This window comes from Halomonas sp. GFAJ-1 (assembly GCA_002966495.1).
GTDB lineage: Bacteria > Pseudomonadota > Gammaproteobacteria > Pseudomonadales > Halomonadaceae > Vreelandella.
Genome location: CP016490.1, coordinates 1,785,085 through 1,842,235 on the forward strand (window position 1 = coordinate 1,785,085; position 57,151 = coordinate 1,842,235).

At 53.0% G+C, this 57,151-nt stretch carries 55 protein-coding genes and 2 pseudogenes (2 of these 57 running past the window's edge); 37 read left to right on the forward strand and 20 right to left on the reverse strand.

Annotation, left to right across the window (positions count from 1 at the left end):
- Window positions 1–529, reverse strand: partial view of a glucan biosynthesis glucosyltransferase H gene (locus BB497_08150; protein ID AVI62680.1) — the 5' end (the start) only. The gene continues 1,442 nt to the left of window position 1, outside the view; the window shows 529 of its 1,971 coding nt (coding positions 1–529); the start codon lies at window positions 527–529; its stop codon lies beyond the left edge, outside the window.
- Window positions 522–2,051 carry a glucan biosynthesis protein D gene (locus BB497_08155; protein AVI62681.1) on the reverse strand — a complete coding sequence of 510 codons (1,530 nt, stop codon included), beginning with the start codon at window positions 2,049–2,051 and terminating at the stop codon, window positions 522–524. Before BB497_08155 ends, BB497_08150 begins: the two co-directional genes overlap by 8 nt.
- A gap of 252 nt (window positions 2,052–2,303) precedes the next feature.
- Between BB497_08155 and BB497_08160 the strand changes: the two genes are divergently transcribed.
- Window positions 2,304–3,902, forward strand: a complete 1,599-nt coding sequence (locus BB497_08160) for an alkaline phosphatase (protein ID AVI62682.1) — start codon at window positions 2,304–2,306, stop codon at window positions 3,900–3,902.
- On the forward strand, window positions 3,899–5,308 hold the full coding sequence (locus BB497_08165; protein AVI62683.1) for a mannose-1-phosphate guanylyltransferase/mannose-6-phosphate isomerase: 1,410 nt from the start codon (window positions 3,899–3,901) through the stop codon (window positions 5,306–5,308). The genes BB497_08160 and BB497_08165 overlap by 4 nt, the downstream gene beginning before the upstream one ends.
- A gap of 35 nt (window positions 5,309–5,343) precedes the next feature.
- On the opposite strand, the gene BB497_08170 is transcribed toward BB497_08165, so the two are convergent.
- The 4 genes from BB497_08170 to BB497_08185 all read right to left on the reverse strand — a co-directional run bounded on the left by BB497_08170 (window position 5,344) and on the right by BB497_08185 (window position 7,566).
- Window positions 5,344–5,694 carry a hypothetical protein gene (locus tag BB497_08170; GenBank protein ID AVI62684.1) on the reverse strand — a complete coding sequence of 117 codons (351 nt, stop codon included), beginning with the start codon at window positions 5,692–5,694 and terminating at the stop codon, window positions 5,344–5,346.
- 12 nt (window positions 5,695–5,706) lie between these two features.
- On the reverse strand, window positions 5,707–6,642 hold the full coding sequence (locus BB497_08175) for a lipid A biosynthesis acyltransferase (protein ID AVI62685.1): 936 nt from the start codon (window positions 6,640–6,642) through the stop codon (window positions 5,707–5,709).
- A 3-nt stretch (window positions 6,643–6,645) separates the two neighbouring features.
- Window positions 6,646–7,062, reverse strand: a complete 417-nt coding sequence (locus BB497_08180; GenBank protein ID AVI62686.1) for a hypothetical protein — start codon at window positions 7,060–7,062, stop codon at window positions 6,646–6,648.
- A gap of 99 nt (window positions 7,063–7,161) precedes the next feature.
- A complete protein-coding gene (locus BB497_08185) occupies window positions 7,162–7,566 on the reverse strand; it encodes a bleomycin resistance protein (protein AVI62687.1) in 405 nt (134 codons plus the stop codon).
- A gap of 39 nt (window positions 7,567–7,605) precedes the next feature.
- On the opposite strand from BB497_08185, the gene BB497_08190 reads away from it, so the two are divergent.
- The 10 genes and pseudogenes from BB497_08190 to BB497_08235 all read left to right on the forward strand — a co-directional run bounded on the left by BB497_08190 (window position 7,606) and on the right by BB497_08235 (window position 18,492).
- Complete coding sequence (locus BB497_08190; protein AVI62688.1) at window positions 7,606–8,244, forward strand: methyltransferase; 639 nt, start codon at window positions 7,606–7,608, stop codon at window positions 8,242–8,244.
- A 136-nt stretch (window positions 8,245–8,380) separates the two neighbouring features.
- The gene (locus tag BB497_08195) at window positions 8,381–9,757 is read left to right on the forward strand and encodes an MFS transporter (GenBank protein AVI62689.1); all 1,377 of its coding nucleotides are present in this window, start codon (window positions 8,381–8,383) and stop codon (window positions 9,755–9,757) included.
- Window positions 9,758–9,878: 121 nt separating this feature from the next.
- Window positions 9,879–11,669 carry an acyl-CoA dehydrogenase gene (locus BB497_08200; GenBank protein AVI62690.1) on the forward strand — a complete coding sequence of 597 codons (1,791 nt, stop codon included), beginning with the start codon at window positions 9,879–9,881 and terminating at the stop codon, window positions 11,667–11,669.
- Window positions 11,670–11,849: 180 nt separating this feature from the next.
- Window positions 11,850–13,223 carry a xanthine/uracil/vitamin C permease gene (locus BB497_08205; GenBank protein AVI62691.1) on the forward strand — a complete coding sequence of 458 codons (1,374 nt, stop codon included), beginning with the start codon at window positions 11,850–11,852 and terminating at the stop codon, window positions 13,221–13,223.
- A gap of 49 nt (window positions 13,224–13,272) precedes the next feature.
- Window positions 13,273–14,904 (forward strand): acyl-CoA synthetase, encoded by a 1,632-nt coding sequence (locus tag BB497_08210; protein AVI62692.1) that lies wholly within the window; start codon window positions 13,273–13,275, stop codon window positions 14,902–14,904.
- Window positions 14,905–14,920: 16 nt separating this feature from the next.
- Window positions 14,921–15,769 carry a 3-hydroxybutyryl-CoA dehydrogenase gene (locus BB497_08215; GenBank protein AVI62693.1) on the forward strand — a complete coding sequence of 283 codons (849 nt, stop codon included), beginning with the start codon at window positions 14,921–14,923 and terminating at the stop codon, window positions 15,767–15,769.
- Window positions 15,770–15,879: 110 nt separating this feature from the next.
- The gene (locus BB497_08220; GenBank protein AVI62694.1) at window positions 15,880–16,653 is read left to right on the forward strand and encodes an enoyl-CoA hydratase; all 774 of its coding nucleotides are present in this window, start codon (window positions 15,880–15,882) and stop codon (window positions 16,651–16,653) included.
- A 215-nt stretch (window positions 16,654–16,868) separates the two neighbouring features.
- A complete protein-coding gene (locus BB497_08225; GenBank protein AVI62695.1) occupies window positions 16,869–17,408 on the forward strand; it encodes a hypothetical protein in 540 nt (179 codons plus the stop codon).
- 155 nt (window positions 17,409–17,563) lie between these two features.
- Window positions 17,564–17,879: pseudogene (locus BB497_08230) on the forward strand (hypothetical protein).
- A 91-nt stretch (window positions 17,880–17,970) separates the two neighbouring features.
- On the forward strand, window positions 17,971–18,492 hold the full coding sequence (locus BB497_08235; GenBank protein ID AVI62696.1) for a hypothetical protein: 522 nt from the start codon (window positions 17,971–17,973) through the stop codon (window positions 18,490–18,492).
- Between the two features lie 97 nt (window positions 18,493–18,589).
- Here BB497_08235 and BB497_08240 read toward each other — a convergent pair whose 3' ends face one another.
- The gene (locus BB497_08240; protein ID AVI62697.1) at window positions 18,590–19,450 is read right to left on the reverse strand and encodes a glutathione-dependent disulfide-bond oxidoreductase; all 861 of its coding nucleotides are present in this window, start codon (window positions 19,448–19,450) and stop codon (window positions 18,590–18,592) included.
- Window positions 19,451–19,605: 155 nt separating this feature from the next.
- Here BB497_08240 and BB497_08245 point away from each other — a divergent pair, with 155 nt between their 5' ends.
- Window positions 19,606–20,301: an aspartate/glutamate racemase gene (locus BB497_08245; GenBank protein AVI62698.1), complete on the forward strand. Its 696-nt coding sequence runs from the start codon at window positions 19,606–19,608 to the stop codon at window positions 20,299–20,301.
- On the opposite strand, the gene BB497_08250 is transcribed toward BB497_08245, so the two are convergent.
- The gene (locus tag BB497_08250; protein AVI62699.1) at window positions 20,298–20,723 is read right to left on the reverse strand and encodes an organic hydroperoxide resistance protein; all 426 of its coding nucleotides are present in this window, start codon (window positions 20,721–20,723) and stop codon (window positions 20,298–20,300) included. The genes BB497_08245 and BB497_08250 overlap by 4 nt on opposite strands.
- Window positions 20,724–20,850: 127 nt before the next feature.
- Window positions 20,851–21,300, reverse strand: a complete 450-nt coding sequence (locus BB497_08255) for a MarR family transcriptional regulator (protein ID AVI62700.1) — start codon at window positions 21,298–21,300, stop codon at window positions 20,851–20,853.
- 199 nt (window positions 21,301–21,499) lie between these two features.
- On the opposite strand from BB497_08255, the gene BB497_08260 reads away from it, so the two are divergent.
- The 6 genes from BB497_08260 (at window position 21,500) to BB497_08285 (ending at window position 27,097) form a co-directional block, all read left to right on the forward strand.
- On the forward strand, window positions 21,500–21,988 hold the full coding sequence (locus BB497_08260) for a hypothetical protein (protein AVI62701.1): 489 nt from the start codon (window positions 21,500–21,502) through the stop codon (window positions 21,986–21,988).
- Window positions 21,989–22,063: 75 nt separating this feature from the next.
- Complete coding sequence (locus tag BB497_08265; protein AVI62702.1) at window positions 22,064–23,023, forward strand: DNA primase; 960 nt, start codon at window positions 22,064–22,066, stop codon at window positions 23,021–23,023.
- Between the two features lie 115 nt (window positions 23,024–23,138).
- On the forward strand, window positions 23,139–24,644 hold the full coding sequence (locus BB497_08270) for a hypothetical protein (protein AVI62703.1): 1,506 nt from the start codon (window positions 23,139–23,141) through the stop codon (window positions 24,642–24,644).
- Window positions 24,637–25,161, forward strand: coding sequence for a gluconate kinase (locus BB497_08275; protein ID AVI62704.1), 525 nt, complete (start codon window positions 24,637–24,639; stop codon window positions 25,159–25,161). The genes BB497_08270 and BB497_08275 overlap by 8 nt, the downstream gene beginning before the upstream one ends.
- A gap of 12 nt (window positions 25,162–25,173) precedes the next feature.
- Window positions 25,174–26,169 carry a transcriptional regulator gene (locus tag BB497_08280; GenBank protein ID AVI62705.1) on the forward strand — a complete coding sequence of 332 codons (996 nt, stop codon included), beginning with the start codon at window positions 25,174–25,176 and terminating at the stop codon, window positions 26,167–26,169.
- A gap of 79 nt (window positions 26,170–26,248) precedes the next feature.
- Window positions 26,249–27,097: a molybdenum cofactor sulfurase gene (locus tag BB497_08285; GenBank protein ID AVI62706.1), complete on the forward strand. Its 849-nt coding sequence runs from the start codon at window positions 26,249–26,251 to the stop codon at window positions 27,095–27,097.
- Here BB497_08285 and BB497_08290 read toward each other — a convergent pair.
- Window positions 27,051–27,956 (reverse strand): hypothetical protein, encoded by a 906-nt coding sequence (locus BB497_08290; protein ID AVI62707.1) that lies wholly within the window; start codon window positions 27,954–27,956, stop codon window positions 27,051–27,053. The genes BB497_08285 and BB497_08290 overlap by 47 nt on opposite strands.
- A 239-nt stretch (window positions 27,957–28,195) precedes the next feature.
- On the opposite strand from BB497_08290, the gene BB497_08295 reads away from it, so the two are divergent.
- The 3 genes from BB497_08295 (at window position 28,196) to BB497_08305 (ending at window position 30,367) form a co-directional block, all read left to right on the forward strand.
- On the forward strand, window positions 28,196–28,984 hold the full coding sequence (locus BB497_08295; GenBank protein ID AVI62708.1) for a flagellar motor protein PomA: 789 nt from the start codon (window positions 28,196–28,198) through the stop codon (window positions 28,982–28,984).
- Window positions 28,985–28,987: 3 nt separating this feature from the next.
- Window positions 28,988–29,833, forward strand: a complete 846-nt coding sequence (locus tag BB497_08300; protein AVI62709.1) for a flagellar motor protein MotB — start codon at window positions 28,988–28,990, stop codon at window positions 29,831–29,833.
- A gap of 108 nt (window positions 29,834–29,941) precedes the next feature.
- Window positions 29,942–30,367, forward strand: a complete 426-nt coding sequence (locus BB497_08305; GenBank protein AVI62710.1) for an OsmC family peroxiredoxin — start codon at window positions 29,942–29,944, stop codon at window positions 30,365–30,367.
- Window positions 30,368–30,507: 140 nt separating this feature from the next.
- On the opposite strand, the gene BB497_08310 is transcribed toward BB497_08305, so the two are convergent.
- Entirely contained in the window at window positions 30,508–30,936 is a 429-nt protein-coding gene (locus BB497_08310) for a photosystem reaction center subunit H (GenBank protein ID AVI62711.1), read from the reverse strand.
- 630 nt (window positions 30,937–31,566) lie between these two features.
- On the opposite strand from BB497_08310, the gene BB497_08315 reads away from it, so the two are divergent.
- A complete protein-coding gene (locus BB497_08315) occupies window positions 31,567–32,535 on the forward strand; it encodes a hypothetical protein (protein ID AVI64302.1) in 969 nt (322 codons plus the stop codon).
- A gap of 1 nt (window position 32,536) precedes the next feature.
- Here BB497_08315 and BB497_08320 read toward each other — a convergent pair whose 3' ends face one another.
- The 4 genes from BB497_08320 to BB497_08335 form a co-directional block, all read right to left on the reverse strand.
- Complete coding sequence (locus tag BB497_08320) at window positions 32,537–33,148, reverse strand: DNA-binding response regulator (GenBank protein ID AVI64303.1); 612 nt, start codon at window positions 33,146–33,148, stop codon at window positions 32,537–32,539.
- Window positions 33,149–33,257: 109 nt separating this feature from the next.
- Complete coding sequence (locus BB497_08325; GenBank protein ID AVI62712.1) at window positions 33,258–34,811, reverse strand: PAS domain-containing sensor histidine kinase; 1,554 nt, start codon at window positions 34,809–34,811, stop codon at window positions 33,258–33,260.
- A gap of 3 nt (window positions 34,812–34,814) precedes the next feature.
- On the reverse strand, window positions 34,815–35,483 hold the full coding sequence (locus tag BB497_08330) for a 2OG-Fe(II) oxygenase (protein AVI62713.1): 669 nt from the start codon (window positions 35,481–35,483) through the stop codon (window positions 34,815–34,817).
- Entirely contained in the window at window positions 35,480–36,196 is a 717-nt protein-coding gene (locus BB497_08335) for a coenzyme A pyrophosphatase (GenBank protein AVI62714.1), read from the reverse strand. The genes BB497_08330 and BB497_08335 overlap by 4 nt, the downstream gene beginning before the upstream one ends.
- Before the next feature lie 35 nt (window positions 36,197–36,231).
- Here BB497_08335 and BB497_08340 point away from each other — a divergent pair, with 35 nt between their 5' ends.
- Window positions 36,232–36,879 (forward strand): ADP-ribose pyrophosphatase, encoded by a 648-nt coding sequence (locus tag BB497_08340; protein AVI62715.1) that lies wholly within the window; start codon window positions 36,232–36,234, stop codon window positions 36,877–36,879.
- A gap of 5 nt (window positions 36,880–36,884) precedes the next feature.
- Here BB497_08340 and BB497_08345 read toward each other — a convergent pair whose 3' ends face one another.
- Window positions 36,885–37,196, reverse strand: a complete 312-nt coding sequence (locus tag BB497_08345) for an NGG1p interacting factor NIF3 (GenBank protein ID AVI64304.1) — start codon at window positions 37,194–37,196, stop codon at window positions 36,885–36,887.
- Between the two features lie 285 nt (window positions 37,197–37,481).
- Here BB497_08345 and BB497_08350 point away from each other — a divergent pair, with 285 nt between their 5' ends.
- From BB497_08350 to BB497_08365, 4 genes are all read left to right on the forward strand, one after another.
- On the forward strand, window positions 37,482–38,942 hold the full coding sequence (locus tag BB497_08350; protein ID AVI62716.1) for a type I secretion protein TolC: 1,461 nt from the start codon (window positions 37,482–37,484) through the stop codon (window positions 38,940–38,942).
- A 136-nt stretch (window positions 38,943–39,078) separates the two neighbouring features.
- Window positions 39,079–40,353, forward strand: coding sequence for an efflux transporter periplasmic adaptor subunit (locus tag BB497_08355; protein AVI62717.1), 1,275 nt, complete (start codon window positions 39,079–39,081; stop codon window positions 40,351–40,353).
- A complete protein-coding gene (locus BB497_08360) occupies window positions 40,353–43,538 on the forward strand; it encodes an RND transporter (protein ID AVI62718.1) in 3,186 nt (1,061 codons plus the stop codon). Before BB497_08355 ends, BB497_08360 begins: the two co-directional genes overlap by 1 nt.
- A gap of 202 nt (window positions 43,539–43,740) precedes the next feature.
- Window positions 43,741–44,421, forward strand: a complete 681-nt coding sequence (locus BB497_08365) for a hypothetical protein (protein ID AVI62719.1) — start codon at window positions 43,741–43,743, stop codon at window positions 44,419–44,421.
- A gap of 10 nt (window positions 44,422–44,431) precedes the next feature.
- On the opposite strand, the gene BB497_08370 is transcribed toward BB497_08365, so the two are convergent.
- Together BB497_08370 and BB497_08375 are read right to left on the reverse strand one after the other, a co-directional pair.
- A complete protein-coding gene (locus BB497_08370; GenBank protein AVI62720.1) occupies window positions 44,432–45,358 on the reverse strand; it encodes an alpha/beta hydrolase in 927 nt (308 codons plus the stop codon).
- 67 nt (window positions 45,359–45,425) lie between these two features.
- Complete coding sequence (locus BB497_08375) at window positions 45,426–46,037, reverse strand: TetR family transcriptional regulator (protein AVI62721.1); 612 nt, start codon at window positions 46,035–46,037, stop codon at window positions 45,426–45,428.
- A 235-nt stretch (window positions 46,038–46,272) separates the two neighbouring features.
- On the opposite strand from BB497_08375, the gene BB497_08380 reads away from it, so the two are divergent.
- Together BB497_08380 and BB497_08385 are read left to right on the forward strand one after the other, a co-directional pair.
- Window positions 46,273–47,304 (forward strand): succinylglutamate desuccinylase, encoded by a 1,032-nt coding sequence (locus tag BB497_08380; protein ID AVI62722.1) that lies wholly within the window; start codon window positions 46,273–46,275, stop codon window positions 47,302–47,304.
- Between the two features lie 163 nt (window positions 47,305–47,467).
- Window positions 47,468–48,916 (forward strand): catalase, encoded by a 1,449-nt coding sequence (locus tag BB497_08385; protein AVI62723.1) that lies wholly within the window; start codon window positions 47,468–47,470, stop codon window positions 48,914–48,916.
- Between the two features lie 48 nt (window positions 48,917–48,964).
- On the opposite strand, the gene BB497_08390 is transcribed toward BB497_08385, so the two are convergent.
- Window positions 48,965–49,996, reverse strand: coding sequence for a tRNA dihydrouridine synthase DusA (locus tag BB497_08390; protein AVI64305.1), 1,032 nt, complete (start codon window positions 49,994–49,996; stop codon window positions 48,965–48,967).
- A 1,504-nt stretch (window positions 49,997–51,500) separates the two neighbouring features.
- Between BB497_08390 and BB497_08395 the strand changes: the two genes are divergently transcribed.
- From BB497_08395 to BB497_08420, 6 genes and pseudogenes are all read left to right on the forward strand, one after another.
- Window positions 51,501–51,779 (forward strand): transposase, encoded by a 279-nt coding sequence (locus tag BB497_08395; protein AVI62724.1) that lies wholly within the window; start codon window positions 51,501–51,503, stop codon window positions 51,777–51,779.
- Window positions 51,780–51,835: 56 nt separating this feature from the next.
- Window positions 51,836–52,654 (forward strand): transposase, encoded by an 819-nt coding sequence (locus BB497_08400; GenBank protein ID AVI62725.1) that lies wholly within the window; start codon window positions 51,836–51,838, stop codon window positions 52,652–52,654.
- 92 nt (window positions 52,655–52,746) lie between these two features.
- Window positions 52,747–53,343 (forward strand): hypothetical protein, encoded by a 597-nt coding sequence (locus tag BB497_08405; GenBank protein AVI62726.1) that lies wholly within the window; start codon window positions 52,747–52,749, stop codon window positions 53,341–53,343.
- 352 nt (window positions 53,344–53,695) lie between these two features.
- A pseudogene (locus tag BB497_08410) lies at window positions 53,696–53,815 on the forward strand (cytotoxic translational repressor of toxin-antitoxin stability system).
- Window positions 53,816–53,859: 44 nt separating this feature from the next.
- Window positions 53,860–54,222 (forward strand): transcriptional regulator, encoded by a 363-nt coding sequence (locus BB497_08415; protein AVI62727.1) that lies wholly within the window; start codon window positions 53,860–53,862, stop codon window positions 54,220–54,222.
- Window positions 54,223–54,596: 374 nt separating this feature from the next.
- Entirely contained in the window at window positions 54,597–55,178 is a 582-nt protein-coding gene (locus tag BB497_08420; GenBank protein AVI62728.1) for a hypothetical protein, read from the forward strand.
- A gap of 20 nt (window positions 55,179–55,198) precedes the next feature.
- On the opposite strand, the gene BB497_08425 is transcribed toward BB497_08420, so the two are convergent.
- Window positions 55,199–55,723, reverse strand: coding sequence for a transcriptional regulator (locus BB497_08425; protein ID AVI62729.1), 525 nt, complete (start codon window positions 55,721–55,723; stop codon window positions 55,199–55,201).
- A gap of 298 nt (window positions 55,724–56,021) precedes the next feature.
- On the opposite strand from BB497_08425, the gene BB497_08430 reads away from it, so the two are divergent.
- Window positions 56,022–57,151, forward strand: partial view of a glutamate--tRNA ligase gene (locus tag BB497_08430; GenBank protein ID AVI62730.1) — the 5' portion only. The gene runs 349 nt beyond the window's last position; the window shows 1,130 of its 1,479 coding nt (coding positions 1–1,130); its start codon is at window positions 56,022–56,024; its stop codon lies off the right edge, out of view.

The following is a 57,151-nucleotide window of genomic DNA, read 5'->3' on the forward strand; positions in this document are numbered from 1 at the left end:
CTAGTTGTCCGTCAAGTCGCTGCTGTAGGGTCGCCACGTGGTCAGCCTCTTCTCGCGCTAGAGACTTATCCTGGGTATCACTCAGAATAAATACTTCAACGTGATCACCTATTACCGCTGCTGAGCCGAGGCTGTTCGCCTGATGCAGCAGCGAACGGCAGGTGGCCTCTAAACCAGCAATAGTGGGAATGGGGGGCTCTGCATAGATCGGCATGACCAGCGCTGTCCGGCCTGTCAGCTGTTTTGCATCCGAGGGCAAGAAAGGAACGCGGCGCAGGCTCAGCGGATCAAGGCGCAGCATGCAAAGCACAAAGCCACAGACGGCACCCCAGAAAGCAAGGGCAACCCAGCTAAAGGTCAACACAAATAACGTGAGCATCGCTATTTGCCAGCCCAGGGGCAGGTGAGTCACCACCTGCACCATGGCAGCGCTGCCTGCAATACTGGTAGCGACGACGATGATCGCAAAAAAAGCGCGACGGCATCTTAGCCAAGGGAGAGAGAGCATGGCCTCGCGGTTTTCAGGCATCGGGGTGCCATACGTAGTTCCAGGTTTCGCTGATTGGCGCGTCGTTCAGCAGTAGCCGAAGCCGGATATCATGAGGCGTGCTGTCAGCGGGAATCCTGAAACGGGCGCGCCAGCCACCTTCGGGTAGGGGGGTTACCTGGGGGAGCAGTATTTCTCCAGAAAGCGAGCTGATATCAAGCTCAACCGGCTGGTCAGGGCTGATCTCTTCAAGAACGCCGCCGTGGAAGTCGACAATAAACTGGCGCTGGTTGGCAGAGGGGGAGTCCTCTTGCCCCGGTACCGCGGCGTTGCCATGGCGGGTGCGCATGACCTGTCCTAGCGCGTGCTCATCTGGTTGAGTGTTTAGCGTATAGGTGCGGTAGTGCAGGCGGCGCGACTCACCGGCGTTTAACGCATCTTCAGCTACCCAGTAAGCGACAATGTTGTCGTGGGTTTCATCAGGGGTGGGTATTTCCACCAGTTCTACATGACCTGCACCCCAATTTTCCAGGGGTTCCACCCACTGGCTCGGGCGGCGGTGGTAGTGGGCTTCTAAATCTAGATAGCGGCTGAAATCTCTTTCCCGCTGCATTAAGCCAAACCCTGAGGGGGCGTTATCTAAAAAAGTAGAAACGCGCACGGCTGATGGGTTATCCAGCGGTCGCCAGATCCACTCATCGGCGCCGGTGTGAATCAGCAGCCCATCGGAGTCGTGAACCTGAGGGCGAAAATCATCTGGCGGTTCGGGGTTGATGTCTCCAAAGGCAAACATACTGGTTAAGGGCGCAACGCCAAGCTTTTCTACATCTTCCCGCGCGAACAGCGTGGCTTCTATCTCAGCCTGGGTGTTTTCACCGGGTTGGATAACAAACCGGTAAGCGCCACTGAGCGAAGGGCTATCCATTAGCGCGAGCAGCGTAAACGCACTGCTTTCTTCGTTGGGTTTATAAAGCCAGAACTCGCGGAACGCCGGAAACTCTTCACCCTTGCTGGATACGGTATCAATCGCCAGCCCCCGGGTAGATAGGCCGTATGCCTGGTCACGGCCAATCAAGCGAAAGTAGCTGGCACCCAGAAAAACGGCGAATTCGTCGGCATAGTCGTCGCTGTTAATCGGATAGTGCAAACGAAACCCTGCGTGGCCGCTGCCGGTTAGATCCTCTTCAAGCAGGTGGCTAGCTTGGTGGTCGTAGTTAAAATCATCCGTTGAAAAGGGCAGCGGAGACACATCGCCACTATCGACAATGTTAATGTTCACAGGGGTTTGAAATAAAAACCCGCTATGGAAAAGTTGAACTGAGAAAGGGCTTTCATCCCGCCAGTACGCCCGATCAGGGTTAAAGCGAATTTGCCGATAGTCGTCATAGCTCAACTCCTTAAGCGCGCTGGGCAGCGATTCTTCAGGTGCTTGATAGGGCGCATCGGCGAGTGCTTGGGCGCGCTCGATAACGTGATTGAACACCTCGTCATCATTGGCGGTGGCAGGAAGAGCAATCAAGCAGCTTAACGACAGTATGCACCTTGCTGTAAAACGGCCACCCATGAGCGAGATCCTTTCGGTTATGTAAAAAGAGAGCCAGCAAAATCAGTATATGAAATATTTGAACGAAAACTATACGATTAGATAAATGAGTATATGTATTTTGCGGTTTTCTAGCGCCACCTACCAGGGTGACAGTTAAAATTGTAATAAGCTGCGTAGCGGTATTAGCAACATTCAACGCTACATTAACTTCGATGCCACGCCATGATATGTCGGCGGGGAAATGATTATTCACAGGCGGCAGAGGTGCCAATGCTTCGTTTTTTATTCACGGCTCTTACGCTTAACTGCCTGTTGGTAGTACCACTATGGTGGCGTTTTGGTGACATCGGCTCGCCACTGATTGCTTGGGAAGCATGGGTAGTCGCGGCAGGCATACAGCTCGTTCCGCCAGGCCTTGTTCGTCGCTGGCTCGTGGTTGTGGTTGTCGCTTGGCTGGCGTTGGTCATCGCCGCTAACCTTGGCGATGCCGCCACTCACACCGCTTTTGGCCGCTCGTTGAACCTCTACTTAGATTTACCCCTGGTGCGCTCTGTTTATCACCTGCTTGTCGGTAATGTAGGCCAACTAATGGCGGTTTTCCTGATGCTACTGGGGGGTATGCTGGTGCTGGGCACCCTATGGGGTCTTGTCTGGTTACTGCTACCCAAGCGCTACTTAACGCTAAAGCAGCCGCAGGGTACGGTGGTGGCGCTGCTGATGGGAGCGGCGCTGTTCTTCGCTGTACTCGAAGCAAATGGCCACCGACTAGTGCCGAATTCCGCTCTACCCGCTGTTAATACCACGCGCTTTCAGTGGGAGCAGGTCGTCGCCACCCACCAGGCACGGCAGGCATTTAACGAGCAGCTAGAGAGTTCACCCATTGAGGCTCAGCCGTTACCCGGTCTTGAGGGGCGAAATGTCCTTTTAACATTCATCGAGTCTTACGGTGTTTCGGCGATTGATAATCCCCGCTACAGCGAACAGATTTTGCAGACGCTCGCGGAGATGGAGGAGCGGCTGGCAGACCAAAACCTTCATGTTGTTTCAGGGCTGCTAGATGCGCCTATCCGTGGAGGGCAGTCGTGGCTCGCTCACGCCACTACGCTCAGCGGCCGCTGGATTGATAACCAGCTATGGTATCGGTTGATGCTAGAGAGCGGCCACTCAACGTTGGTTGATGATTTTCGTGCGACCGGGCAGCGCACGCTAACCGTGATGCCCGCCATTACGCTGGCATGGCCTGAAGGGGTGGCCTACGGTTTTGACGAGATTGCTGCGGCAAAGGATATTCCCTATGCGGGGCCTCCGCTGCATTGGGTGACCATGCCGGACCAATTTGTTCTGGACTACACCCAGCGCCATTTATTGGGCGATAGCCCGGTGTTTGCCCAGATAGCGCTGATCTCAAGCCATGCACCCTGGACGCCTATTCTTCCGGTGTTAGAAAACTGGTCGATGATAGGGGATGGGCAGATTTTTGCCCCCTGGGAGCATGCAGGTGATCCGCCCGACGTGATTTGGCGGGACATAGAGCGCATTCGTGACCATTATGCATGGTCGGTAGACTACTCTGTAAAAGTGACTGGGCGCTGGGCCGAGCGGGTGGTGGATGAAAATACGCTGCTGATAGCTCTGGGCGACCACCAAGCTGCACCGTTGATTACGGGAGACAATGCCAGTGCTGCGGTACCGGTGCATATTATTAGCGGCGACCCGGCGCTGTTAGCGCCGTTTCGTGAGCGAGGCTTTATTGAAGGCACCCTTCCAGCACTTGATAACAGTGAGCGCGTGGCCAAAATGAGCGACTTGCGCCACTGGTTGCAGGAAGACTTTGGCCCCTCGGCCTCGCAGACAAGGATGACACCATGATCCAGCCGGTAATTCTCAGCGGTGGAAGCGGTACGCGGCTGTGGCCGCTCTCACGGGAGCAGATGCCTAAACAGTTCCTGCGCTTAACTTCCTCGCAGAGCTTACTGCAACAAACGTTGGCGCGTTTAGAGGGCTTGGTAACGGCACCGCCTATTTTAATGGGCCACCATGCCCACCGATTTTTAATGGCCGAGCAACTTCGGGAAAGCGGCTATGCTGGCTCGCTGGTGCTAGAGCCTGAAGGGCGCAATACCGCGCCTGCTATTGCGTGTGCTGCGCTAATCGCCCGCCAAGGGGGAAGCGACTCATTACTGTTGGTGCTCCCTGCTGACCATGTCATCGGTGATCTGACAGCCTTTCATTCCAGCGTTAACGCCGCAGTGCCGCTTGCCGAGGCGGGGCATCTAGTAACGTTTGGCGTTGTGCCTACTTACCCGGAAACGGGCTATGGCTATATTGCTTGCGGCAGCCCGTTAGGCGGGGGACACCGGGTAGCGTCGTTTATTGAAAAGCCCAGTGCCGAGCGCGCGAAGGCGCTTTTAGCCCAAGGCAACACCTTATGGAATAGCGGCATGTTCTTATTGCGAGCGGGAAGCTACCTTGCCGAGCTAAAAGTCTTCCAGCCCGACATGTTAAGCTCCTGTGAGGCGGCGGTTTCTGAGTCTCATCGGGATCTGGATTTTTTACGTTTGGGAGAAGAGGCTTTTCGCCGCTGCCCGGCGGATTCGATTGACTACGCGGTCATGGAGCAGAGCCAACAGGCGGCAGTGGTGTCACTGGAGGCGAAGTGGAGTGACATTGGTAGCTTTGATGCGCTGTGGGCGGCTCAGCCTTCCGACGAGGCGGGCAACGTTGTGCAGGGCGACTGTGTGCTGCGCGATACCCATCGCTCACTGGTGATTGCCGAACACCGTTTAGTGGCAACCCTAGGCGTAGAAGATTTAGTGGTGGTTGAAACCCCAGACAGTGTGCTGGTTGCGCATCGTGAGTATGCCCAACAGGTGAAGCACTTGGTGGCAACGCTCACCGAGGCTGGGCGCAGTGAAGTGCATACAGCGGCACAGGTGCATCGCCCGTGGGGAAGCTTTCAAGCGATGGATAGCGGTGAGCGTTATCAGGTAAAGCATATAACGGTAAAGCCTGGTGGGCGGTTGTCGTTACAGCGTCATCATCACCGAGCCGAGCATTGGGTCGTAGTCAGTGGCACTGCGCAAGTCACTGTTAATGAACGAACCTTCTTAGTCAGTGAGAACCAGTCCACGTACATTCCTATTGGTGTGCCGCATCGATTGGAAAACCTGGGCAAGATCCCCTTAGAGCTTATCGAAGTGCAGTCGGGCAGCTACTTAGGCGAAGATGACATCGAGCGTTTGGACGACGTGTATGCCCGGCACAGCGATGAATAGAGTGACCTAACGTGTGGCGCTTTCTCTCTCACGTATTACCAGAGCCAGCTGCCAGGGCGTGCGGGTGGCTCGCCCTTGCGCACGCTCAGCCAGCCAAGCACGCAGCGAACGCCCAGCCAAATCACCAGTAACGGCCACAGCAAGGCGCCCACTACGGTCAGGCTCAAGGTGAACGTGACAATAAAGTAGAGGCTGCCGATCCAGAAGGTGCGAATAAGGTAGCGGTAGTGGGGCTGAAGCCATAGGGGGGCTTCTCGGCGGTATACATAGGCGATAATCACGCCAATCAGCAGCGTGATATTGGCGGTTACCAAACCCGCTAAATAGAGCGCATAAATAATTTGCGGTGGCCGCGTATCCTCTGTAGAGATATCACGCTGGGTCATAGCTTACCTCGTTCAATAGAGCCGGTAGTCGTTCGCGTTGGGGAGCCCTTGTTGCTCTTCGACCACCTTGCGGTAGCGCTTGTATTCCCACTGGTACTGGGCCGGCTCCAGGGCAATCGATGCTTCTACACTGGCGTTGACGCCGGTGGCAGAGGCGATGTCGTCGTCGCTATACACACGTTCATCGGCATCCAGAAAGTGTATTTCAAACCCCTTCCCCGGTATCCGTAACGCTACCCCAGTCACTACGCGAGCCTGGGTGCGGGCCACTAGTTTGGGTAGCAGGGTAGCGGTGTAGGCCTTGCGTCCAAAAAAAGGCGCAAAAACACCGCTGCCCCAGGCAGGCTCTTGGTCGGGAAGAATGCCAATGGCTTCGCTGCGTTTAAGTGCTTTGAGAAGCGCAGCGACTCCCCGGGGATTAGTAGGTACTAAGCTTGCGCCCATGCGTTCACGGCCATGGCGGGTAATGGACTCTAAATCAGCAATTTTGGGCGGTTCGTACATGGCGGTGAAGGGGAAGTGATTGGATAGCCAGAAGTTCAGCACTTCCCAGTTGCCAAAATGGGGGGCTAACACAATGACACCACGCCCTTCCGCCCGGGCACTGTCCAGTTTTTCACGGCCATGCACTGCGAGAATGCTCGCTTCTACCTTTTCCGGCGCTGCCATCCAGGCATGGCCTAGTTCCAGCATGGTGGCGGCAGAGTGTTTTAAACTCTGTTTGGCGAGTGCTTTGCGCTCGCTTGACGTGATGTCTGGGTAGACCACTTCCAGATTAATATCGGTTACCCGCCGCTCTCGCTTACTGAAGCGGTATACCTGAGGGCCGAGCAGAGCGGCGAAGCGCCATAGCTTCGCCAGCGACCAGTGAGAGAGTGATTTCCACAACCAAGCAATAGCGCTTGCCTGGGAGAAGCGCTTGCGTGTGGTGGGGGCTTTTTGGGTCATACCTTAAAGCAGCCAGCTGTCCACGTTAGACGGCGCGCGTTTTTCCTGAAGGCCCTTAAAGCCTTTTACACAGCGCACAATAAACCACACCGCCAGCGCTAGCAGCAGCGGGAAGCCCACCAGTACAAGGGTCAGGAGGGTGGCCACGCTGGCGTACAGTAGGCCGATCCAGAAAGTACGCACCTGATAGCGGTAGTGTTCATCCAGCCATGCTGGACCTTTGCCCCGATACACATAGGCAATGATCACACCGATAATCGAGGTGAACCCCACCACAAAGCTGGCTAAATAGAGGGCGTAGATCACCATAGCCATGGTGGTATCGGGCGGCGATGACGACTCTTTTTCTGGCTGCTCTGAGTGTGTTTCGTTACTAATTACTTCGCCCTCAATTGGCGCATCATTGGCGTTATCGCGCATGACCGATCCTTATCTACTATTCAATATAATCTGCTATGAACAAGCGTTCTAGAGCAACGTTTAAGCGCGCTATGATAGCGTGGTACGTAGAGCATCGCATTAATAGGCGCTAGTCTGCTGTTCGCGAGATGAAGGGCGACAAATTTCCAGCAAGTTGCCATCCGGGTCGCGCAGATAGATGGACTCAATAGGGCCGTTGGCGCCCTGTCGTGACACTGGGCCTAGCTCCACATCGATCGCTAACACATCCAGGTGATGTTTAAACTCATCCAGCGGCAGCTGGCAGCGTAAGCATAAATCGAGGCTGCCAGGTGTCGGTGTTGCTGACACAGGAGCAATATCTGTGTCCGTTTGGTGAAGCCGCAGGGCAGTATCACCGAGCATTAAATCTACCCGCTGGGCATCCCGGTAACGGACATCAAGGCCCAGTACGCGTGAGTAAAAATCGACTGCGCGACCCATATCGGTCACTGTCACCACAAGATGATCTAAACCTGTGAGCATGCCACCTTCCTTAATACAAACGTAAGACAAGAGAATACGATGATGCGACGTTGCCCGCTATGCAATGCGTCTGAACCCGCGCTTTATCACCAAGACCGCCGACGTGAATACTACCAGTGTGCCACGTGTGCGCTGGTGTTTGTCCCTCAAGAGCAGCATTTAACCGCAGCGGAAGAAAAAGCCGAGTATGACCAGCATCAGAATTCGCCGCATGATACGGGATATCGGCGCTTCTTAGGGCGTTTATTTGATCCAATGCTTGGCAAGCTTACCGACGGTGCGTCGGGACTGGATTTTGGCTCAGGCCCTGGCCCGACACTTTCAGTGATGTTTGAAGAGGCTGGGCATACCATGGCGGTTTACGATATTTACTACGCCCCTAATCAGGACGTGCTAAATCGCAGCTATGACTTTATTACCGCCACTGAAGTCGTCGAACATCTCGCGGCGCCCGGCGAGGTGCTTTCTCAGCTAGTCGCAAACCTTACGCCGGGCGGCTACCTTGGGCTGATGACCAAGCGTGTGACTAGCCAGGAAGCGTTTAGCCGCTGGCACTATATTAATGACCCTACCCACGTGAGCTTTTTTAGCGAAGTGACCTTTCGCTGGTGGGCCAACAAGCAGGGGTTGGCAGTGGAATTTCCTGGCAAAGACACCGCAATATTTACAAAACACTGATTTACATGACTGGGGTATGAAAAAGCGTTGACTTTGGTGCAACGAAAGCAATAATTGCGCGCCCGTTTTCTTGCCTGCCAGATGTGATAGGCGTGTAAACGGCTACACATTAACCATCTGGCAAGGTGAGGTACTCATGTCGCGGCAACTGCTGGCCATGGCGCTAGCGCCCTTATTAGGGCTGTTTATTCTTGGGATTGGTAACGGTTTTCTTGCCACCTTAATTACCGTGCGATTGGATGCTGCGGGTGAATCTGCCACGGTCATTGGGGTTGTCTCCTCGGCCTATTTCATCGGCCTCGCCCTGGGTGCGATGTTTAATGACCGCCTCCTGCTTCGCATTGGTCATATCCGCGCTTATGGCAGCTTTGCCTCTCTTGTGGCGGTTACCGTACTGCTACAAGGGCTGTTTTTTGATCCCTGGGCCTGGTTCGTGCTGCGCTTGATAGGCGGGTGGGCCACGGTGGGCGTGTACTTAGTGATTGAAAGCTGGTTGCTTACCTCGGGCGAGCAAAAAGTGCGTGGCCGCCTGCTGGCGCTGTATATGATTTCGCTCTACGCCGCGGGTGTGCTGGGCCAGCTGTTGCTGGGGGTGACGAGCGCTATGGGTGACACAGCGCCGTTTATGGTGATTGGCCTATTGGCTTCTTTATCGGTACTGCCCATGGCGATGATACCGCGCGTATCGCCGATTATAGAGCACGCAGAGCCGTTACCACCGCTCCGGCTGATTACGATGACACCCACCGGCGTGATGGGGAGCTTAGGCTCGGGGATGGTTGTCGCAGCGGCCTATACGCTGCTGCCGCTTTACCTACAGCGCAATGGCATGAGCCTTAACCAGGTAGGCCAAATGATGGCTGTGGTGATTTTAGGTGCCATGCTGTTGCAGTACCCGATTGGCCGCTGGTCGGACCGCCACGACCGCCAAATGGTGCTGATGGCTATCAGCGCTTTTTGCGTAGTGATTTCAGCGGCCATGCTGTGGCTACCACTTTCGACCCCACTGTTGGCGGTACTGCTGTTTTTGCTGGGCGGTGGTGTGTTTGCGCTTTACCCGGTGGCGGTTAGCCACGCGGCTGACCGTGCACCGGCGGGTGCGTTGGTGCGTATGAGCCAGGGCCTTTTGTTAATCAACTCCATTGGCGCGACGATCAGTCCGCTGATGATTTCTCCTGTAATGACCGCCATGGGCGATGCCGGGCTGTTTTGGGCGTTTGGCTCGCTTAGCTTGTTTTTCCTACTGTTTTTCAGTTGGCGGCGCAGTGTTCGCCCCGCGCCAGTGCCCGTGGCGCCTTTTACCGCCACGACGCCTATGTCCAATGCGGGGGCTGAGCTGGTGGTGACTGAGGAGTTAATGCTGGGTGCGCTTGAGCACGAGCATTTAGAAGACCTTTCTGACGTGGTGCCTGAAATCAATGTTGCGGAGCCGGTGGTGGGGCCACCCGCTGAGGATGAGTCCCATATTACTTACTACGATGACGTTGAGCAGGCAGGGGGCGTAAATAAATAGCGGATATTATTTGCCAAGGTGAGACCTTGGGCTAATGGCGTGATAAAAGTAGTGAAACTACTATCTCGTGTAGTGTTTTTGCTAATAGCTGATTATCACCGTCTTTGCCTGAGGTTTTGCCATGAATTATTATGCCGCGCCGGTACGCGATCTACGCTTTGTACTTGAAGAGATGCTCACGCACCGTTCGCTTGCGCTGCCGGGCTTTGAAGAAGCTTCCCCCGATCTTGTGGAAGCAGTGCTGGAAGAGGCGGCAAAACTGGCAGGTGACGTATGGGGGCCGCTCAATAGCATTGGCGACCAGCAGGGTGCTAAACGTCACGTAGATGGCACTGTTTCTACGCCAGAAGGCTTCGCTTCGGCCTATCAAGCCTATGTTGAGGGCGGTTGGAACGGTATTGGCGTTTCTGAAGCGTTAGGCGGCCAAAACCTGCCTGAAGTGGTGGCAAGCGCCGTCCAAGAAATGCTTCACGGGGCCAACATGGCGCTGGGCCTTTGCCCGATGCTTACGGCGGGCGCAATCGAAGCGTTAGCCCATCATGGCAGCGAAGCGCTAAAAACGACCTACCTTCCCAAGTTAGTAGAAGGTACCTGGACGGGTACCATGAACTTGACCGAGTCCCAGGCGGGGTCGGATCTCTCTAAAGTCCGCACTAAAGCCGTTCCAGAAGGCGACCACTACCGTATCAGCGGCCAAAAAATTTATATCACCTGGGGTGAGCACGACGCCGCTGAAAATATTATCCACCTAGTACTCGCGCGTAAGCCTGATGCACCGGAGGGTAATAAAGGCATCTCGCTCTTTTTGGTGCCTAAATTCCTAGTGAATGACGATGGCTCTCTGGGTGAGCAAAACGACGTTACCTGCGCGTCTATCGAGCACAAGCTGGGTATTCACGGCTCGCCTACCTGCACCCTCAGTTTCGGCGAAAAGGGCGGTGCTATCGGCTATTTGGTGGGCGAAGAGGGACGCGGGCTCAATCACATGTTCACCATGATGAACGAAGCGCGTCACAAAGTAGGTATTCAAGGTATTGGCGTGGCGGAGCGTGCTTGCCAGCACGCCTTCGCCTATGCCCAGGAGCGTACTCAAGGCCGCTCGCCCAAGTCTCGCGGCGGCAATGAGTGTGCAATTAGCGACCACTTAGATGTGCGTCGTATGCTGCTCTCTATGCGCGCTCGCACCGATGCCCTGCGTGCGTTGGCGCTTTACTGTGCCGGTCAGCTTGACCTTGCCCGTCATAGCGAAAGCGAAGCCGAGCGCCAATCCGCTCAGGCGTGTGCCGACGTACTAATCCCTATCGTAAAAAGTTTCTCGACCGACCAAGCTGTTGATATCGCCTCGATGGGTGTACAGGTGCATGGCGGCATGGGCTATGTGGAAGAAACCGGCGCTGCTCAGCTTCTGCGCGATGCGCGAATTGCGCCTATTTACGAAGGCACTAACGGTATTCAGGCGCTGGATTTAGCCGGACGTAAGCTGCAACGCGACAGCGGTGCCGCTCTTTCAGCGCTGATCAACGAAGTAAATCAAACCGCTGAAGCACTGCGTGGTGATCCTTCACTTGCGGCGCTGGGTAACGCGCTTGCTAGCGGTGCTGATGACCTGCATGCCGCTATGGTGAGCGTGCTTGAACAGGGTAGCGACCCAGAGAATGGCCCTGATGCCGTACAAGCCTATGCTACTCCCTTCCTGAACCTTGCTGGCCACGTGCTGTGTGCTTGGCAAATGGGCCAAGCAGCGCTGACAGCGACAAAAGCGATTGGCGATGGCAGTGACGAGCCGTTCTACACCGCCAAGCTGTGTAGCGCACACTTCGCCATTACCCAGTGGCTGCCGGTAGGCCTCGCCCAGCGCGCGATCATCGAGTCTGGCATGCAGTGCCTGAGCGACTTCGACCCAGCCGTATAGCGTTACTGGGCAGTCGCTGCTCCCACCATCTTAACCGCCGACCCTAACAGGTCGGCGGCTTACGTTAGCCAACAATAAAACGGCCGTTTAAAAGCGCGCCGGTGGGATGGTCGTGCCAATCGGGCGGCCGTTCAGTGGGAAAAACAAGTCAATAATGCTTAAAACCCCAAGGAGTATGTTATGCAGTTAAAGCACCGCCAGCACGGCGAAGAGCAGCCCTACTGGCCTGCAGGGCCCTTTAAAGTGCGCCTTCCGTTTATTCATTACCGCTGGGAAATGGCGGAGATGATTCAAGGGCTGATTATGTTCGTAGTCAGCCTGGCCATGATTCCGCTGTTGGAGCAGTACCTGGGTTTACCCTACGACGTTGCGTTAGCTTTTGTGGTGGTCTGTGGCGTTGGCTTTATGCTGCCAGCCCTGCTGGGTGTGCCTATGGTGCCTGGGTGGATTACCCCGGCGGTGCCGGTAGTGCTGGTCTATTTGGGGGATTTTGAACCTGGTCCCGAGGCGATCCAGGCGCTATTCGCACTGCAATTTCTCGTCTTCTTGATCTTCTTCATCCTAGGGGTAACCGGGTTAGGGCGTAAGCTGGTGCACTTGGTGCCTAACTCCCTTCAAGCCGGGATTATTATTGGTGCTGGTATTGCTGCCATTACTGGAGAAATACAGCAGGGCGGACGTTTGGCTGAAACCCCTGTTTCGCTCATTGCCGGTATGTTAATCGCGATCTTTATGCTGTTTTCTGTGGCCTTTAAGCGCTGGGTTGAAGATCACGCGATCATGCGGAAAATCGCTAACTACGGCATGGTGCCCGGGATGATCGCCGCTATCTTAATTGCCTGGGCGATTGGTGAGTATCCGCGCCCGACGATCGAATGGGGAATTACCCAGCCGAACTTCACCGAAATGTGGGGCTATCTGCCTTTTGTCGTGGGCTTCCCCAGCATTGATGTGTTTATGTTAGCCGTACCTACTGCGGTCATCGCTTACGTCATCGCGTTTGGTGACATTGTGGTGGGGCGCACGCTGATGTCCCGCGTCGACCATATACGCAGCGATGAAAAAATCGATTACAGCACCGACCGTATTCACCATGTCACGGCCATTCGTAATGGCATGCACGCCTTCTTCGCGCCTTACCCTGGGTTAGCGGGCCCTATCTGGACCGCAGTAACCGCTACCATGGCCGAGCGTTATAAAAATGGTCGCAATGCCATGGAGTCTATTTATAGCGGCGGTGGCACCTTCTGGATTACGGGCTTTATTGCGCTCTTTACGCTGCCGCTGGTCAGTATGTTTCAGCCGGTACTGCCTATCGCCCTTTCGCTGACCCTGCTGCTCACAGGCTATATTTGCTTGATGGTGGGAATTGAACAGACCAAAACTACCGCAGAGCGCGGCGTAGCGGGCACCATGGCGGTTGTGCTGGCGGTTTACGGTGCAGGCTGGGGGTTAGCCGCAGGCGTAGTGCTATACATGCTCGTGCAAAAGAAAAACCTGTTTGGGCGTGAGCCTGGGCCTGATAAAGAAACGGACGAGCAAGATCAACGCTAAATTATAAAAAACGTAGTACGTATTTAACTATTCATACAGAAGGTGATTTATGAACGTTTCCATTTTCGAGCAAGGCTTATCACCCACGGCTGCCAACCATGTGGCACTTTCCCCGCTGACGTTTATTGAGCGTTCAGCCTCTGTTTATCCCGATTTTCCGGCGGTGGTTCACGGTAGCACCCGCCGTACCTGGTCAGAAACCTGGACCCGCTGCCGCCAGCTGGCTTCCGCCCTTGAAAAGCGTGGTATTCAGCCCGGCCAAACGGTCGCGGCCATGCTGCCCAATATTCCGGCGATGTTTGAAGCACACTTCGGCGTGCCGCTTGCGGGCTGCGTGCTGAATACCCTGAATATTCGTCTCGATGCTGAAGCCATCAGCTACATGCTGAGCCACGGCGAAGCAAAAGCCATTCTGGTTGACCCTGAGTTTGCAGGCGTTATCAACGATGCCGTCGCCCTGCTAGATGAAAAACCGCTAATTATCGATGTGGCGGATGTGGAGTTTCTAGGCGAAACCCAAGGCATCGGCGAGATAGAGTATGAAGCGCTGCTTGCTGAAGGCGACCCTGAGTATGCCTACCAACTGCCTAGCGACGAGTGGCAGGCGATTTCGCTTAACTACACCTCCGGCACTACTGGTAAGCCAAAAGGGGTGGTGTATCACCACCGTGGCGCCTACTTAAATGCGGTCAGCAATATTTTAGAGTGGGCCATGCCTCACCATCCGGTCTACCTCTGGACACTGCCGATGTTCCACTGCAACGGCTGGTGTTTTCCTTGGACGATTGCTGCTAATGCCGGGGTTAGCGTGTGCCTGCGCAAAGTCGATCCAAAGCGCATCAACGACCTTATTGTGGATGAGAAGGTGACCCACTTTAGCGGCGCCCCGATTATCCTCAATGGTTTAGTGAACCTCGCCGCTGACCAGAAGCGCGAATTTGATCACCCTGTTAAGGTCACGACTGCGGGCGCTGCGCCGCCAGCCTCTGTGATTGCGGGGGTTGAGAAGCTTGGTATTGAAGTAACTCACGTTTATGGCCTGACCGAAGTGTACGGTCCGGTGACGGTATGTGCATGGCGTGAGGAGTGGAATGAACTCCCGCTGGAAGAGCGCGCTAAAATTAAGGCCCGCCAAGGCGTGCGTTACCACATGCTGGAAGCGCTCTGTGTGGCCGACCCTGTATCCATGGAGCCAGTCGCCAAAGATGGCCAGACTATCGGCGAAATTTTAATGCGCGGCAATAACGTCATGAAGGGCTATCTGAAAAACCCGGACGCCACCGCCAATGCGTTGGAAGGAGGCTGGTACCACACGGGGGATCTAGCGGTTTGGCATGCCGACGGTTACATCGAGATCAAGGACCGCTCTAAAGACATCATTATCTCCGGCGGTGAAAATATCTCTACCATCGAAGTGGAGGATGCCATCTACAGCCATCCCGCTGTGGAAGAAGCCGCTGTGGTCGCCAAGCCCGACGAAAAATGGGGCGAGACGCCCTGCGCCTTCGTCAAACTGAAAATCGGTTACGGAGAAGTGACCGAGGCCGATATCATCGCCCACTGCCGTGAGCATCTGGCGGGCTACAAAGTGCCGAAGACCGTCATCTTCAGCGAGCTGCCCAAGACTTCTACCGGCAAGATTCAGAAATTTGTCCTGCGTGAAGAAGCCAAGCAGCATTAATTAAAGGAACACAACCATGAACGAACAACACATTGGCGTAGTAGGCGCCGGTACCATGGGGCAAGGGATTGCCCAGGTAGTGGTGGCCAGTGGATTTACGGTGCGCCTTTACGATGTGGCCGACGAGCAGCTAACCCGTGCTCAAGCCGCCATCGATAAAGGGCTTGGTAAGCTGGTCGCTAAAGAAAAAATCAGTGAAGCCGACAAGCGTGATGCGCTGGCCAGGCTTTCCACCACCACGGCGCTTGAAGCACTGAGCGACTGCAGCATTATTATTGAAGCCGCGCCAGAACAGCCAGCGCTTAAGGAAAAGCTGTTTCGTGATCTTAGCCACTTAAGCCACGATGCCATCTTAGCTTCCAACACGTCGTCGCTTTCGCTGACCCGCTTGGCCGCGGTTTGCGAGCGCCCGGAGCGGGTGGTGGGCATGCACTTTTTTAACCCGGTGCCGGTGCTCAAGCTGGTGGAAGTGATTCGTGCCGAGCAGACCTCTGATGCCACCGTGGCGCGCATTGAGGCGCTCACCAAAGCGTTGGGTAAAACCGCCGTGCCGATTGGCGATGCGCCGGGCTTTGCGGTTAACCGCTTGCTGGTGCCGATGATTAACGAAGCTGCGTTTATCGTGCAAGAAGGGACTGCCACCCCTGAGGCCATTGATGAAGCGATGAAGCTAGGCGCCGCCCATCCCATGGGGCCACTGGCGTTAGCAGATCTGATTGGCTTGGATGTGTGCTTGGCGATTATGGAAGTTCTCCAAGAAGGCTTTGGCGACCCCAAATATCGCCCATGCCCACTGTTAAAGCGCATGGTCGATGCGGGCTATCTTGGCCGTAAAAGTGGCCGAGGCTTCCATATATACGAATAACATCGTCAACACCGCTAGGCTCGACAAAAGAAGTGATTGCCTACCAACCAAGCGTTCGCTAGGGTTGTTGGGTATTCACTTTCATGCGTAATAACAATTAAGGAGCCAGTATGAGCGACGCAGTCATTGAGAAAATTGATAACGACGGTGTGGTGCGCCTGACGATTAACCGTCCTAAGGCACTTAACGCGCTGAATAGCGAGGTGCTAAGCGCGTTGGAGTCACACCTTGTCGAGCTAGAGGCGCATCCTCATTTGCGCGCGGTGCTAATTACCGGCGCCGGTGAAAAGTCGTTTGTTGCTGGGGCGGATATCACCGAAATGCGCGATAAAACGCCCGAGGAAGCCCGCGCTTTCGCAAGCCAGGCGCTACGTACTATTAAGCGTTTAGAAACGTTGCCCGTGCCGGTGGTCGCGCTCGTAAATGGGTTTTGTCTTGGCGGCGGCTGCGAACTGGCATTGGCCTGCGACTGGGCAGTCGCCAGCGACAACGCCGTTTTCGGACAGCCAGAAGTATTGTTAGGCGTCATCCCCGGTTTCGGTGGTACCCAGCGCTTACCACGGCGTGTTGGACCTGCCATGGCCATTGACTTAGTAACCACGGGGCGCAAAATCGATGCTCAGGAAGCGCTGCGCATTGGATTAGTTAATCGGGTTCTGCCCCAGGCCGAGCTTGAGAGCTATGTGGAAGAGCTTACCAAACAGCTTAAAGGCAACGGCCCGCTGTCGGTGCGTGGCGCCAAGCAAGCCGTTCATGACGGGTTGGATCAGGATCTCGGTAGTGCGTTGGCGTTGGAAACCAGCTTATTCGCGCTCTGCTTTGCAGGCGAGGAGCAAAAAGAGGGCATGAGCGCATTTGTTGAGAAGCGCAAACCCAACTTTTAATCCTTAGTTTGTCAGGTTTGCTTAACGAAGGGGTGGCGGCAACGTCACCCCTTCTTTTATGTTCCCCGAGAAAATGCTTGAACGGCACCGCGGTGTTACTAAATCCTTCCTCATTAGCGGATTACCGAGCGGTGTAGCGCTCTGCCACCCTATGTTTCGATAAATCGTTTCGATAAATCCGCTACACTGGCGCAAATTTTAGATGGATATCCCCAATGGCGTTGAGTGCTACCCCCTATAAAGTTGATATCAACCTTACCGACCTTGACCGCAATGTGTATGAAACGCTGCGGTTTACCGTCGCCCGCCATCCGTCTGAAACTGAAGACCGGATGTGCGCGCGTCTGATTGCTTACATACTCTGGTACAGCGAGGCATTAGCCTTTGGGCGTGGGCTTTCCGATGTAGACGAGCCTGCCTTGTGGGAAAAGAGCCTAGATGGCCGAGTACTGCACTGGGTAGAAGTAGGGCTGCCGGATGCGGAGCGTCTTACCTGGTGTTCGCGCCGTGCTGAGCGGGTCTCACTCCTGGCGTACGGGCGGGTCGATATTTGGGAAAGCAAAGTATTACCTGCCGTGGCGGCACTGAAAAATGTCCATGTGGCCGGGCTGCCCCAAGAAGCCTTGTCCACCGTTGCAGCAGCTCTTCCCCGTGCTATTAACTGGGCCGTCATGATTAGTGACGGTTCGCTGTTTATTACTGATGAGAATGGCCAGCATGAGATTACCCCTCAATGGCTACTGCGCGACCGCTAGGTGTTTCGTTAGCGTGTAAGCAACTTTCTTCCCACGGGCAAAGCGCTGGCGCAGCACTGGGTAATCTATACGCCTACGCAGCTGGCGATATCGCTGGGGAGATGATGCCCAGGACATGCCTACACTGGCGCCTAACTTAAACGAGAGAGGGCGGTATGGCTAATAAATACCCACATACGCCGGATGGCCGCTATTTTGTAGCTAAAAATCGGTTATGGCGCTGTACCGACCCTCGCCTTAGCGAAGATGAAAAACGCACCCATATCAAGTCGCTAATGAAAGCCAGGCGAGCGGTGCGTAGTGCTCGACAGCAAAACGATGACACTACACTGCGCCAAGCCCGTGAGGGCGTGCAGGCGGCCAAAGAGGCACTTGGCGAGCTGGTGGCTAGATGGTGCACCTGATGAGGGCGGTTTTGCGCCGCATAACAGTTCCTACGCGGACTGGTGGGAAGAGCACGCCAGCGATTGAAACGCCTACTCTATGACCGGTGGCCTATCCTCACTACACTCAGTGAGTAAGGTTTATTCACCGAGTAGCACCGGAGTAGGAGTAGGCTCATATGGAAATGGTTTTTTTTAGCAGTTGGGAAAGTTTACTGCGGACGTTAATAGTGGGTGTGCTGGCTTACGCTGTGCTTGTGGCTTTTCTGCGTATCTCGGGAAACCGAACGCTGTCTAAAATGAATGCTTTCGACCTGATTGTGACCGTGGCGCTGGGTTCAACGTTAGCGACCGTGCTGCTGTCAAAAGACATTGCCTTAGCAGAAGGCGCACTAGCGCTTGCGTTACTTATTTCACTTCAGTTTGTCATTACATGGTTAAGCGTGCGATTTAGCTGGGTGAAACGGATGATAACAGGAGAGCCGTTAATGCTGCTGTACCGTGGAGAGTACTTAACGGCGGCTTTGCGTCAAGCACGGGTTACCAAAGAGGAAGTGCGCTCAGCGGTGCGAAGCAGTGGCGTTGGGCAACTTAGCGCCGTGGAAGCTGTGGTGTTGGAAACCGATGGCTCGCTAAGTGTGGTTAAGCGTGGTGAAGAGGGAGACGGCTCAAGCTTATCGGGCGTACGCGGGCCTCATTAGCCGAAGAATTGGGCTTGCCAGTTACCTCATTTACTTCCCGTGTGTGGTTAATCACAGCCAAGCACTGCCCTCCTTGGCAATGCTTTTTCTCCTATGTTTAGTCGTTGGCCTGGGGTTGGTTAAAATCGCTGGCATCGTGACGCTCAGGGAGCTGCTCGCCTGGCTCGCCCCAGGTACGGTTGACCATGCGGCCTCGTTGAACGGCAGGGCGCGCGTCAATTTCTTCAGTCCAGCGTATAACATGCTGATAAGTATGGGCCTCAAGAAACTCAGCGGCTTCGTAAACGCGGTTTTTCACCAGCGCCCCGTACCATGGGTAGATCGCCATGTCGGCAATCGTATACTCATCACCCGCCATAAAGCGGTTTTCCGCTAAATGCCGATCCAGTACGTCCAACTGACGCTTCACCTCCATGGTGTAGCGGTCAATGGGGTACTGGTACTTTTCCGGTGCGTAGGCATAAAAGTGACCAAAGCCGCCGCCTAACATCGGTGCACTGCCCATCTGCCAAAATAGCCACGAAAGGCACTCGGTGCGCTTGGCTGGGTCAGTGGGTAAGAAAGCATTAAATTTTTCCGCTAGGTAAAGCAGAATTGCCCCTGACTCAAATACCCGCTGAGGCGGGGTAACGCTGTGATCCATCAGCGCCGGAATTTTGGAGTTGGGGTTTACCTCGACAAAGCCGCTGCCAAACTGGTCGCCTTCACCAATTTGTATCAGGTACGCATCATACTCAGCCGCTGAAAAACCTTTTTCTAGCAGCTCTTCTAGCATCACCGTAACTTTTACGCCGTTTGGGGTCGCCAGCGAGTAGAGCTGCAGAGGGTGCTTGCCGACCGGCAACGGCTTATCGTGGGTGGCACCCGCTACAGGACGATTGATGTTGGCAAACTTACCACCGTTCCCAGGTTCCCACTTCCATACCCGGGGTGGTGTATAGGTCGTGTTATCGCTCATATTTTCCTCGCTCTTTACCAGGTGAATAAAAGGGCGGTACAGCAACTCATCCGAAGAAGTTGGGTCGTTCAGTCTTCATGGGGCCGTATAGCGCTGGTACAAGGTCTATATTTTTTAGCATGTTAACGAGTGGTTAGCTATCAAGGAGAAACACGATGCGTGTTATCGGCGTGCTGGGCGGTATGAGCTGGGAGTCAACGCAGAGTTATTACAAAGCAATCAATGAAGGCGTGAATCACGCGTTAGGCGGCTTTCACTCTGCTCCTATGGTGTTAGTGAGCGTGGACTTCGCTGAAATAGCAGCGTTACAGCGACAGGGCAATTGGCAGGCGGCAGGAGCGCTACTTACCCAGGCGGCAAAACGGATTGAGCTTGCCGGGGCCGAGGGCCTATTACTGGCAACCAACACTATGCATAAAGTCGCCCCTGAGATTGAAGCCGCTATTCATATCCCGTTGCTACATATTGCCGATGCGACTGGGGAAAAGTGTCAGCAAGATGGTGTCACGCGGGTCGGCTTGTTAGGGACTCGATTTACCATGGAACAAGAATTCTACAAGGCGCGCTTGAAAGGGCGCTTTGCCATTGATGTGCTCACACCCAAGGATGACGATCGCCAGGCTGTGCATGACATTATTTTCAAAGAGCTATGTCATGGCCAGTTTAATGAGTCATCTCGGCAGCGCTATTTGGATATTATTGCCTCATTACACCGGCAGGGAGCTCAAGCCGTTATTCTCGGCTGTACAGAAATAGCACTGCTTGTTGATCAGCGCCATACATCGGTGCCGCTTTACGATACTACCGCTTTGCATGCCAGCAAAGCGGTAGCCTGGGCGCTGGGTAATTAAATCAGGGTCAGCGTGACATCAATATTGCCGCGCGTGGCGTTAGAGTAAGGGCAGACGATGTGTGCCTTATCGACCAATGTTTGAGCTACGTCCTTCTCTAAACCAGGCAGGCTGATTTTAAGCTCGACTTCGATACCGAAACCCGTCGGAATGGCGCCAATGCCCACGCTGCCGTCGATCTGGGTATCTTCAGGGAGCTTAACTTTTTCCTGACCTGCCACGTGCTTGAGAGCGCCTAAAAAGCAAGCAGAGTAGCCTGCCGCAAACAGCTGCTCAGGATTGGTGCCTTGACCGCCAGCGCCACCCAGCTCTTTAGGCGTGCTGAGCTGAACGTCCAGCGCGCCATCAGAAGATTTAGCATGGCCTTCGCGGCCGCCAGTAGCATTCGCATGGGCGCGGTAAGCAATTGTTTCGATAGACATAGCGTATTTCCTATAGGTGATTGTTGTAAGTGGGTGGTATAGGTAGCCGCTTTAATTTAGTGCAGCTTTATTTTGCGCGCAAGCAAATTGGCCAAAAAGTAGGCACCTCAATACGGTGTCTAGTGGCTCATTGAAGCTTTTGTAGGCTTTCCCGCAGTTGGGCTAAATCCTCTTGAAGCTGGGTTAATGTGTCCACAGACTTTTCGCTAGCGTTGACGATACAGCTAGGAATATGGCGCGCCTGCTCACGTAGTGAACGGCCGTTTTGTGTCAAGAAAAGCTCAACAACTCGCTCATCTTGCTGGCTACGCTGACGAATAAGTAGCTGTTCGCTTTCAAGCCGTTTTAGCAGGGGCGTTAATGAGCCTGGGTCGGTTAGTAAACGCTTGCTTAGTGTCCCAACAGTAATGCCATCCTCTTGCCAGAGGACCAGCATGGCAAGGTATTGAGGGTAAGTAAGCCCTAACTCTTTGAGTAGGGGCTTATAAACTTTGGTCATCATCAGCGATGTTGAATAGAGTGCAAAGCAGAGCTGGTGGTCTAGCTCTAGTTCAGTACAAGGATCTGGCGCTGGCATGTCGACTCCGGGACAGAATGCATAACGCGTAATGTAGCGCGGGGGGCAGCGAGTAGCTATCCCTAGACGTTGGTCGTAAGTTGGCAGTTTTATTTTGACACCCACGGAGTAGCTAGCTAGCCTCTTAATGCCTTAAGAGTTACCGGTAACATTGGCGATCAAAATGGTAACCCCCTGAACTACTAACGCGTGTGCTCAAATGCTTTCAAACCTAATTCTCGGCGTTGTGATTTTTCTTAGCTCAATCTTCTTTTATCTGCAGATGACCGATTTGCCGGAGCGATCAGCGCTGTTCCCTCAATATGTTTTATGGGGAATGACTATTGTCGGTGGGTTGCTGGTTGTCCAGGCACTGCTAGAAGGGCGCAAGAAGGTGGCAGCAGAGGAGCTAAAGGCGCGCTGTGAAATGCGTGCTCAATTTAACGATACTTTGATTTTTCAAGTGGCGGTGCCTGGCACATTGCTGCTGATGGCCTACGGACTGTTGCTATCCGTAGGGTTTTATCCTGCGTCAGCTTTTTTGGTCTTCACCATTTATAGCTACCACGCCTATCGCATAGACGCCGCGAACCTTGATCGATCTTTGTGGATTCGAGCCATTGGTTTTGCGGCTGCGATCACCCTGTTTATGTATCTCATTTTTACACTGTTGCTGGGTCTCCCAGCACCCTCAGGCGCAATCTTTTAATCAACTATTGCGAACAAACCAATAAAAGAGTCATACCAACTCATCAACGCACGCCAAATAATCAAGGTGATGACAATGAAAACGAAACTAGCTTTGTTACTTAGTGCGCCGTTCTTGCTGGCAGCAACAAGTGCTGTCCAGGCACAGGACTATCCCACTAAAAACATCCAAATTATTGTTCCCTACAGCGCTGGCGGCGGCGGTGATACGGTGGCACGTATCGTCGCAGACCGTTTGGGTGAAGAACTCGGGCAGCAAATTAACGTTGTTAACCGTGAAGGTGCCGGTGGTGAGATCGGCATCGACGAGATTGCCCGTAGTGATGCCGACGGCTATACCCTAGGCGTATTCGGCTACCCGGATAACTTCGTCTTGGAACATACCCGAGATACCAGCTTTACGTTTGAAAGCTTTGATTACCTAGCGGCTTTTGATGATATGCCAATGGGGGTTTTTGCCTCGCCTAATAGCCAGTACAGTACGCTGGAAGCGTTAGTTAGCTATGGTCAGGAGCGTCCCGGCGAACTGATTATTGGTGAATCTGGCGCCCTTGGTTTGCTTCACGCGCTAGCCTTTGCTGAGCGTTCAGAGATGCAAATTACCCCTATCCGCTATTCCGGCGGCGGTGAGTTGATGAATGCGTTGCTAGGCAACCACATTGATTTGGCGTCGACGTCATCCATGAGCCACGACCCGATTGTAGGTTCAAACGGCAAGCCGATTGGTTTTGCAGCGGAAGAGCGTATGGAAATGTTTCCAGACGTACCGACATTCAAAGAGCAGGGGCTTGACTTGGTAATGGGCGTATCACGGGTATTAGTTGCGCCCACGGGGTTGCCTGACGATATTCGTGAGGCGCTTATCACGGCGTTGGATGCTATCAGTACCAACGAAGCAATGATGGCTAACTTCGAAAACGCTGCGATCCCTTACCGCTATTTAGACGACAGCGCGGTCAACGAAATGCTAGAGCAATCTAATAACGTGTTGATGCCGGTTATCGAAAATAACTTAGATCAAATTAACGGTAACTGATGCCGTCCCATGACCGGGGTTAAAAACCCCGGTTTCATTTCGCAAGGGTTTGTACGAAAAGTTGTCGAGTGTAGGCAGTTTTCGTACAAACCCTACCAATACCTGAGTAGCACCCATGGATATCGTATCAATCCTGCTCAATTTATTTACCCCTAGCGTTTTTTTGGTGGTGTTTGCTGGTGTGCTAGTCGGCATTGTTGTCGGCGCCATTCCAGGATTAAACGGTGCCATTGGCATTTCGTTGTTGTTACCGCTGACCTTTACGATGGAGCCACAAACCGGCTTGCTGCTGCTTGGTGGCATCTATATGGGTGGTATGTATGGCGGTTCAATTACCGCCATTTTGATTAACGTGCCAGGCGATGTTGTTGCCGCGCCCGTAGCGATGGAGGGGTATCCATTAACGCAGCAGGGGCGTGCCAAAGAGGCTCTTTATTACTCTATTTTTTCCAGCATGTTCGGTGGCTTTATCGGCGTGTTGGTGCTTATTTTATTTACGCCGCCGCTGGCCCGGTTTGCACTGCAATTTGGCCCCGCGGAAATGTTTTTTGTGTCGTTAAGTGGCCTGATTATTGTCGGCGCGCTGAGTGGTAGCGTGTTAAAGGCGGCCTTCGCTGTGCTGTTAGGATTATTCATAAGCACGGTGGGGGTGGATTTGATCACAGGGTCTGAGCGTTTCACCTTTGATAACATAGATTTGCGTTCAGGTATCTCTGTGGTGCCTGTCGTGCTGGGACTTTTTTGCTTTGCTGAGATGTTTTTGAATATTGGTAAAAAGCCCGGTGAGCAAGTCCAGTACCGCGATCAGACAATTTCACGAATGACAGTTGTTAAAGATATTTTGAAGCAACGGTTCCTGGTCTGGAAGTCTGGCTTGATCGGTACGGTAGTGGGGTTGCTGCCTGGTGTTGGCACAACGTTAGCGGTATTTATGTCTTACGGCGATGCCAAGCGGGTTTCACGGCGCAACATACCCTTTGAGCAAGGTAACCCTGATGGCATTATTGCCGCCGAAAGTGCCAATAATGCGACGGTTGGTAGTTCAATGGTTCCACTTCTAGCACTGGGTGTTCCAGGGAGCCCTACCAGCGCGATTATTGCCGGTGCCCTGGTTATTCACGGCATTGTGCTTGGTCCTAGCCTATTCGTTAGCCGCCCCGATATAGCATTCACATTTTTATATGGAATGCTGCTAACCGTGGTGGCAATGACGATCATTGGCGCAGTAGGGATTAAGTACTTTTCTTATATTTTAAAAATTAAAATGGAATACATCGTACCAACGGTGCTGGTATTTGCCTTGTTCGGGGCTTATAGCCTTCGAAACAGCTTGTTCGATGTGTTTATCGCCATTTTATTGGGTATCGTTGGCGCCATTTTCAAAAAGATTCATGTGCCCTTGGCACCGATTATCATCGGGGTGGTATTAGGTCCGTTGATTGAGACTAACTTGGCAAGAGCAATGCGTATTGCCAGCGCCCGCAATATGCCGCTATGGGAATATTTGATGGCGACGCCATTGTCCAAGGGCTTAGTCGCGCTGGTGGTTATTATGCTGATCGTTGTGATTCGCATGCGGCATAAAGAAAAAGTGGCGGCTAAAGGGGTCAAAAATGCATAACGCGGCCAAGCAGTGCAAAATTGTCGTTATGGGTGTGTCAGGTTGCGGTAAGAGCTTAATTGGTGCCCAGTTGGCAAGCGCTTTAGGCATTACTTTCTACGATGCCGATGATTTTCACAGTCAAAATAACGTTCAGAAAATGGCCCAGGGCATCCCTCTTAACGATGAAGATCGTGCTGGTTGGTTATCTGACTTGGCGCAGCTATTGTCAAGAGAAGCCGCGATGGTGCTCGCCTGCTCGGCCCTTAAACGCCGCTACCGTGAACTCTTGCGTCGTGACGAGCCAAACGTCGTGTTTATCTATCTTGAGGGTGACTTTGCGACCATTCGCAATCGTCTTGCAGGAAGGGAAGGTCACTACTTTAAGGGAGATGATATGCTCCGCTCGCAGTTTGCTCAGCTAGAACCGCCGAGGGAGGACGACGCTATTGCTGTCTCGATTGCCCAACCGCCAGAAACCGTGTTGGCGCAGTGTATCGCTGCGCTTAAAGTGTCTGACACGCACATGAGCTTTTAACATTGGTGTCATTTGAAGAAAAAACGCCCGACATTACAAGATATTGCTGATCGCGTTGACGCGACAAAAATGACCGTCAGTCGCTGCTTGCGGGACCCTGATACGGTATCAGAAGGGCTTCGCGAACGTATTTTTAGCGTTGCTGAACAGATTGGCTATATTCCCAATCGGGCACCAGACCTGCTTTCTCGGGCTACCAGCCACTCTATCGGCGTGTTGGTACCATCGCTTACCAACCAGGTATTTGCTGATGTCATTGTCGGTATCGAAGCGTACACCGAGCCTGCTGGTTATCACTTGATGCTCTCTCACTACGGTTACAGCCCTGAGCTTGAAGAGCGCAGTTTGGCCTCGCTGCTCTCTTATAATGTGGATGGCGTCATCTTGTCTGACCGCGATCACACGCCGCGTAGCCTGCGGATGTTGGAGACAGCCGGTATTCCTATTGTGGAAATTATGGATACCCGTCGCCCGCCACTGCATCAGGCGGTGGGCTACGATAACGTGCAGGCCGCTTACGATATGGTCAGTGAGATGATTCACCGTGGCAGGCGTCAGGTGATTTATCTGGCTGTGCGTCTGGATGAGCGGACACGCCAGCGCGAGCAAGGCTATCGCCAAGCTATGGAAGAGCAGGGGTTAACACCGGTAACGCTGCAAAGCAGCCAACGCTCTTCCTATAGTGTAGGGGCAGCATTGATGCAGGAAATTCAACGCAATTACCCCAATACCGATGGTGTTTTCTGCACAAACGACGACGTGGCGGTGGGGGCTTACTTCGAATGTTTACGCCATGGCGTCAAGGTGCCTCAACAGATGGCGATTGCTGGGTTTCATGGTCACGATGTTGGCCAAGCGATGACGCCGCGCCTTGCCAGCGTCATTACGCCTCGGCAAGCCATTGGTGAAGCCGCCGCGAAAACGCTGTTGTCGCGCATTCGCGGCGAATCACTTGAGCACCACGTGATGGATTTGGGGTATCGGATTGAAGTGGGTAACACGCTTTAGTCTCAGGGTCGCTAGCGGCGAGCTGGCAACCTCGATAGGCTCTTAATTAAAGAGCTGCCATATCGAGTGCGAGATTGTCATGAAAATTACCCAACTCAGCGTCTATCCGGTTAAATCGCTTAAGGGGATCGACGTTACTCAAAGTGATATTTATGCCCATGGCTTGGCTTGGGATCGGCGTTGGATGCTAGTGGATGCCCAGCAGCGTTTTGTTACCCAGCGCCAGTTACCTGCGCTTGCCACCATTTCGGTCGCGCTCACGTCTGAAGCGCTGGTGCTCTCCCATCCCAGTGTGGACCCAATTGCCATTTCCCTATCAGACCCAAAGGGTAATCTTCGATTAGTTAAGGTATGGGAAGATCACTGTAAAGCGCTGCCTGAAGGTGACGAGGTGTCCTGTTGGCTTGAGTCAGCTTTGGGCGAGCAGGCACGAGGAATCAGTATGGTGCGATTTGCAGCTGAGTTTACGCGTGCGGTTGAGGCGGATTTTTTAGCAGGCGGAGAAGCCCACACCTATTTTGCTGATGGTTACCCCTTTCTTATAACCACTACCGCTTCTTTAGACGCGCTAAATCAAGCGCTCATTGCCGGGGGGCAGGCCCCCATACCGATGAACCGCTTTCGTCCCAATATCGTTATTGAGTGTGCAGATGCTTGGGCTGAAGACCAGTGGGCAACGCTGTCTGCAGAGCAGGGCGGTTATGAGCTGACGTTACGCAAACCTTGCCAACGCTGTAAAATCACCACCGTTGACCAGCAAACGGCGGCGATACCTGAACCGGGCGAACCATTAAGAACCTTGCTTGCGTTAAACACGCAGCCTCACCTTAAGGGCGCATATTTTGGCCAGAATGCTACCTTAACCGCTGGACAAGGTAGCGTCATTTGTGTCGGGGATGAGGTGGTGCCAACGCACCGCGATGCTTAAACCGTAATAACCGGGTGGCAATCGCTGTGCCCAGTAAGGTAATTACCATACCCACCACTACCTGAAGGCTTAGCGTTTCATCCAATAGTAAATAGCCCCACATTAGCGCGCTGACCGGTACTAAAAAAGTGACGGTTGATGTGGCCGTAGCGCCTGCGCTGGCGAGTAAACCAAAATACAGTAGGAATGCCAGCGTAGTACTGAGGGCCGCTAACGCCAGCGCATTGCCCCACGCAAGGGGGCTCACTGGCTCGCTTGGCCATAGCAGCAGGCCGGGTATTAGCAGAACTAAGGCAGACATCGCACTGCTGCCCGCTGCAAGTACGCGACTGGGCAGATGCCCCAGGCGGGTCTTTGAATAGTTACTGGCAATGCCGTAACAAAAAGTCGCCCCTAACACCGCGACAATAAACCAGCCATCGCCACCCAGTGCAAAATCTAGTCGGTTAGCGGAAAGTACATACACCCCCAGCAGGGCCAGGGCTAACCCAACGTATTGCTGGCGCTGCACGGGGGTTGCAAAAAAAGCGGCACCTAACAGCGCGGTAAAAATCGGAGTCGTGGCGTTAAGAAGAGAGGTGAAGCCTGCTTCAAGGCGTGTGGTCGCTAGGGCCAGCAGTGAAAAAGGCAGCACATGGTTGATAATACCCAGCAGCAGTAGCGGTCCCTTATGCTGCCAAATCAGCCGCAGGTACTTCAGGCTCATTAGCAGCGGCACTAGCAACAGCGCCCCAACCCCCATACGCAGCAACACAAGCGGCACTGGCCCAAATTCTGGCACTGCTACCCGCATAAAAATAAACGAAAGCCCCCACAAAGAAGAGAGCAGCAGCAGGCGCATCGCATCAGCCGTTGACATGGCGTGTCCTTACGTCGATGACATTATTTATAGTGATTGTTATGGTACTCAAAAGTGTAGAGACAAAGTATCTGAAAGCGAACAGATCGCGCGTCTTATCAACAGTTTTCTTAGATTGACATCGTGTAATAATGTCAACCTGTGTATCGTTACTGTTTTAGCGTTGACCGTCATGTAACTAGTCTCTACTGTCTCGTTAAACAGTGCTTACGCATTTTTTACAATTTTGAGGAAAGGCCGTGGATCTCGCAACGCTGATTGGTTTGGTGGGGGCAGCTGTTCTGGTGGGTGCCGCTGTAATACTAGGCACGTCACCCGAAGTGTTTATGAACCCGACCGGGCTGCTGCTAGTTGTCGGAGGAAGCTTATTTGTCGTACTGGCAAAATTTAGTATCACGCAATTTAAATTTGCATTTAAAGCGGCGGCGAGGGCTTTTAAATTCCAGTTGCCTAATGTTCAGGAGAGCATTGAAGAGCTAGTAGAGTTGTCTAAGGTTGCTCGCCGAGAAGGCATGATTGCCCTAGAAAACAAAGAAGTAAATTCACCCTTTCTTGCAAAGGGTTTGCAAATGCTGGCGGATGGTTATAGCGCTGAGCTGATTAAAGAGATGATGGAAAAAGAGCGCCTATTGAGCCTGGAGCGTAACGAGGCAGGCGGACGCGTTTTTTCTGCGTTAGGCGAAGTATCGCCAGCGATGGGGATGATTGGCACGTTAGTCGGGCTAGTACAGATGTTGGCAAATATGGGAGACCCCTCCCTGATTGGCCCTGCAATGGCGGTTGCCCTACTGACCACGCTCTATGGGGCGATGATTGGCACCATGATTGCTAACCCTATTGCTGATAAGCTGTGGGTGAGAATGCAGCAAGAAGCTAAGATGCAGCAACTATGGATTGATGCGCTGCTGGCAATCAAAAGTGACAAAAACCCGCGCGTATTAGAGCAAATGTTAACAATTTACGTACCCCCTGAGCGCCGTGGTGCATCAAATGATGACGAAAAAAGCCCTGTAGGCGAGCGGACGTAAGCGATGGCTAAGAAGACTAACATACCAGCATGGATGGTGACCTATGCGGACTTAATGACACTGCTGCTGTGCTTTTTTGTACTTTTATTGTCGTTTGCAGAGATTGACGCTGAAAAATTTCGCCGAGTGGCAGATGAGCTGTCAAAAGCGTTTGGCGTACAGCGTGATGTAGAAGCCATGCAAATACCCATGGGAACCAGTGCGGTATTACAAAATTTCTCCCCCGCTACGCCAGACCGCACCTTTGTTGACGAGGTTCGTCAACGCACAACGCTTCAGCAGCCTCAACTAGAAACGATGCGTAGCCTTTTGGAGTCACAGAGACAGCAGCGCACCTTGCAAGTAGCAAGCGCACTTGAGGAGCTATTAAAAAAGTCGTCGCTAGAAGGCGTGACAGAAATTGAGGTTGATCAGTTCCGTGTGGTGATACGAGTGGCGGAGCAGGGCACGTTTGGTTCAGGTAATGCTGATGTAACGCCTGATTTTGTTAATTTACTTGTTGAATTAGCGTCTGTGCTAGCTACCGTAGACGGCACGGTGTCTGTTCACGGCCATACGGATAACGTGCCCATCCGCACCTCCCGTTTCCGCAGCAATTGGGATCTTTCCGCTATGCGTGCCGCGTCGGTGGCCAATGTTCTTGTTGCCACAGAAGAATTATTGCCTGAGCAACTGGTGATTCAAGGCTTTGCGGATACGAGACCGTTAGCTTCCAACTTAACCCCTGAAGGGCGAGGGGTAAATCGCCGTGTAGAAATGGTAATAGACCTTAGTGATCCTTTTGAAGAGCGGGGAGAGCGCTCTGTACGTGCATTGCAAAGCAGTATCGAAGAGACGACCGGCAGTTAGTGGGTGAATTCGGCATAGTTGATAGAATCGGCTACGCTGAAGGAGCTAGTGGGCGCAGTGTGTGCCTACTCATGCAATTAGCGAAACACCACAGGAAAGGAGAACAGGATGGATCGTAAAGCTAGTGCACATTGGGAAGGTGGCTTGAAGGATGGTCAAGGCACCGTATCCACCGAAAGTGGCGTTTTGGAAGCCACTAACTACTCTTTTAAAAAGCGCTTTGAAGACGAGCCAGGCACCAATCCAGAAGAGCTGATTGGCGCGGCCCATGCCAGTTGTTTTTCAATGGCGCTTTCTATGATTTTGGGTGAAAAAGGCTACACTGCAGAAGCAATTGATACCAATGCTAGGGTGACGCTTTCTCAAAGCACAGATGGCTTTGATATCTCTAAGATTCACTTGGAGGTAGAAGCTTCCGTTAGTGGTGCTGATGAAGCTGCATTTAAAGAAGCGGCAGAAATGGCTAAAGACAATTGCCCCGTTTCTAAAGTTCTAAATGCAGAAATCACAATGGAAGCCAAGCTTAAAAATTAATTTTCCGTTTTTATAACTTAAGTTATGGCGCCATATTAATTATGTGGCGCCATTTTTATTTTTTTTATCTAATAGAAGTTAATAATAACCATAAAAAAGGCCTTGGCAATTGCCAAGGCCTTTTAGAGGCTAACTAGGTGTTAGTCGTTATCGCGCTCATACTCTTCAGCTTCTTCAAGAGCATCTTGTGAAGCATTTACACGGATGACATATTCTTCATCATCATGATCTTTAGTAAGTTCAAGCGAATCCCAATCGATGGCGATGTCTTTTTCGCCCATACCGAGGAAGCCGCCAACACCCACTACGACTGCTTGAATTTGCCCATCTTCATTAATAATCAGGTCAGAGATGGTGCCGATATCATTGTCATCTTCCACAGTGCTTTTAACATCATTTCCGATTAATGAATCAGCGTGGAAGGTGCCTTCAGGTTGGCTGGTAAGATAGGTGGCTTCCATTGTTGTGGTTGCCATCTCTGTGTGCTCGTTGGCATTTACAGCTGTTGCTGCAAACATAAACGCCGGTACCATCAGAGTGCCTAGAAAAGCGGGTTTGATCATTTTCATTGCTCTTGCTCCTTGCGCTTGCGATAAGACATAACGAGAAGACGTCAATGTCTAAACAAATTAATAACGGTGCTAGTGAGTAGGTATTAGTGTTTCTCCTAAAATACCCATTGCGCAGTCTCTACTGACGCAGACTAGATCGCTATTACTCCTAATAGCCAAGTAGGCTAGTTCGTTAAATCAACGGGTGCAAACTACGGGGGGTAGCGTACCCTGCTCAGCGCTTCACTGCGCTGAGACACTTATTAAGGTAGACGCTGTGCTCACTTTTGCAAAGATAAAATTAATATTTTTTATTATTGCTAACAAGCCCGAATGATTTATAAGCATTTTTGAATGCCCACTGTTAGTAATACTCACGTTAACAAGGAGGAGAGAAACAGAAGAATGAATATAGAAGTGGCGCAGGGCTTAGGTGCGTGGCTCACGAGTGCATGAGCTGATGGATCGCGGTGATAGACAGTAGTGATAGGGCAGTAGTGATAGATAGGAGTGATGAATAGCCGTGATGAGTCGCCATGGGGCATGGCTGCGACAGTGTGCCGAATTGACCTAGCTCAAGCCAATGGGCATATTCATAGCCAAATGGCCCAGTTGGCAATGCCCAGGGCCTATAAAAAAGGAGAATCCATGACGACGATGGCGCGCTATCAGCCCTTGCATTGCATTAAGCAGTTAACGATTACTAGCCTTGCGCTGGGGGCATGGCTGTTAGCAAGCACCGCTGGTGCTAATGAGAAGGAGTCACCGAAGGGCCATTTTGCTTTGCCTGAAGAGGGCAATATGGTCGGAGAGGTGTACACGGTGACGGCTGGTAGTGAGGATACCCTGCTGGATATTGCCCGGTTGCATAATGTGGGCTACGAAGAAATTCGCATGGCCAATCCGGATGTAAGCATCTGGGTGCCCGGTGAAGGTACTGAAGTCACGATACCTGGCCAGTTTATTCTGCCGGATGAGCCGCGTACCGGTATTGTGATTAACGTAGCCGAGTTGCGGCTGTACTATTACCCAGAGGTAAGTAATGGCGAGACATCGCGGGTGGAGACCTATCCTATTGGGATCGGTCGCGATGCATACAATACGCCGTTAGGAATCACTAAAACCACCATGCGCCTTGAGAACCCGGCCTGGTATCCACCGGCCTCAATTCGACGTGAGGCCGCCGAGCGGGGCGATCCGCCGCCAGCGGTTGTGCCGCCAGGCCCAGATAACCCACTTGGCCAATACGCCATTTTGTTAGATATCCCTGGTTACCTCATCCATGGCACTAACCAGCCTGATGGTATTGGCATGCGTGCCAGCCGTGGCTGTATCCGTATGCACTCAGAAGACATTGAGTCGGTGTTCTGGCGTGTGCCCGTGGGCACACAGGTTAATATCATCGATGCACCCGTTAAGGTGGGCTGGGGCGCTGCTGGGGAAGCTTACGTGCAGGCGTTTACCGCCACCGATGAGCAAGCGTTTGGTATGGAAACGTTGCTCAACGTTGTCAGCTTAATTGAAGAGCATAATGGTGATGGTGCGCACGTTATCAACTACGAACAGGTGCGAGAGATATTAGAAAATGCCAATGGCCAGATCGTACCGCTAAGTTAAGTTATTCGTCAGCTGTGAGTGCTGGAACGAGTTCCAGCGCCACCGCCTGACGCACTAATTCTGCCAAGTTAGCGGCACCCATTGCTTTCATGGCGCGAAGCCGATACACCTCAACGGTTTTGCCGCTAATCTGCATGTGTTCAGCAATTTCTTTGCTGGTCATTCCTTCTGCTACATGGGCCACGATACGCTGCTCTTTGGGGCGCAGTGACTGATAGCGTGCCTGTAGTAAACGCTGCTGCTGAAAAACACGACGCTGCGCATAAGCGCTGCCAAGAGCCTGCTGCACAACATCAATCAGCTGCTGATGGTTAAAGGGCTTTTCGATAAAGTCAAAAGCACCATTTTTCAGTGCAGCGACTGCCATGGGTACATCGCCGTGCCCTGTCATCATAATCACCGGCAGGGCGGCGTGATGGTCTACCAGTTGCTGCTGAACCTGAAGACCGCTCATTCCTGGCATCCGTACATCCAGCAGCACAGCGCCGAATTCGCTGTACTCAGCGGCTAAAAACGCCTCGCCGTCGGCAAAGGCATACGTCGCTAACCCCACGGATTCTAATAGCCATACCAGGGAGTCCCGCAGTGCTTGGTCATCATCAACCACGGCGATAACCGTAGAGGGTGAGGTAAGCGGTGGGGGGGGGGATGTGGCCGATCTAGTATCGTGGCGGTGCATGGTTGTTTCCTTAAGCAAACGTAAGTTAAGGTGCAGCTAACGCCTAGCGTTCATTATGAGCTGGGGTTTCGGCGCGTAAGGTAACATCAAAGCATGCGCCGCCAAGCGGTTCTGCCGAACGCAAGGCAAGTGCGCCTCCCATACTCTCCATTAATGATCGGCTAATGGCCAACCCCATTCCTAGCCCCTCATCGCGAGTGGTGAAAAAAGCATCGAAGATCGCGTGGCGATGTTCAGGTGCGATGCCTGACCCTTGATCTTCCACGCTAAGCGTAACCTGACGACTGCCGCTCATATAAGCACGAATAACCACGTGCTCAGCACTATGCTGTTCGCGGCTAGCCGTCAGCGCATTGAGTAGTAAGTTAACAATGACTTGCTCCAGGGCAATGGGGTCAGCGTAAATGCGCGGCAGCTCAGGGGGGAGGCATGGGGACAGCTTTATCGCCCCCTGCTGGTATTGCCAATCACATAGCTGGCAGGCGGCTATTACCACATCCTCGAGGACGATAGGGCGAACGCGATGGCTGCGCTTACGCACAAAACTGCGCATGTGACGAAGCCGCTGTGCGAGACGCTGCACCTGCTCATCAATACGCGACAACGGGAGCAGTAATTCTTTAGCAGGCAGTTCAGGGGTTTGCTGGGACTTAAAAAGCGCTCCGCTAGTGTAATTAGCAATGGCGCCAAGGGGCTGGTTTATTTCGTGGGCAATGTTGGAGGCCAGCTCTCCAGCCGCTGCTAAACGGTTAGCGTGAGCAATTTGCTCCTGATGGCGCCGGGCTTGGGCTTCGGCGGCCTTGCGAACGCTAATGTCGCGGTTGATAAGCGCAAAGTGCCCGGGTTCTGCTCCTCGGCTACGGTGGGCAAGCACCACGCTTAATACGGGAACAGAGTTGCTTGCACCCCGCATTTCCAGTTCGCCGCTCCAAGAGCCGTAGCGTTCCACTGCGGGGAAAACGACCTCTTTAAGTAACGCAAGAGAGTCCGCCTGATAAAGCTGCTGGAGTGCGACCTGCATAGCGTCTTTAGGTAGCCTAAAACAGCGGCGGGCGGCTTCATTGGCACCAAAGATGTGCTGATTGGGGCCTAAAAACAGCACGTAGTCGGTGGTGGATTCTACCACCTGGGCTAAGCGTTCCCGCGTGGCCTCAGCATGAATTCGTCGTCCAACATCCCGTGATACACATAAAATATCGATCAATTCACCCGTAACGCTATCGCGGCGGGTGCGGCTGGTGGTTTCAAACCAGACGTAGTGGCCCGCCTTGGCGCGAAACCGGTACGTCTGCTGATAAAAACCGTCGTGGTAGTACACCTGGGGAGATTTGCTAAGCAGGTCGTCTAAATCGGCAGGGTGGAAAAGTTGGTATGCAGAAACGCCGATAAGCTCGTCGGGCTCATAACCTAATAAATCCCGCGCCGCTTGGGAAGCGTATAGGAACGTGCCATCACGGGCATGGCGAGAGATCAGATCGGTGGTGCTCTCTGCTAGCCACTGGTAGTGGCACTTCTCCTCTTCCAACGCCGCATTGCGTGCTTCTAGTGCTGCAATTTTACTGTGCAGCGCGGCCTCGTCTTTATTAGTCTGGTGCATTATTTAATGTGCCGGGTCAAGCACGCCACCCAGCGAGGCGTTACGCCTGAACCAGCCCGCGATGCTGGCACGGGGTTGCTGGGTGGGCAGCACTTCATGGGGTATAGATTCGGATAAAAAGCAGGCGAAGGTACCCGCCTCAGGTACCACGCGCGCCACCTCTTGAGTGGGATCGTCAGGGTGATAAATGACCATTTCACCGCCGCCATCGCTGGGCCAGTCAGGGTTTAAGTAGCCGACGGTAGAAATGATACGGTTAGCGCGTCCCTTAAAACTATCCAAATGGCGCTGATAAAATGCGCCAGGCGGATAGTGGGCAAAGTGCGCTTCATACTCAAATAAGCCGAGAAACAGCGCCTGATTGAGCGACTGCTGCAGCTCTCCCATGGCGTTAAGGTAGAGGCGCTGAGCTTCACTTTCACGATCCAGCCAATGAATGGCATCGCCCCGGACATCTTTACGAAGGTGGTGGTGCTGGCCACGACCAATGCCTGCTTCATTAAGCGCATCGTGCTCGGCCATGTGCAGCAGCTCGCGATACAAGGCTTGGCAAAGCGCTGAGTCAATGACCTTAGTACCGACGTACCAGCCTTGTTCGACCAGTGCTTCGACTAAGGCATTGTGTGCCGCAGGTGCAAAAACGGGCGGGGTTTGCAGGTCAGATGCGATCATTTTGGGTTTCTCATGCCAGGGTGGCGGGCTGACGTGTGCGGGCGGCTTCTTCTTTCAGGAAAGTGTCGTAACGCGCCGACGGGGCGCTGGTGGAGGTTAATGGGCATACCAAACCCCTCGGCCAATAGCTCCACCAGCATCATCGCTGAAAGCCCCCAAATCACATGACCATCAACATGGTAGCTGGGCACATAGTGGGTAATGCCATCTACCGTAATGACGTCGGTATGGGTACGCTTATCATCTAGAAAGTGGCTTAGCGGTACTTCAAAAATAGCGTCTAGCTCGGACGGGTCAGCCACCAAGGGCAAGTCCGGTGGAATAATGCCCACCCAGGGCGTCACGCGAATGCCGTGGAGCGAAATAACGTCTGATAGGCGCCCCAGGGGTTGCACCAGCCCTGGCGCTAACGCAATCTCTTCCATGGCCTCCCGTAGGGCAGTGGCGTAAAGGTCGGTATCGCCCGCTTCGCGTTTGCCACCCGGAAATGCCACTTGGCCGCTGTGGGTGTTTAGGTGGCTTGCCCGGCGGGTAAAGAGTAGCGTTGGGGCTGGACGCTCAACAATAGGCAGTAATACAGCCGCCTCTGGTAGCTTAACGTGGTCTAACCGTTGAGGCGTGTGCTGTTGCAGCTGTTTGCGTAGAGTCTCTAACATAGGGGTTCCATTTGCTTTGTTCCCTTTTACCCAGCCGCGGTGATCAACGTCAAGCATGTTGACGCCTATTCCCACAGCCCAGAGAAAACGCGATGAACTTTTGTAGTCAGTGTGGAGAAAAAGTCCGTTTTGCTGTTCCCGAAGGAGACGACCGCTCTCGTTACCTATGCGATGCTTGCGGCACCATCCACTACCAAAATCCGCGCATTGTGGCGGGTACGCTGCCCATCAGTGGCTCAAAAGTGCTGCTGTGTAAACGAGCGATAGCCCCGCGCAAAGGGTACTGGACATTACCGGCTGGCTACATGGAGAACGCTGAAACCACCCAGCAGGCCGCTATGCGGGAAACCTGGGAAGAAGCCTTCGCTGAGGTTGACCTAGGCGAGCTATACACGCTCATCGACCTGCCGCATATCAATCAAGTGTATATGATTTTTCTCGCCGACTTGCTAGGGGGCTTCAGTGCAGGCCCGGAGAGCTTGGAAGTAGCCCTATTTGAAGAGCATGAAATCCCGTGGGACGCGCTGGCATTTCCCACCATAGAGCGTACATTGCAGCACTACTATGCAGATCGCAAAAGCGTGGCAGATCGCAAAAGCGTGGCAGATCGCAAAAGCGTGGCAGATCGTAAAAACGCGGCTGACCATACAGCCGGTGTAGCCCGTCAACGCGCCGACTATCCGCTGCATAGTAGTACGATTATGCCTGAAGACCGCGAGCGCTATTTCGGCAGCGCCTAAGCGCTTTAAAAATCGGCAAGTTGCCAAACGTCATAGGCCACTTCTTCATAAGGATGAGCGAGCTTTAGTGCAGTAATGGCCGCTTTAATCAGCTCATCCTCGCACACCAGCTCGATTTTATACTCTTCCACGGTTTCAAGCGCCCCTACCTGCCCCATATGCGGGTTTGCGCCTTTCAGCGGGCGGAACTGCCCAGTGCCCCGGGTTTGAAAGCAGCAGGCTTCATAATCGCCTATCCGGCCTGCGCCGGTTTCAAACACGGCTTCTTTCACATTTTCGGCATTTTCAACGGGAACAAAAAACGCAAGCTTGTACATACCCATACGCCTCTTAGTTGTTTGAATCAACGTGCCCAAAAGCAGTATCAATGATAGGCGCTTAGCGGCCAAGACGTTGGTAGATTTCGTTAGCCGAAACCTAAAAGGGTGCCTGCTCAAGATGCTTTGGGCTAAGGTAAGGGAGTGCAGGCTTGACAAGTTGTTTGTCCATACAATTGGACGAAGTACAAGTCTGGCATACATACATGAATGTAACTATAATGCCACTCCTTCTGAATGGCATACGTGTTGCGCCATCCTACGCTGACACCTAGAGGCAACCCCATGCGACTGGCACACTGGGCAGTCAATGCCCCTTTTCGTCCCCTGCTGTTAGCAGTGCTTACGTCTTCCTTGATGCTGCCTGCTCACGCAGCAGACCTAGTGACTATTACGCGTGATGCGCTCAACAATAATGCGACATTGGCTTCGGCACGCGCTGATTTTTCCAGTGTGGAAGCGTCACGAGATGTGGTGCGCGGTGGTTTACTGCCGCAGGTAAATGCCTCAGGTAACGTGGTCCATAACCGCCAGTATGAAAGCCAAAACTCGGCAAGAGCCGGTGCTGTTACTGATCCAACCACCCCAGGTGCAGGCGTCAGCGATGACAACTTCAATACGGCATCGCTTTCGCTAGAAGCTTCACAGGCACTGTTTAATGCGGTCACCCGTCATGAAGTAAGCCAAGCTGAGCGTCAAATCGACCAGCAGGTGTACTTGTTGGCGGCCACCGAGCAACAATTGTTGATTGATGTGGCGGGTGCCTACTTTGACATTCTGCGTGCTCATGAGGTTTTAGAGGCGCGCTTGGCGCAGGAACGTGCGATTGGCCGCCAGTTAGAGCAGGCCAGCGAGCAGTTTGAGGTAGGGCTGATTGCAATTACTGAAGTGGAAGAAGCGCGGGCAAGTTTTGACCAGTCCCGGGCCGACCGTATTGCCGCTGAGAGTAATCTGCAGGTGGCATTTGAAGTGCTTGAACAGCTCACTGGACGCCGCTATGCCAATATCGATGCGTTAGGTGATATGCCCGTGGTCTTGCCCTCCCCAAGCAGCCGCGATTACTGGGTGGAGCAAGCTATTGAGCGTAATCCGCAAGTATTGGCCCAGCGGGCAGGTATCGAGCTTTCTAGAGTTGGCGTAGAGATTGCTCGGGCAGGCCGTCTTCCCAGCGTTCAGGCGTTTGCGAACTATCGGTATGCTGAAAGTGATAGCGACCTTGCCAGTGGTCATGACTCATCCAGCCAATTGGGGGTCTCGGCTAACTTGCCTATTTATACGGGCGGCAGCACGAGCGCCAGTATTCGCCAGGGCACCTTCCAGCTTGAGCGCAGCCAGTACGACTTTGAGTCTCAGCGCCGCGCTACGATTCAGCAGGTACGCTCGCTGTATACCCAAGTCAGCAATAACGTCGAGACGGTGGAGGCACGCCAGCAGGCGATTGTTTCTACCCGCAGCGCATTAGAAGCCACCCGGGCGGGCTACGAAGTCGGCACGCGTAACATCGTCGACGTGTTAAACGCCGAACAAAATCTCTATAACGCCATCGCCAACTTTGCAGAGGCCCGCTACGACTACGTGGTGAACCTCCTTTCTCTACGACAGCAGGCAGGGTTGCTAGATGTTGCCGCGATTGAAGAGGTAAATGCCTGGCTGACCGGTGATCCCGTGAGTTTTACCCTTCCTGAAAGCGGTGACGCTTACCAGGGTGCGCTGGATATTGGCGCTCCGCCCACGCCCGACGCCTAGCGACAGCAATGCCCGCAATGATTACCACGCTTGTGATACCCACTTAGTATTAGAAGTATCTACTTAGCGCCAGATTGAATGAGCGCTGTGTTGCTATCCGTCAATGTTCAAAAAAAGATGAATGGGAATTCGACGTATGAAGAAAATGATTCACTCAGGTAGAGCGAGTCTAGTGACGCTGATAGCTGCACTGGCGCTGGCAGCCTGCGGGCAAGAGCAGCCGCAACAGCAGCAGGCGCAGCAGGAAGCGCCTGCTCATGCGGTGGAAGTCGCCGAAGTAGCTCGGCAGGATATACCGCTGAATAAGTCTTACCCGTCACTGCTGCGTAGCGATAGTGAAGTAACGCTCGTCGCGCGGGTAAGCGGCTTTCTGGAAGAGCGCCATTTTGAGCCTGGGCAGTTAGTCGAGCAGGGCGATCGGCTCTATACCATCGAGCCGGACCTTTATCAGGCTACGGTTAATCAGCGCGATGCTGACCTACAGAGCGCCCGCGCTGAGCTAGCCCGCGCCCAGCGCGATGCCCAGCGTTTTGAACAGCTATTGAGCCAAAACTCAGTGAGCCGCCAGCAGTATGATCAAGCCTTAGCGGATCAACGGGTTGCCCAGGCGCGGGTTGCTCAAGCGGAAGCCGCACTCACCAGCGCCAATCTTGATTTAGGCTATGCCAACGTCACCGCCCCGGTATCGGGAATGATCAGCTTAAGCCAAATCAACGTCGGCAACCTAGTGAACCCCGGAACAGAGCTTGCCACCATCACGCCGCTAGACCCCCTTGAAGTGCGTTTCCAACTGCCCCAGCGAGATGCATTTGAACTACGCCGACAGCTTGGAGAGGAGAGTGAGGCTTCTGATATCACCGCCCGCCTGACAGTGCCTGGGCTAAGCGGTGGCAGTGGTTCTGAGCTTGAAGGGCAATTGAACTACCTTGGCTCACGGGTAGATGGTGGCACCAGTACGGTTCAGGCCTCGGCTAGCTTTGCTAACCCTGACGGTGCCGTTCTGCCTGGGCAGTTTGTGCGAGTACGCCTTGAAGGTCTAAAGCGCTTTAACGTGATTGCTGTGCCGGAAATTGCCGTGACCCAGGGGCTGATGGGGCCGCGTGTGTTTGTGCTGGATGAAGAGAGCAAAGCCCGTGAGCGTACCGTTCAGCTCGGCGACGTAGCAGGCCCTTGGCAGATAATTGTAGATGGCCTTGAAGAGGGTGAGCGCGTCATTGTTGGTGATACCGCCGGGGTGGAGCCGGGCCGGAAGATTGAACCTAAGCGTTTTGAAGACAACGCGGGAGAGTTGGTTGAGCGCGCTGAAGAAGTCGAAGCTGAGGAGCAGCAAGCACAGGCTGAAGCAGCTGAAGAGATGGCCGAAGGTGCTGGGGATATGCCAGCAGACGAAGGGGAAGAGGGCGCGCAATAATGAATTTTTCCAACTTCTTTATCAGTCGTCCGATTTTCGCCACGGTGCTGGCGATTATCCTGACGCTGGTAGGCTCCCTGGCGATGCGAATACTGCCCATTGAGCAGTATCCCAGCGTTGTGCCGCCTACGGTCTCAGTGCAAGCCCAGTTCCCTGGGGCGGATGCTGAAACGGTGGCGCAAACAGTGGCAGCGCCCCTTGCTGAGGCCATTAACGGCGTTGAGGACATGCTCTACATGACCTCTAACAGCGCCGACAACGGCATTATGAGCTTGAGCGTGGCGTTTAATATCGGTACCGATGGTGATATCAACACCATCAACGTGAACAACCGGGTGCAGGGCGCGCTCTCACAGCTGCCCGAAGCCGTGCAGTCCCAGGGGGTAAGGGTTGAATTGCGCTCTGATTCGATTCTGATGCTGGTGGCGCTGACCTCGCCGAACGGTGATTACAACAATGTTTACATGCAGAACTACGCCACCCTTAATATTCTTGACGAACTGCGCCAAGTACCCGGTGTGGGTAACGCTGAGGTGTTGGGCGGCGGCGAGTTCGCCATGCGTATTTGGATGGACCCAGATAAGCTGGCCCAGTACGACTTAACCCCCAGCGAAGTAGCAACCGCCATACGGGCGCAAAACACCGAAATCCCTGCGGGTAACTTAGCGGCAACGCCACAAAGTGAACCGCGTGCTTATACTTATACGATTACTGCTGGTGGGCGTTTATCAGATACAGATGATTTTCGTAACATTTATCTGCGCACCAATCCAGATGGCTCTTCATTGCGCTTGGAAGACGTTGCGCGTATTGAGCTAGGGGCTTCGTTTTACGGGGTAAACGCGCGCTTAAATGGTGCGACGATGACACCTATCATCATCAACCAGCAGCCGGGGGCTAATGCCCTTTCAACGGCTGAAGCGGTGCGCGACACGATGGAAGAGCTGGCGGTTCGCTTTCCGCCGGGGCTTGAGTATGTGACACCCTACGATACAACGCTGTTCATCGATGCATCGGTGGAAACGGTACTCAAAACCTTTATCGAAGCTTTTCTGATCGTTATTGTCATCCTGTTTATTTTTCTACAGAACTGGCGCTTTACCGTTATCGCTATGTCGGTGGTGCCGGTATCGGTTATTGGTACCTTTGCGGGCTTCTACCTGTTTGATTTCTCGATCAACTTACTGACGCTATTTGCGTTAGTGCTGTCGATCGGGATAGTGGTGGATGATGCCATTCTTGTGGTAGAGAACGTTGAGCGGGTGCTTAGCGAAGAGGAAGACATTAGCGTTCGCGATGCCACTATTCGTGCCATGAAAGAAGTAGGCGGCCCCGTCATTGCCACCTCCCTGATTATGGCTGCCGTCTTTGTGCCGGTAGCTTTCATGGGTGGTTTTACCGGGCAAATTTATCAGCAGTTTGCGATTACCGTGACGATATCGGTGGCGCTCTCGGCATTAATGGCCTTGACCTTCACGCCAGCGCTTTCCGCCATTTTCATTAAGCACAACCTGCATAAAACCAAACAGACTGCATTTAGGCGCGCGATCACCACACCGCTACGCCTGTTCGATCGCCTGTTTGCAGGCATCACAGCCGTGTATATGTGGGGTGTGAAAAAGTTGGTGCGCTTCTGGGTGCTGGCGCTGGCCCTCACAGTGGCTACTAGCGTGGGTTCCTATTGGCTATATGCTAATACGCCCTCTACGCTGGTGCCCGAAACCGACCAGGGTATTGTGCTGGTAAGCGTGTCGCTACCGGATGCAGCGTCGCTTGACCGTACCCAAAACTATATGGCCAAGCTGAGCGCGGCCATTGAAGATATCCCCGGCGTGGAGTACTCCTCAGCGGTAGCGGGGTATGACATTCTCTCCAGTGCGGTGAATACAGCACGCGGCATTATGTTTATTAATATGCATCCCTGGGCGGAGCGCGATTTAACCGCTGATGAGTTGGTAGGCCGCATTATGCAGTTAGGCGCCAGTATCGATGGTGGCTCTGCGATGGCGTTTAACGTACCGCCGATTATGGGGCTTTCAACCACCGGTGGTTTTACCGGCTTTTTGCAATCGTTTGATGGCGCTTCGCCGCGAGAGTTGTATGAAGCCTCGCTGCAAATTATGGGGGCCGCGAATCAGCATCCGGCGTTGAACCGAGTATTCTCAACGTTCAACGTCAATGTGCCCTCCTTCCGGGCTGAAATTGATCAGCAGAAGGCGCTCAGCTATGGCGTAGCGTTAGAGAACATTTCCTCAGCGCTCTCAAATACCTTTGGCAACGGCTTTGTTAACTTCTTTAGCTACCAAAACCGTAACTTCCAGGTCTATCTACAGAACGAAGATGAGTTCCGTAAGACTCCTGAAGATATTAATAGCGTGTTTGTACGGGGCGGTAATGGCGAACGTATCCCGCTTTCCGAGTTTGTTACTCTTGAACGCCAGGTGGGCCCTTCTGTGGTTTCCCGGTTCGGCGTTTATACGGGTGCACAGTTCCAAGGTGGCCCTGCCGAAGGGTATAGCTCGGCACAGGCCATTGAGGCTATGGAAGCCTTGGTGTTAGACACCCTTGGCCCTAATTGGGGTATGGGTTGGACGGGCACGGCCTATCAGGAAGCAAACTTGGGTAATACCGCAACCCTAGCGATTGTGTTTGGTATCTTAATGGTCTTCTTGATTCTAGCGGCTCAGTACGAAAGCTGGTCGCTGCCTTTAGCGGTACTGACCGCCACCCCGTTTGCTTTCTTAGGCGGTATTGGGGGGATTGTGCTGCGAGGCTTGGATACCAGTGTCTACGTGCAGATCGGTATGCTGGTGGTCGTGGGGTTGGCGGCCAAGAACGCTATTTTGATTGTCGAGTTTGCCGAACTGCAGCGTAAAGAGCAGGGTAAGACGATCCGTGAAGCCGCTATTACGGCTGCTGAATTGCGCTTTCGGCCGATTGTCATGACATCACTGGCGTTTATCTTTGGTACGTTGCCCTTGGCATTAGCCTCAGGTGCTAGCGACGTGAGTAGCCACCATATCGGCACAACCGTGGCGATGGGGATGGCCTCGGTGGCAGTGCTGGGTAGCCTGTTCATTCCTAGCTTCTACGCGATGATTGCGACGGTATCTGACTGGCTCTACCGCAAACGACACCCTAATCAAACGGCCAGTTCCCCCGCACTAGAGCACGACCAGCACTAGCGTAACAGGGGGGTACTAAGCGGGCATCACGGACAACGTGATGCCCGCTTTTTTATGCCTGGCTGATACGCGTCAAGGCTATGCGCTACGCAGAAGCGTAATGTGGACTACGCTAATAGAGACCATCATTTTCAGCTTGTACTAATAAAGATAAAACCAAGCGAAAATATTACTAGCCTGTTGGTCTGGAGGAGGTCACGCTATGCAAACCTTGATTTCTGCCGCTGTGCAATTTCCGACCGCTGTTTTCACGTTCCTACTGGCCCTGATTGTGCTGTATTGGCTACTGGTGCTAGTCAGGGTAGCGCCTCTTGAGCTATTCGAACGAGATAGCCTGCGTGACGACCATACGGCCAGTACGCTTGTTTCACTGGGCTTTGCCGGTGTGCCTGCCACGCTTGCGCTAAGCATTCTAGTGCTCCTGGCGGGGGCTATCTCACTGGCTGTTGAGTTATTGGTGCTGCGTTGGCTACCGCTGGGTATGTTAAGAGTGCCTGTAGGTGTGCTTGTGCTATGGGGGTCGCTAGCCGTTGCCTCGCCCATTGCGGCGGCCATATGCCATGCCCTTCAGCGTGGGCTACATCGCTACCAACCGTTTAAACGGCGCTGCTTATTGGGGGCTACCGTTGTTGTGACAGAGCCTCAGCAGGATGGGTGCGCTACCTCACTGCTCGATGATGAGCCGAATAGTTTTATCAAGCTGCACTGCAAAGCTGGTGATACTCCCCGATTGGGTGAACGCCGGGTATTGGTGAAATACCTAGCCGAAGAGGGCGCGTATCGCAGCGTGCTGGAACAGCAGTATCTAGAGACGCGCGTTTGGTTAAGCAAGCTGCGGCTGCACCATAAACAGCAGCAGCGGTCGAACGGCTATTCCGCCTAGCCATCACTGCCTAGCGGTTAAATAACCGCCGCCACTGTTTGCTTAGCCAAAGGATCAGTGGCTGGGTAGTGGCCACCTCTGCGGGGGCGGTGTAAGTGGGGATAGCGGTGTCGAGAAACTGAAGGATGGGGGCGGCCTGCTCCGGCTGGTTAAGCATGGGGGCGTGGCCGCAATTAGCCACGGTTAACGTTTGCAGCGATGGCTGTGCCTTGGCCATACGTGGCAGCGTTTCGGCATCTAATAAAGTAGATTCGGCGCCGCGAATGACCATCACCGGGCAGCGAATATTTGCCCACTCCTTCCACATGTCCCGAGGGGTGTCGTGGACAAATTGTTCCCCGATGCGCGGGTCAAAATGGTAGGTCCAACTGCCGTCGGGTAAGCGCCGTGCACTATTGAGCGCTAACTCGCGCCACTCCTGTTCATGGGTAAGCCCAAAGCTTGCGTAATGCTGCTTTAACTCTGCGTGTAAGTCGGCAAAATTATTGAAGCGGTGAGCAACGCCAAAATAGCTAGAGAGTGAAATCAAACCCTGCGGGTTAAGCTCAGGACCCACGTCGTTTAGGATCAGCCGCTTTATGCGGTTACTGTGCTGTGGGTCGGCAGCCATTAGCATGCCTAGTAGCCCGCCCATAGAGGTGCCTAACCAGTCTACCTGTTGCAATTTAAAGTGGTCTAAAACGCCAAGTGCAACGGTTATATAGTGGCTATAGAGATAGTCATGGGCGGGGAACAGGGACCAACTGGAAAGTCCTCGACCGGGCGTGTCCGGTGCGATGATGCGCCACTCGCCGCCTAGTTGCTGGGCGAGTGCGGAAAAGTCACCGCCGTGGCGGGCAAGACCATGCCAAGCAATTAACGTGCGCGGGGCATTGGGGTTCCAAATGCGTACGGCGATATCGAGTTCTCGAACGCGTATAAATTCCAGTGCATCCATAAAGCACTCCTAAGCTGTGGGTCTCACCAGTATAGGAGTAGTGCTGCATTGCAGCAAAAGCCTTGTGTTAACGTTTAACTAGGAAAATGAATGTATCTATCATTTTGCCGCTGCGCTCATCAATGGAATAAACACTGGGATTGCGAAGCCAGTCATGGAATAGGCCACCCAACATAGACTGCATCATCTGTGTTGCAACCTCTGGGCTAAGGCCATCACGCAGTAGTTGCTGATGTTGTGCAAGCTTAAATACCGCTAGCATCTCATCAAAACATTCCTTAGCAATTTTATCCTGCATTTCTAAAGGATTAATGTCACTGAAGAATTCGCAGCGATGCATCAAGATAGACAATATCCTTTGATATGAAGGCTGCTCAAGCCTAGCCATACCGGTGTGGCAGGCTCGGCGAATTGATTCTAACGGCGAAATATCAGCGTCGGATATATCCACTTCGTCCATCAATGACTGAAAAGGCATGCGGACACGCTCAACTAACGCTTTAAAGAGGTCCGCCTTATCTTTGAAATGCCAGTAAACTGCTCCACGGGTAAGGCCAGCATGGCGGGCAATCTGCTCTAGTGATGTGCGAGCTACGCCTTTCGCGAAAAACACTTCTTCAGCAGCATCCAGCAGCGCTTCGCGAGTAGCTGCGGCTTCTGCTTTGGTCTTTCTGGCCATGAAAACGTAACCTCACTATCGATGCGGACGCGCGCATTTTATCTGAAAACGGGTGGTTTTACATTCAAAACTGTATGGTTGGTGGGTGAGCGCCTCAGCATGAGTGAGCAAAATCGTTCTTTATAATGAGTGAGCGTATAAGATGCGTGTATGAGCCGAGTGTTAAAGCACCGTTTTAAAACGTATGTCGTTACTCGTAGAGTACCCACTCTACGCCCGTTATAGGAAGAACAGCATGGCACGAGCCCCCATAGAATTAGCTGGACATACCATTCAGCCCGGCCAGCGCTTACAAATTGATATGCCAGTTGCACGTTTATATACCCATACGCCGCTGCATATTCCGCTTGAAGTGGTACATGGCCGCAAGGCGGGGCCGGTGATGCTGGTGTGCGGTGGCATTCACGGCGATGAAATTAATGGTGTCGAGATCGTGCGGCGATTACTGCGCTCAAAAGCAATTAATAGCCTGCGGGGTACGCTGATCGCGGTGCCGGTCGTTAATGTCTTCGGTTTTTTACAACAAACCCGCTACCTGCCTGACCGGCGCGATTTAAATCGCTGCTTTCCGGGCAGCGAAAAAGGCTCGCTCGGCGGCCGCATTGCGGCGCTATTTCGTGAGCAGATAGTCGACCAAGCAACGCATATTATCGACCTGCACACCGGGGCGATTCACCGCACAAATTTACCGCAAATTCGCGCCCAGCTAAGTGCGGGTAGCGAAACAGAGCGCATGGCAGATGCGTTTGGTGCGCCGGTAATTCTCAATGCGGAGCTGCGGGAAGGGAGCCTTCGGCATTACGCGCAGAACCGCGGGATACCGGTACTCACTTACGAAGCGGGTGAGGCGCTGCGCTTTGATGAGTGGGCCATTACGCCAGGTGTGCGGGGCGTTTTACGGGTAATGCGCCGGTTGGACATGCTAGCCGGCGCTCAGCGGCAGCGCTCCTCGGCACCTGCTGAACTGGCTAATGGATCCAGTTGGGCACGGGCACCTATCGACGGCATATTGCGCCCTAAAGTGCGCCTAGGCGCGCGGGTGGCCAAAGGCGAAGTGCTGGGCAAGGTCGCGGACCCTTTCGGTAATGATGAGGATGAGGTGCTCTCTATGGCTGACGGCATTGTGATTGGCATGAGCCGACTGCCGCTGGCCAACGAAGGTGAAGCGCTTTATCACATCGCTCGTTTTGATGAGATTGAGGAGGCAGAAACCGCGATTGAAAGCTTTCAATCTAGCCTTACACCGCCGCCTGATGCGATGTATTAACACTTTTATACACCGTCGAACCCATGCCACGGATGGCGCGATACCGGCTTATTAGCTATACCTATGTGGGTACCGTTTAAGCTTACGTTAACAACGCTGCAATGGGCGGTGCTTTCCAGTGGTACAGGCCGTGCCACGTCGAACGCGACATGGAGGAAGAGTAATGACGAGCAGTAAGTATACAACTAACGAAGCGGGCATCCCGGTTTCCAGCGACGAACACTCCCTTTCTGTGGGTGCCGATGGCCCCATTGTCATGCATGACCACTATCTCATGGAGCAAATGGCGGCGTTTAACCGAGAGATGATTCCCGACCGCCAGCCCCACGCAAAAGGTAGTGGCGCCTTTGGCCATTTTGAAGTTACCCAAGATGTCAGTAAGTACACCAAAGCAAAATTTCTTCAGCCGGGCACTAAGACGGATGTACTGATCCGTTTTTCGACGGTGGCCGGGGAGAGCGGAAGCCCAGATACATGGCGTGACCCACGCGGCTTCTCGATTAAGTTTTACACCGACGAAGGTAATTTCGACATGGTGGGTAACAATACCCCCGTGTTTTTCGTCCGTGACCCTATGAAGTTCCAGCACTTTATTCACTCGCAAAAACGCCGCGCTGACAACGGTTTGCGGGATCACGATATGCAGTGGGATTTTTGGACACTGGCACCAGAGTCAGCCCACCAAGTGGCATGGCTAATGGGAGACCGAGGTGTGCCCGCCACGTGGCGGCATATGAATGGCTACTCCAGCCACACCTATATGTGGGTGAATGATGAAGGTGAACGGTTTTGGGTGAAATACCACTTCAAAACCGATCAAGGCATTAAGTGCATGACCCAGGAGCAAGCCGACCAAATGGCAGGCAGCGATGCCGATTACCATCGCCGTGACTTGTTCGAGGCAATCAAACGGGGTGACTACCCGTCCTGGACGCTGCAAATGCAGATCATGCCGTTTGAAGATGCCAAGACCTACCGCATCAACCCCTTCGACTTAACCAAAGTATGGCCCCATGATGACTACCCGCTGATGGAAGTGGGCAAGTTAACCTTGAACCGTAACCCGACGGACTTTCATAGCGAGATTGAGCAAGCCGCCTTTGAGCCTAACAACTCGGTGCCGGGCACGGGCTTCTCGCCGGATAAAATGCTGCTGGCGCGGGTGATTTCCTATGCGGACGCACACCGTGCTCGCTTGGGGGTAAACTACAAGCATATCCCGGTAAACGCGCCTAAATGCCCGGTACATAGCTACAGCCAGGGTGGCGCGATGCGAATTAAGCACTCTACCGACCCGGTATATACCCCCAACAGTAAAGGCGGCGCCAAGGCAGACCCTGAGCGCTTTCCAGAGGATGCGGTGTGGTCGACCGATGGCCAGCTGGTACGCTCTGCCTACACGCTGCGCCCTGATGACGATGATTGGAGCCAAGCCCACGCGCTTGTTCGCCAAGTGATGGATGACGAGCAGCGTGACCGGTTAGTTTCTAACGTGGTGGGCCACTTGTCTGGCGGCGTCACCGAACCCGTGCTAGAGCGCGCTTTTGAATACTGGCGCAATATTGATCAAGAGGTCGGTGAGCGCATTGAGAAAGGCGTGCGGGGTAGCTAAGCCGATAAGCGATTAACGATTTTACCCCGCTCATAACAGCCCGCTATGTTACAACGTGGCGGGCTGTTCTACTTCTAGCGGCTCGGTGGAGGGCTCACGCACTAAGCTGAGCGCTTCATCGTAAACACGCAAACCCACGCCCTCTTTGTGGGCGTGTTCTGACAAATGACGCCGAAAACGCCTGCCGCCCGAGCAGCCCTGAAATAGCCCCAGCAGGTGGCGGGTGATGTGATTCAACTTGGCCCCCTCATCCAACCGCTGCTGAATATAGGGGCGAAACGCCATGGCCGCCTCTAGGCGTGTTTTTGCTGGCCCAGGTTCGCCAAACAGCTGCGCATCGACACCTGCTAACAGCCACGGGTTTTGATACGCCTCACGGCCCACCATCACGCTATCCACGTGCATGAGCTGCGCCTGGCATTCATCGAGGGTTTTGATACCGCCGTTAATGCCAATATGGAGTTCAGGGTGGTGTTGCTTCAGACGATGAACGCGGGGGTAGTTAAGCGGCGGCACATCACGGTTCTGCTTAGGCGACAAACCCTGTAGCCACGCCTTACGCGCGTGAACGGTAAACACCTCACAGCCTGCATCCGCGACAATATTAATAAAGCGCGCCAAATCCGCATCTTCATCCTGATCATCAATCCCAATACGGCATTTCACCGTGACCGGGATCGACACCGCCGCCTGCATGGCGCGTATAGCCTCCGCTACTTTTTCAGGGTGGCCCATCAAGCAGGCGCCAATCATGTTGTTCTGCACGCGGTCGCTTGGGCAGCCCACGTTCAGGTTAACTTCATCATAGCCCCACGCCTCGGCAATCGCCGCGCACTCCGCAAGCTCCCCCGCATCGCTACCGCCCAGCTGTAAGGCAATAGGGTGCTCAACCTCGCTAAACCCCAAAAAGCGCTCACGGGGCGAGCCATGCAAAATCGCACCGGTCGTCACCATCTCGGTATACAGCAGCGCCCGCTTGGTTAAGGTGCGTGCGAATGCTCTGTAATCGCGGGTTGTCCAATCCATCATCGGGGCCACAGAAAACAGGCGGGCGGCGTTGGCAGGGCTTTCTTTTTTCATATCAATCACTTGCATACTTGGTATGCGGTATAAGTACACAAATCTATTGCCCTCTGATCGCGGCTATTCGCTAAATGAACAGCAGCACCATGGCCTAGCATGGTGGCCTATCAGACGTGGTGGGCGCGTTGGCGGGCAATTGTACGCAAGAAAGGGTAGGCAGCACAAAGTTCGCATTCAGGTGTGGAGGTTATACGTCAAGTCAGTATCGAGAGAGATACTGGAGTAAGTGAGCGTATCGTTGTTGCACCTGTGCAGTTATGGCGACCCAGTGTTAGCGGTACTTGGGTGTGAGTGTGGCGGTTTACACGGTGGGGTGTGAGCAGGCGTAAAAAAGCCCGCCGAGGCGGGCTGGTTTACTTGAATAAAATTTACCTTATAGGAAAATCGGCAAGTAAGGCCATAGCGTAAGCGCAAGATCGATTAGTCTTAATGATAAATCAAAGAGATACAGCACTATTTCGATATGTTTCATAGTTCCCTCCCAGTGTTTGAGCTTTCTTCGCCGCAAACCGGGGAGCTAAGATTTTTCAATTTTGAGTTGAAGAATACACAGAGTGTGTTAATTTTCATGTCAGGTAATGACCTATAGGTTGAAGGCGCGGCAACGCCTAATGCCATGTGAGGGGGCTAGAGTCTATGACTCTGGCCCTTTTTCGCTTTAAGGGCTAATTAGCCCTTGAAACGCATACTATATATAGGCCACATCAAAATCAATTCAAGCATATATGGTATTTTTTATCCACAGGTTATTGACAGCCCACGCCCAAGCCATCGGCCAAAAACCATAAAAGCCACTTACTTGAATTTCCACCGCCTGTGGGTTGTAAGTTTTTGTTTTTATTTAAATAGGAGTGGTCTTGCCCACCTCTTTTCAACAACCTCAGCCTTTATTAAATGTGGTAAACACACAATGCCCTGGATGTGGGGTGAGAAAAGAGTGGTGGTTGCTACAGCTCTGCTAAGAAGGCTGAGGTATTCAACCAAAATTTAGCTACAAAAGTTTTTCGTTTCAAAACTCTATAGCGTTAACGTCTAAAAGAATGCCAGTTTAAAGCCAGCCATTTGACAGGCTTTTGGTTATTAGTTGCCTAGAATACCCACCATCGTTTCCTCAAGCGCCACCGCTATCTCTATTCCATATAACGCTTTGGTATTTGCCACGTCGATATGCTCACTTATCCTCCGCTCGGCTTTAAGGCAGTCCTGCAAATGCTGCTTCACCGCCTGAGCGATGAGTCACAGCTCGATCTTCTTTTGATATCGCCAATAGTGATCAATAGACATTTTCCTAATTTTAATTTGCTTTAGGTGTTTGAGTTTTTCAATCCCTTTTCATATTTGCCACCAGTGCCTCAGTATTTTCTTCCGTATCGTGCCGTTGCACCCACAGCGATGCTGATCACTTCTCCAGTAGCCAGCGCCCAAAATAAATTGACTAATGAATCGCCCCAGGTTTCGTAGACACCTCCAGGCCTTATACTAAAGGTATCTAGGAGGAACCATGAGCTATCCCCGCTACACTGAAGAATTCAAAATCGAAGCCGTCAAGCAGGTGGTAGAGCGCGGCCATCGCGTGGCCGAGGTCGCTGAGCGGCTAGGCGTGTCAGGTCACAGCCTGTACATCTGGATCAAGCGCTACGATAAGCCGGTAGAACAACGGCAAGAAGATGATGATCTCCAAGCTGAAAACCGTCGTTTGAAGGCCGAGCTCAAACGCGTATCAGAAGAGCGAGACATATTAAAAAAGGCCACCGCGTACTTCGCCAGGGAGTCCGACTGAGGTACGCGTTTATTCAAAATTATGCGAGCCAATATTCGGTACGTCGCTTGTGTCAGATGATGGCAGTGCACCCCAGCGGTTACTACGCATGGTGTAAAAAAGCGCTCTCTAATCGAGCGCGAGAAGATGAGCGCTTGCTGGGATTGATCAAGCACTCCTGGCTTGAAAGCGGCGGTGTATATGGCTATCGCAAGGTCTACCAGGACTTGCGTGAAGCTGGCGAAGCTTGCGGGAAGCACCGTGTGGCGCGTCTTATGAGTAGGGAAGGTTTACGTTCTCAGACAGGCTATCGACGACGCCCTGGCGGCTATGGCGGTGGAAAACCGGCTGTTGTATCCCCTAACCATTTAGACCGTCAGTTTGAAGTAACAGCGCCAAATGTTACTTGGGTGACGGACATCACGTACATCCGCACTTATGAAGGCTGGCTTTACTTAGCGGTAGTTATCGACCTGTTTTCTCGTCAAGTGGTTGGCTGGTCGATGAAGTCTCGCATGACTACGGAGTTGGTACTGGATGCTTTGTTATCAGCAGTCTGGCGACGCAAGCCACAAGGAACGGTGATGGTGCATTCGGATCAAGGAAGCCAGTTTAGCAGTGGAGACTGGCAAAGCTTTCTGAAAGCGAATCACTTGGTAGGCAGCATGAGCCGACGTGGTAACTGTCATGACAACGCCGTTGCTGAAAGCTTCTTTCAACTTCTAAAGCGAGAGCGAATCAAGCGACAGATTTATTCAACACGCGAAGCAGCTAGATGTGACGTGTTCAATTATATTGAAATGTTTTACAACCCAAAGCGCCGACACGGCACAAGTGATAACTTGTCACCGGTTGAGTATGAAAGGCGTTACTTTAAGAGCCTAACGGGTGTCTAGAATATCCGGGGCGATTCATAATAATAATTCGATAGTTAGGTTTGCCGTGCTTCATGAAAATTAAACTAAACACATAGACATAAGGGAACCGAATGAAATTGTTAAAAACACTAGGGGTATTAGCTGGATTAGCGCTGTTGCACGGCTGTGCGGCCGTACCTGAGTCTCATATGCTGGCTTATGAACCGCAACCAGGCGTTACTCCTGTTGAGGGAGCTTCACAGGTTGTGGTCAATGTTGTGGTTCAGGATGTGCGAGAAGACCAACGTCGTATTAGCAATAAGCGCCATAACTTTGGTTTTGGGATGGCTTCCATCTATAGCGAAGAGCCCGTAGAGGAGGCCGTGCATGCTGCTATTGAGCAGGAACTACTGACCAGGGGTTTTGTTGTGGAGAGTGATGCGCCCTTAACCATTAAAGGTGAAATCTTAGAGCTATACTCTAATTTGAACTTCGGCTTGTTTTCAGGCAAGGCGGTGGCCGATTCAACGATGCAAGTTGAGGTAGTGTCAGAGGTTGATGAAGTACTTTTCAGTAAAGAGATTTCAGTCAACCCTGAGCATACAGGGTTGCAGTACCAGTCGGCGTCTAATCTTGCCAGGCCTATCGAAATGGCCATAGAAGAAACGTTGGATGAGTTGTTTAATGATCCCCTGTTTATAGAGGCGTTGCTTAGTGCGCAACGATAAAGACGTATCAGCCCGCCAACCGGCGGGCTTTTTTGTGTCAGCTTTTAATACCTTTACAGCATTTTTATTTGAAAGGGTCTGCTCGCAGCGAGTTTCCACATTCTCCTCATCAATAATGTTGGCCGTCACCGCTAACCTCAGGCTAAGTGCCACGCCATTTTGAGTCGACTGGGCTGACTCCGGCTAACCTGCGGCGGCGTTTAGTAAAGGCGAAGCGGCGATGAGTGTGAGTGGGGGGAGTTACACTATGACTGCAGGTAGATGGTTATGGGTTGTTTTTAGCTGTTAGCTAAAAGTTTGTTCGCCCTTAGCTATAGTTGCCGTGGTGAAAGCGATTACTCACCGTAAAAGCGCGTTGAAGGGTAGCGAGTATATTCGCCTGCGGGTAGGTGACTGGAGGGTGACCATCGATGAGCGCGGCGATGTGCTGGATATCATCAACATCGGTGCTCGTGGCGGTGTTTGCCAATAAAGCGCCAATAACGCACCGATAACAGTTAATGAACAGGAGGCCACATGAGCGTCCCTCAAATTATTCAAACGCCTACCGGAGAGCGGTTGGTGGTATTGCCTGAGCAGGAGTACTACGCCTTGCTTGCGCGATTAGAAGATCAGGATGATATCGACGCAGCCAATGCGCTAGTGGCGCGCGGTGAAGAGTCGTTTCCGGAAGTGGTCGTGGATGCGCTACTGGAAGGCGTGTCCCCCGTGAAGGTGTACCGCGAATATCGTGGCCTTCGTGCTGGAGAGCTGGCGGAAAAAGCAGGCATTAGCCAGGGCTACCTTTCTGAAATAGAGTCAGGCAAAAAGAGTGGCTCATTGAGTGTGCTGAAACGCATTGCGGCTGCTTTAGATGTGGAATTGAGTGACTTAACCTAGCGGTTATTCTTTCTCGACGATAGATTAACAGTGCCCCATCTTTCATGGTGGGGCATTTTAGTGAGTATAAGGTAGGTAGCGCTCATGTGGGTTCGATGTCACCCCCCTTTTAACGGCGATAAAGCCTTTCTGCATTAATGGCGCTTCAATCGCTTTCTCACTCTCACTCTCACTCTCACTCTCACTCTCACTCTCACGCCGTACCGGTGCCTAAACGCCGTCATTGGAGGTAGTCTCGGGAATAGGACTGCCAGCCACCACAGAAATAACCCTTTCGTTAGAACCCCTGCAGCACTTTGCGTGTTTTGCGGTCTAAATCGCTGTGGTAAATGTTAGGCGGTGGTAAGCTTGGGTTTCGCTGTTGAGGAGTCTCTATGCATAAAACACTAGGTGGCATCAGTATCGTGCTAGTGAGTGCCTTGCTACTGGCAGGTTGCGGTGGCCAGGAAGAGGAGCAGACAGAGGTGCAGCCTGAGGCGGTGAGCGAAGAGGCCGCACCGCAGCAGCCTGAAGAGGTGGTTGAGGCCGTCGAGCCTTTAGAGGTGGCTATTTCCACTAAAGCTTCGCTGCGCACCGATCGCCGCTTGATGGTCGAGGGCGAGACAAATCTGCCGGACGGCGCTCAGGTTCAGGTAACCATTGAGCGTGAGATAAGTCGTGTACGTTGGCAGTCTCGCACAAGTGTTATGGATGGGCAGTTCGGTGCTGGGCCTTTTGGTTCTGGGAGCGGTTTGCCCGATGGCGGCTACATTGTTCGAGTTCAGCTTTCAGAAGCCAGCGTGCAGCCTAGGGAAGTTCAAGCGCGCATTGGCGCCCAAGGAGAGCACCTGACGGGAGAGCTTGTGAGCCAGTCCCGCCATGGCTTGGGGCAGGTGGCCACCTACTCACGCCGCTTCTTGGTGGGGAGTGAACCAAGACGCACGCGTGACCAGGTGATCATTGTTGAAGAAAATTAAGGATCTAGGGATAAGATGCTTTAGGCAGGGCACCAATGGGCTAACAGTACAGCGTGAATGGCCGTATCACTGGGCGCTTTTGAAAAGTGCTCAATGATAAAGCGTTCATCACGCTGAATAAGGTAATGTCCTGCTTTATGAAACACGTGTGTTGGGCCTAGCAGCAGTAAGTCACCGGCTGCAACCGGCGAAAAATCCGTATTGCTAGCGGGGGTTGCCATGACACACGGTGCTTTCCAGTCAATTTTCAACGGCAGGTGGCTGGGTACCGTAATCGTGGTTGCTTGCACTTGTTCCCAGGGGAGGGGGCCAGTGTGAGTCAACGTTAAAAGTTGCGGCGCGCTATCACCTTCCAAAAGGGTAGCCAAAGAGCAATCAAGAGCATCGGCAAGCGCCACTAAGCGCTCATGGCCAATCTGCTTGATCGCACCAGACTCCCAATAGGAAATAGTGACATCTGATACGCCAACTTTACGTGCAAGGGCAGCTTTGTTGAGCTTGGCCCTAAGCCGCAGTTGCTTGATACGTGAGCCTAGCGATTCCATTTCATCTTCCTATCGATGAGCTTAAAAAGCTCGTTGGATGTACTTCCACCGCTTACGGTGGCGCTCTGGACATGCTAAAAATGGTCTACTAAATAGTGTGTCTCATTTTCAAACATGAACACGAATCATAGGTACAGCGCCATACTAAGCGATTGTGCTTTAACGCGCATCTTGCAATCTATTACTCTTAAGCATTCGATCTGACGCTTTTAAGGGAAACTCGTTCCCTGAAGGATACTGTTGGTTAGCTAAAGGGTGCGTATAATGTCGCCACGCTTAATTGCAAAAGGATAATTTGATGACCGTACGTACGCGTATCGCACCTTCTCCTACGGGCGACCCCCATGTAGGCACTGCTTACATCGCGCTGTTTAATCTCTGTTTTGCGCGCCAACACGGCGGGCAGTTCATTTTGCGTATTGAAGATACGGATCGGGTGCGTTCTACGCCTGAGTCGGAGCAGATGATTTTGGATTCTCTGCGCTGGCTGGGCCTTGAGTGGGATGAAGGCCCGGATGTTGGCGGCCCCCACGGCCCGTACCGTCAAAGCGAGCGTGGGGATATTTACGCCCAGTATTCGCAGCAATTGCTAGATGCCGGTCATGCATTTAAATGTTATCGCACCAGTGAAGAGCTTGATGAACTGCGAGAGGCCCGTAAAGCGGCTGGGATGCAGTTGGCGCTAAAGCCCGTTGATCTAGCGCTAGATGCAGACGAGCAGGCGCGCCGCGAGCAAGAGAATTGGCCCTATGTGGTGCGCATGAACGTACCTAGCACTGGCGTGTGTGTTGTAAAGGATATGCTTCGCGGGGCTATTGAGGTTGAGTGGGCGCAAGTGGATGCGCAAATTCTACTTAAATCAGACGGTATGCCTACTTACCACCTTGCTAACGTGGTGGATGACCATTTGATGGGCATTACCCATGTGTTACGTGGGGAAGAGTGGATTAACTCAGCGCCGAAGCACCAGCTTTTATATGAGTACTTTGGCTGGGAAATGCCTGAGCTTTGCCATATGCCGCTGTTGCGTAACCCGGATAAATCCAAACTTTCCAAGCGTAAGAACCCAACGTCGATTAACTACTACCGACGCATGGGGTTCCTTCCCCAAGCGGTAACCAACTACCTGGGGCGCATGGGCTGGTCGATGCCGGATGAGCGGGAGAAGTTCAGCCTATCCGATATGATGGCGGAGTTTGATATTCAGCGAGTATCGCTGGGTGGGCCGGTGTTCGATTTGGAAAAGTTGACTTGGTTAAACGGCGTCTACATTCGTGAAGACCTGGACGACGATGCGCTGCTCCAAGCACTGCGCGAATGGGCGTTTAATGATGCCTATGTGAAGCAAATTCTACCCCAGGTACGCCCGCGAGTTGAAACGCTCTCGCAGGTGGTGCCGCTGGCAGGTCACTTCTTCTCAGGATTGCC

Coding starts and splice junctions, on each gene's coding strand:
- BB497_08165 (AVI62683.1), top strand. CDS start 3,899: ATGATCCAGCCGGTAATTCTCAGCGGTGGAAGCGGTACGCGGCTGTGG.
- BB497_08215 (AVI62693.1), top strand. CDS start 14,921: ATGAACGAACAACACATTGGCGTAGTAGGCGCCGGTACCATGGGGCAA.
- BB497_08365 (AVI62719.1), top strand. CDS start 43,741: ATGCAAACCTTGATTTCTGCCGCTGTGCAATTTCCGACCGCTGTTTTC.
- BB497_08175 (AVI62685.1), bottom strand. CDS start 6,642: ATGACCCAAAAAGCCCCCACCACACGCAAGCGCTTCTCCCAGGCAAGC.
- BB497_08305 (AVI62710.1), top strand. CDS start 29,942: ATGGATCGTAAAGCTAGTGCACATTGGGAAGGTGGCTTGAAGGATGGT.
- BB497_08170 (AVI62684.1), bottom strand. CDS start 5,694: ATGACCCAGCGTGATATCTCTACAGAGGATACGCGGCCACCGCAAATT.
- BB497_08325 (AVI62712.1), bottom strand. CDS start 34,811: ATGCACCAGACTAATAAAGACGAGGCCGCGCTGCACAGTAAAATTGCA.
- BB497_08290 (AVI62707.1), bottom strand. CDS start 27,956: ATGTCAACGGCTGATGCGATGCGCCTGCTGCTGCTCTCTTCTTTGTGG.
- BB497_08205 (AVI62691.1), top strand. CDS start 11,850: ATGCAGTTAAAGCACCGCCAGCACGGCGAAGAGCAGCCCTACTGGCCT.
- BB497_08350 (AVI62716.1), top strand. CDS start 37,482: ATGCGACTGGCACACTGGGCAGTCAATGCCCCTTTTCGTCCCCTGCTG.
- BB497_08265 (AVI62702.1), top strand. CDS start 22,064: ATGAAAACGAAACTAGCTTTGTTACTTAGTGCGCCGTTCTTGCTGGCA.
- BB497_08400 (AVI62725.1), top strand. CDS start 51,836: ATGATGGCAGTGCACCCCAGCGGTTACTACGCATGGTGTAAAAAAGCG.
- BB497_08210 (AVI62692.1), top strand. CDS start 13,273: ATGAACGTTTCCATTTTCGAGCAAGGCTTATCACCCACGGCTGCCAAC.
- BB497_08225 (AVI62695.1), top strand. CDS start 16,869: ATGGCGTTGAGTGCTACCCCCTATAAAGTTGATATCAACCTTACCGAC.
- BB497_08370 (AVI62720.1), bottom strand. CDS start 45,358: ATGGATGCACTGGAATTTATACGCGTTCGAGAACTCGATATCGCCGTA.
- BB497_08380 (AVI62722.1), top strand. CDS start 46,273: ATGGCACGAGCCCCCATAGAATTAGCTGGACATACCATTCAGCCCGGC.
- BB497_08405 (AVI62726.1), top strand. CDS start 52,747: ATGAAATTGTTAAAAACACTAGGGGTATTAGCTGGATTAGCGCTGTTG.
- BB497_08300 (AVI62709.1), top strand. CDS start 28,988: ATGGCTAAGAAGACTAACATACCAGCATGGATGGTGACCTATGCGGAC.
- BB497_08220 (AVI62694.1), top strand. CDS start 15,880: ATGAGCGACGCAGTCATTGAGAAAATTGATAACGACGGTGTGGTGCGC.
- BB497_08255 (AVI62700.1), bottom strand. CDS start 21,300: ATGCCAGCGCCAGATCCTTGTACTGAACTAGAGCTAGACCACCAGCTC.
- BB497_08285 (AVI62706.1), top strand. CDS start 26,249: ATGAAAATTACCCAACTCAGCGTCTATCCGGTTAAATCGCTTAAGGGG.
- BB497_08240 (AVI62697.1), bottom strand. CDS start 19,450: ATGAGCGATAACACGACCTATACACCACCCCGGGTATGGAAGTGGGAA.
- BB497_08245 (AVI62698.1), top strand. CDS start 19,606: ATGCGTGTTATCGGCGTGCTGGGCGGTATGAGCTGGGAGTCAACGCAG.
- BB497_08335 (AVI62714.1), bottom strand. CDS start 36,196: ATGCTTGACGTTGATCACCGCGGCTGGGTAAAAGGGAACAAAGCAAAT.
- BB497_08270 (AVI62703.1), top strand. CDS start 23,139: ATGGATATCGTATCAATCCTGCTCAATTTATTTACCCCTAGCGTTTTT.
- BB497_08310 (AVI62711.1), bottom strand. CDS start 30,936: ATGAAAATGATCAAACCCGCTTTTCTAGGCACTCTGATGGTACCGGCG.
- BB497_08190 (AVI62688.1), top strand. CDS start 7,606: ATGATGCGACGTTGCCCGCTATGCAATGCGTCTGAACCCGCGCTTTAT.
- BB497_08355 (AVI62717.1), top strand. CDS start 39,079: ATGAAGAAAATGATTCACTCAGGTAGAGCGAGTCTAGTGACGCTGATA.
- BB497_08345 (AVI64304.1), bottom strand. CDS start 37,196: ATGTACAAGCTTGCGTTTTTTGTTCCCGTTGAAAATGCCGAAAATGTG.
- BB497_08195 (AVI62689.1), top strand. CDS start 8,381: ATGTCGCGGCAACTGCTGGCCATGGCGCTAGCGCCCTTATTAGGGCTG.
- BB497_08375 (AVI62721.1), bottom strand. CDS start 46,037: ATGGCCAGAAAGACCAAAGCAGAAGCCGCAGCTACTCGCGAAGCGCTG.
- BB497_08415 (AVI62727.1), top strand. CDS start 53,860: ATGAGCGTCCCTCAAATTATTCAAACGCCTACCGGAGAGCGGTTGGTG.
- BB497_08235 (AVI62696.1), top strand. CDS start 17,971: ATGGAAATGGTTTTTTTTAGCAGTTGGGAAAGTTTACTGCGGACGTTA.
- BB497_08315 (AVI64302.1), top strand. CDS start 31,567: ATGACGACGATGGCGCGCTATCAGCCCTTGCATTGCATTAAGCAGTTA.
- BB497_08180 (AVI62686.1), bottom strand. CDS start 7,062: ATGCGCGATAACGCCAATGATGCGCCAATTGAGGGCGAAGTAATTAGT.
- BB497_08385 (AVI62723.1), top strand. CDS start 47,468: ATGACGAGCAGTAAGTATACAACTAACGAAGCGGGCATCCCGGTTTCC.
- BB497_08275 (AVI62704.1), top strand. CDS start 24,637: ATGCATAACGCGGCCAAGCAGTGCAAAATTGTCGTTATGGGTGTGTCA.
- BB497_08340 (AVI62715.1), top strand. CDS start 36,232: ATGAACTTTTGTAGTCAGTGTGGAGAAAAAGTCCGTTTTGCTGTTCCC.
- BB497_08185 (AVI62687.1), bottom strand. CDS start 7,566: ATGCTCACAGGTTTAGATCATCTTGTGGTGACAGTGACCGATATGGGT.
- BB497_08200 (AVI62690.1), top strand. CDS start 9,879: ATGAATTATTATGCCGCGCCGGTACGCGATCTACGCTTTGTACTTGAA.
- BB497_08390 (AVI64305.1), bottom strand. CDS start 49,996: ATGAAAAAAGAAAGCCCTGCCAACGCCGCCCGCCTGTTTTCTGTGGCC.
- BB497_08160 (AVI62682.1), top strand. CDS start 2,304: ATGCTTCGTTTTTTATTCACGGCTCTTACGCTTAACTGCCTGTTGGTA.
- BB497_08360 (AVI62718.1), top strand. CDS start 40,353: ATGAATTTTTCCAACTTCTTTATCAGTCGTCCGATTTTCGCCACGGTG.
- BB497_08155 (AVI62681.1), bottom strand. CDS start 2,051: ATGGGTGGCCGTTTTACAGCAAGGTGCATACTGTCGTTAAGCTGCTTG.
- BB497_08395 (AVI62724.1), top strand. CDS start 51,501: ATGAGCTATCCCCGCTACACTGAAGAATTCAAAATCGAAGCCGTCAAG.
- BB497_08330 (AVI62713.1), bottom strand. CDS start 35,483: ATGATCGCATCTGACCTGCAAACCCCGCCCGTTTTTGCACCTGCGGCA.
- BB497_08260 (AVI62701.1), top strand. CDS start 21,500: ATGCTTTCAAACCTAATTCTCGGCGTTGTGATTTTTCTTAGCTCAATC.
- BB497_08425 (AVI62729.1), bottom strand. CDS start 55,723: ATGGAATCGCTAGGCTCACGTATCAAGCAACTGCGGCTTAGGGCCAAG.
- BB497_08420 (AVI62728.1), top strand. CDS start 54,597: ATGCATAAAACACTAGGTGGCATCAGTATCGTGCTAGTGAGTGCCTTG.
- BB497_08250 (AVI62699.1), bottom strand. CDS start 20,723: ATGTCTATCGAAACAATTGCTTACCGCGCCCATGCGAATGCTACTGGC.